This is a genomic window from Phycisphaerales bacterium (genome assembly GCA_020852515.1).
Lineage (GTDB): Bacteria > Planctomycetota > Phycisphaerae > Phycisphaerales > UBA5793 > UBA5793.
This window is the reverse complement of the sequence record JADZAS010000004.1, coordinates 115344-155850: the sequence shown is the minus strand read 5'-3', so window position 1 is coordinate 155850 and position 40507 is coordinate 115344. Positions and strand designations below refer to the sequence as shown.

The following is a 40507-nucleotide window of genomic DNA, read 5'->3' as shown; positions in this document are numbered from 1 at the left end:
GCACAAAACGAAACGAAACCCTGCGTGCCCGACTCGTTTTGTGCGCACCAAACGAAACGCCAAACGATATGAATTCCAATTCGTTTTGTGCGCACAAAACGATTCCCAAAACGAAACGTCATGGGCGGTCCTCCGGGGTGCTTGGCGCCTTGGCGCGGCGCTGGTAAGTGAAGGGGTCGTTGCGTTTGCCATCACCGTTGCGGGCCAGCAGACCATCGGCATCGGCCATGCGGAGCAGACTGTCAGCGGCCCACTTGGACAGGCCATCGCGCACGGCCCGGCCGATGATGGCCGAGCGCGTGGCTGGGTCGTCATCCACGAACGCCTCGACGAATGACTCGGGCGTCCACTCGTTCTTCTTGCCGGGGTCATTTCGGCCGCGACCGCCCTGCGAGAGGAGCTGACTCGAATCGAGCCCCTCGTCGGCGGTCCACACCGGGAAGTCCCAGCGCAGGCACAGCGGATCGATGGGCGGCCAGGAGCGGACTGCGGCTTCGAGGACGACGACATGCTCCTCTTCGTGCGGTCTCAGGACGAGGTGGGTGTCGGTGGCCCGGCTCTGCGCACCGGCGCCGGCCCCGACGTCGGTGACCGACTTGCCGGTCTGATTGCCCTTGGACGAGTGGTGGATGAGCACGAACGAACAGCCGAGGCGATCGGCAAAGGCGTCGATGCAGTTGTAGATGTTCGCCATCGTGCCGTTGTCATTCTCATCCCCGCCTGCGGGCATGAAGCGATAGAACGCGTCGAGGACGATGACCTTGTAGCGGCCGGGCTCGATGGCGGCGAAGTAGGGCGCGAGGGTGAAGATGTCGCGCAGGCGGCCGCGGAGATTGTCCACGAAGATCCGCCGGTTGAACTCGCGCATGGGTATGCCGCGGGCGTGCGCGACCTTGGGGATGCGGTGAGCGCTGGTTTCGCGGTGGAGTTCGTTGTCGATGATGAGGACATCGCCGCGCTCGGTGGCGTAGCGACCAAGCCAGGGGCGGCCCGTGGCCACGGCGATGGCGAGATCGAGGGTGAGCCAACTCTTCCCGACTTTTGGACTGGCGATCACATTCATCGTCTCGCCCTGGCGCAGCAGGCCATGGACCACGGGCGGGCGGAGCAGCGGGTGGGCGCTGACGAGCTGCTCGACAGACAGCGGGGCCGGGGCGAGCGGGTTGTCAGGCGCGGGCGGGATGTCGGCCAGGAACGCGGAGAGATCGACGCCGCGTGTACGGGTCGGCGCTGTGCCGTAGCCTTGCGATGCCAACGCCGAGGCGGCTGCGTTGAAGTCTCCGCCATGTTCGAGCAGTGCGTACACCGCGAAGGGTGAATAGCCCTGCTGCGCTTCAAAGGGCGCGGCGTTCGTCGAGAAGACGTAGAACACGCCGTCCTTGAGCGTGGCGCTCGTGCCGGCGGATTTGCCGGGCCGACACCAGTGCTCGTTCTCGCCTCCCTGTACGAGCGTCCAGCCGTGAGCTCGGAGGATGGCGCGGGGATCGCCACGGCGGTTGAATTCATCGCCAGGGCGCGAGGTGGAAACGTCGTCAGAAACGCCACTTGGCGTGTCAATGACGGGTGGACGAGTCTCATCGAGCGCCCACGCGCAGCCGAGCAGGATGTCGCGCTGGTCCGAGGTGATGACCGGTGGTGCGGCGAGTTCACCCTTGAGGATCTCGTAGCCGTCGGAGGGCGCGCACAGAAAGAGCCCACCCTCGCCGCGCGTCTCGATCATGGTGATCGTGATCACCCAGGCGCCGCCGGCGTCCCGGCGCGGCTTGTGCTCCTTGCATCCAACGACAACCGGCTCGTCGGCGCCGACCTCGATGCGGCGCTGGGCGAGCTTCGTATTGCCGGAGACGGGCTGATCGCAGCGGTAGATGACGTGCCGACCGCCCGATGGCGTCGATTCGATCACGAGGCGATCGACGAGACCGGGCGCCATGGACTCGACGGCGCGGCGCCAGGGCTCGAAGGCCTCGCCGCCCAGGTCAAAGTCGATCATCTCCAGGTTGCCCGAGACTGCGCCGCACACGAGGCACAGCGCGGTTGCCGACCCGTCGAACCAGCGCGCGAGTTCCTCTCGCGAGGGCAGTCGGGATTGATAGGGCTTCCACTCGCGCAGCGCCGGGCGCTTCTCCTGACCGGTGCGCACCGCCGGCAGCGCGCACAGACCCGCGGCAACACACGTCTGCGCCTGTGCGTGGAGAGAATCACTCCTGTTCGGCCGCGTGAGACTCACGGGTCAGGCGGCCTCCAGGGCGGCCGGTCATGATCGGGTTGGATGAGGCGCATCACGTTCATGCTCCTAGAACGGCACCTCGTCGTCGCAGATCCGCGCGTACTCGGCAGCGCCTTCGTCGGTGTCGATGCGCGGAGGCCGTGCGCCCAGGACGTGGCTCACGATCCGGTCGTACTTCTCGCCTGGCTTTCGCTCGACCGTGATCGCCAGCGTCGGCGTCAACGCGCCGCTGCGCGCCAGATCTACCGCCTCGTCGACGTCATCAGGCACCGGTTCATTGGACCGCCGTCGCCACCACTGCTCGGCCTTCTGACGGGCGTAACCCGTGTGTTCAAAGCAGACCCATTCCGAGAATGAGGTGGCGAGTCCGCAGCGGTAATCCACACGCATGGTCGGTGCAGCGCTGGGATCGTTGCGCTTGAAATGCACGTGGTACGAGATCTCACCCACCTCGTACTCGGTTCGCGTCACCTGATCGGAGAGGATGCCATCACTGCTGGCTTGAGTTTCGAGGTGGCGAGATTCCGGGGGCGGGAAAGCAAAGCCGCAGTCGGGACAGATTGAATACGCCGCATGGATCAGCGCTCGGCATGCCGGACATTCCTTGGCCGGCGCTTCACCATTCCCGGCCGAATTGGGATCGCTGATGCGGATCTGATCAACCGGCCCGTGGCGCAGGACATTGCCGCCGAAGTCGAGAACGAGGCAGTCAGCCTTGCCCGGATGGAGTCGAAAGCCCCGCCCCACCATCTGGTAGTAGAGCCCCGGTGATTTCGTGGGACGCACCAGAGCCACGCAGTCGACGTTGGGCGCATCAAAGCCGGTGGTGAGAACGTTCACGTTGCACAGGTACTTCAGAGCGCCAGCGCGGAATCGCTCGAGCAATCGATCGCGCTCGTCCGACTGGGTATCGCCAGTCACGAATCCGCATTCGAAGCCATGCGCGTCATTGAGCCGGCGCACGATGTGCTCGCCGTGCTTCACGCCCGAGGCGAAGATGAGCACGGATCGACGGTCGGTTGTTTGCTCGACGATTTCAGCGCAGGCGGCATGGACGAGTCGCTCCTCGTCCATGAGGTCCTCAACCTCACCGGCGACGAACTCGCCACCACGGACATGGAGCCCGCCAAAGTCCACTCGCTCGGCACCGGCCTTGGTGCGAAGCGGGCACAGGAAGCCCTGCACGATGAGCTCGCGCACCCCGATCTCGTAGCAGATCTCGTTGAGGATGTTCTCCGGCGAGCAGATCGAACCCGACTTCATCCGAAACGGCGTCGCGGTCAAACCGATGACGCGCACATTCGGATTGACCGCCCTCGCGTCGTCGAGGAACTGCCGGTACATCCCCTCGCCATCGGGCGGGATGAGATGGGCTTCGTCGATGAGGATGAGATCGAACCGCCCCAGATCGCGCGCCCGACGGAACACACTCTGAATGCCGCCGACGATGATCGGGTGATCGGTGTCGCGGCTGCCCAGACCTGCGGAGTAGAGGCCGATGCAGTGCCACAGCCCCGGCGCCACCGCAACCAGTTTGTCGACGGCCTGATCGAGCAGCTCCTTGACATGGGCGAGGATGAGAATCCGCCCATTCCAGAGTTCCACCACATCTCGGGCGATCTGGGCGATGATCAGACTCTTGCCCGCACCGGTCGGACACACCACGCACGGGTTTGTCTCGTGCTCACGCAGGTGTCGGTAGACGGCTTCGACCGCCTCGCGCTGGTAGTCGCGCAGGTTCACGCCGACACCTCGGCGCCATCCGGCAGGATGCACCGGTCGTGCATGATCGGCACGGTGTAGAGAGTGTCACTGCGCCGGCCGAGATACCCGATGATGAAGGCGTTGACCCACTCGACTGGTCGGCCGGTTCCATAGAGCGGGATGGGCTTGCACAGGCATCCGGCGCTGCGGGCCTCGACGATGCGACCCGTTTCCCAGATATTCTGCGTCATGTGGGCATCAGCGCGATGGGTGTGTCCGTGGATCACACTCCTTCCCTGACTGATTTGCAGGTGCGCCCGTGTCGCGGCTTTGGCGTGCGACCAGCCGTGCACAGCGATGATGCGCGAATTGATCGGATAATGCGGGTAGCGCCCATCGGCCGAGCCGTACGGCACGTAGCTGAATCGCGATCGGCCCTTGGAGAGCTGAATGCGCGGCGCCAGTAGCGAGTAGGCTCCTCGCCCTTCAGCGGTCGCCGCGGCCCAGCGATCCAGGCGATACTCGTGATTGCCTTCGACCATGACGAGGCGCGTGCAGCAGCGCTGCACGCGGTCGAGCAATGCGTTGGCGCGCTTTAGATCCTCGTTGTAGTCGCTCTCGGGTACGCCATAGGTGGGTGGATGCACTGAGAACTGCCCGCAATCGAGCAGATCGCCAAGACAGACGATCAGGTCAGGCTTGATGCGCTGAACGGCGCGGCAGAAGACCTCGACGGCGCGAGGATTATGGTGCGGAATGTGCACATCGCCGAAGGCCATCATGACCTTCGACTTGCGCCCTGCTGCCCTGGCCATCACTCATCTCCTGCGACCATGGCTCCCGTGCGGGCGTAGCCGGCGATGTCGACGAGGTTGTCGCGCTTGTGGCGGTGGGCCTCACGAGCCAGTTTGACGGCGATCATGCACAAGGGCACATCCATCGCCACGAGTGGCTGACGGAGTTTCGTGGCGAGCAGACCGTTCCACATCACTGCGGTTCGTGTGAAATCGTCACGAGGGTGGCCATAGTCGGTCTGGCGCTCGCCGCTTGTCACCAGCGCCGCTTCATCGAGGATCGAGGGAGTCGGCGCTTCGGAATCGGCAAGCCGGAGCGTGTGCAACTGCACCAAGGGTGTGGGTGGCTTGCTGATCTCAGACAGGGTGACGATGTCGAGAACCGGCAATCGCAGTTCCCAGGCGATCATGTACTCGAGCTTGGCGCCACGCGACTGCTCCCAACCGGGCAGCATCGCCAGGCCGTTACAACGCAACAGCAGTTCCATGTCGGCTCGCATGTACTCGGCCCGGTCACGGTCGGTCTCGCCGTCAAAATTGCGCGCCGGATTGAGCGGCTCGTAACCCGCCTGCCTGAGTCGTTCCTCGGCCGCGAAGAACGCCGGGAAGTTGTGCTCTGGTATTCCCGTCATCGGGCCCGAGATGTAGAGGCGCTTGGGCCGACCGTTCATGTGGTCCATTGCGGAATGCTCCGTGTCATCGGACAAATGCGCACTGCGATGTGGCCCTCGGGGACAACCGCTCCGCGCCAGATCTCCAGGTGGTCAATCTGCGAGTCGTCGTGGTATGCGCCCCCATGCGCGAGCGAATCGAGCGTGCTTTTGAGTAAGTTATCGAGATCCCTTCGGCGGCGATCCGGTGGAGACGCAACGATCGACACATCAAGGCGGCCGTCCTGCGCCCGGGCGCCCGCCGCCGCGAGAGCCGAGACCACCGCGCCGCGGTAGGTCCGGCCCTCGCGGCTGATGAGCATGCGGCATCCATGCCTCGTGCTCACCATGCGCCAGTAGTGATTGACGCTCGGCGGGAAGGGCAGCAGGAAGACCTGCTCGCTCAGCGTTTCCAAGGTGGAGTGCCCCCGGCGCCGTTGGCGGCGGCCGCCGTCGGACGCGCCGGTGAGGCGTCACGCTTGGCATACCCCTTGATGTAGTTGGTGAGCTCGCCGTTGTCCTCGCGCTTCTTGCAGCCGACCGAGGCGATCAGCGGCAAGTTGTGCAGCTCAACCGAATCGCGGGGTTTCATGACGTTGACGCTCCGACAGATGCTCGAGAGCGTCCCCTTGGCGATCTGCACCGTCGTCTCGTTGGGGTGCTTGAGCGTGAGGCGATCCCAGAGTTTGCGCCCCTTGTACGGGCCTTCGATCACCTCGAGTTCCAGCTCGAGATACTCTCCCGTGCCGGCTTTGGTCGGTTTCATTTCGCTGGCGGTGATGATCGCCAGGTACTTGCCGATGGGGATGGGATCAAAACCGACGTTTGGATCGACGTCATGCGCGTCGAAACCATCGAGATGTGCCATGGTCAGGCTCCTTGTTGAGCGGGCTCTTGGTCGTTGGTTGGCGGGGTTTCGCCGCGGACGAAGGCGGCATAGATGCGGTAATCGAGTGGGAACTCATCAGGGAGATTCAGCCGGTTCTTGGCCACATGCGCCGGACGTTCAGTGGTGCGCAGGATCCGTTCGCCCGTGCCGATGCCCTGCGTTCGTTTGCGATCGAAGCCTTCGCTCGTCGTCTTCGTGTGGACCTGGTAGGTGGCGAACAGAACTTCATCCGCCCACCCCTGGAGCAGCGCCGAGGCCTGCTTCTGGAGCCGCGGGACATACCGGTCGTAACTGTCCGTCTCGGGATTGGCGAACTTTTCGATCTGGGCATGGGCGATGACGATCACCTGCATGCCGCGCTGACTGCGGAGCGCATCGAGGCCCGAGAGCACCTCACGCCACTGCGTGAGCGCGAAGACGTAGCCCTTGGCGTAGCCGATGTCTTCGATCGACTCGACCCCGCGCTTGGCGCAGACTTCCGCCCAGATGAGGCGCTCCAGCCAGTCGAGTGAATCGATCACGACCGTCTGGTAGTCATGATCCTCGGAGTACAGTGCGGTCAGCGCATCGAGCACATCGCCGTACTTGACGGCCAGCGGGAATCGATCGACTTCGAGATCGTTCACGCCTTCTTCGGTCTGGATGAAGATCGGCTTCTCCGCCATCGCGCCAAAGGTGGATTTGCCGACACCGTGGACGCCGTAGAGAAGCACCCGGCGTGGGAGTTGGGCTCGTCCTCGTTGAATCGTGCTGAGCGCGGTCATAGCGGTCCTTTCAGAGATGGCTGGTCTTGTATTGAGAAGAAGCGGGCGAGCCTGCGATGGGTGAGGGAGTCGATGAGGTGCGCGAGGCTCGCCCGCTCGAGGATGGGCTGGTGGTTTCGTAGAGACGGATCGATTCGAATCGCGTGGGCCAGATCCCTGACTCGCGGCAGCGCGTCAGTTCCTGCATGGCGCGTTCGTTCTCGGCTTGAGCCTCGTCGAGCGCTCGCGGCGCGATCTGCCAGACGCCGCAACGGAACGGTTCACGCTTTTCAACGGCGATCAGGTGGACTGGCAGCCTGGCCGTCGCCATCGCTTCGAACATGGCGCGATAGAACGCCATCTGCTCGACGTAGCCGAACGCGGTAATGTCGAGTTCGAAGGTGTCGAGCGAATCGGTGGTCTTGAGATCGACGATGCCCCGTCCGGGCTTCGGGTTGACCCAGTCGAGCCGGGATTGGCATCGGAGTCCGGCATACTCACCGCGCAGAACACCCTCAGCGACGCCATCTGCAAGCAGTTCACGTGCAAACAGGTGCCCCTGAACGCTCGCGGCCATCTGCTCAATCAGCGCCGCCTGATCATCGCTGAGCACGGGTTTGCCAATGCGGTCTGCCCACTGGGTAAACGCCTTGGTGTTGGAGCCGAATGGCTGGCCGGTGCGCGGGTTCATGGGACCGCCCACGGCGAACTGCGACTCGTACCGGTCCCGTCCCTCGAGAATCAGCACGTGCGCGGCGCGTCCGACGAGATACGCCGCTGAGTCGCGCTCGGGAATGAGACCCTGCTCCTTCTTGCGAAAGAGCAGTGGGCAGCGCCGAAAGTCAGCAAGCCGATGCGCCGTGACGTGCTCGGCGCTGCGGGCGTGATACGCCTCAGCGGGTTCATGGATCAGCGCGTTGAGGATGGATTGATTCGACATGGCGACTCCCCGCCGCAGTAGCGCTCGCGGCACAGGGGTTGTCGCTGTTCATGCACCTGATTCGCCGCCGATCGGCGGGCTGCGTGGAAACTCATGTGTCCGACACATGAGCGTCATGTGTGCCTCACCTGACCCCTCACGTGTGCGTCACACGCTCGCACATCCGCCCCACATCTGATCGCCCAAACTCATCTCCGACGCGCGAGACGTGTCCCCGCACTCGCGTCTTCCATCGCTCCCGACAGTGACCCACATTCCCTTCACTTCAGGAGCAGGTAATGAGCAGCAACGAGTATCGCGGCGTCATGGACGATTGGCAGATGCGACTGATCGACGCACGGGCAAGGCGCATGGGCCTGGACAATCACAGCCGCGATGATGTCGCCCAGCAGATCGCCATCGAAACAGCCAAGTTCAAATCGGACCCGGTGCGGTCAGGCGAGGCGCTCCAGCCCAATGCAGTGCTCTCCACGATCGTGAACCGCCAGGTGCGATCGGCCGCGCGCCGCTGCGCCCGCGATCGCGAGCGCAAGCAACAGATGTGCCAGCGCGGCGGAATCCCCACGGAGTACGAGTCCAAGCACGAAATGGAAGTTGATGTACGCACTGCGGTCTCGGAGTTGTCGCCTCGCGAACAGCGAGTCTGCGCCATGCTCGCCGAGGGCGAGTCGATCGCCAGCATCGCCAGAGAACTCGAGTGCGGCTGGCACACCGTGGAGCGCCTGATTGCCGACATTCGCCAGCGATTCGAAAGCATGGGCCTCGATGGTTGGCTGGGGAGCTGACGGCATGCCCAGCCACAGCATGGTCATGAAACCGCAGACATCGACTGGACTTCCTCCTACCCGCGCAGTAAGTGATCAGTGCGAGCCCACGGGCAACAGTCGGCCCGTGGCCCTCGCATGGATCACAGACGAATTGATCGCCGAGCATCGGCGGGTCTGGTCCAGCAGGTATCGGCGGATCATCACCGAAGAGGAGGCCATCGAGATCATCATGAACATCAAGCGGTTTGCGGAAACGGTTCTGGACGCCACGGCGCAGGAGCGCCGGCCATGAACGTCGTCGTCTGGGCACGTGTGTCCTCGCGCGAGCAGCGCGAGGGGTACTCCATCGATGCACAGCTTCGCGCCACGCGTGAGAAGGCGGAGCGAGAAGGCTGGCACGTCGCCCGGGAGTTCGACGTCGCCGAATCGGCCCGGCGCGGAGCGGAACGCCTCGCGTTCAACGAGATGCTCAAATGGGTTCGCACCAACGCCAGGCGCGAGAAGATCACGGCGATTCTGAGCCACAAACTCGATCGCGTCTGCCGCAACATGCGCGACGCCGTGCGGCTCCAGGAACTGGAGGACTCCTGCGGGGTACAGCTCGCCTTCGTCGAGAACCAGTTCGGTCCCGGCGCCGCCGGCGCCTTGTCCTTCAACGTCATGGCGGCCGTGGCGCAGTACTACAGCGACAACCTGCGCTCGGAGGTGCTCAAAGGCATGGATGAGAAGGTGCGCCAGGGCTGGCCCACCGGCCTGGCGCCCTACGGGTACATCAACGTTCAGGACGATGACGAAGTGCCGGTGCAGCCGCATCCCGAGAAATCAAAGACCGTCATCCGGATCTTCGAGCTCTATGCCTGCGGCGATCTGACCTTCCAATCCCTCGCCGACGCCCTCCAGCGTGAAGGGCACATCTACCGGCCGAGCCAGCCGCGATTCACCCGCACGGCCCTCTCGTATGTCCTGAACAACCGTTTCTACATCGGCGAACTGCTCCGCAACGGCCAGACCTTCACGGGGAGTTACCAGCGCCTCATCACGCGGGACCTCTTCGAGGCTTGTCAGGACGTCCTCCATGGGCGGAACCGCCGCACCGGTAAGCCGCAGATCCCGCTCGCCGGCGGGCTGATGCGCTGCGCCTACTGCGGGTTCGCGATCACCGGCGAGCGCATCAAGCGCAAACTCAAGGGCGGTTCCATCAACGAGCATCTGTACTACCGATGCGGCAACAACCATCCGCAGGCCGGTCATCCACGAGTCCGGTGGCGCGCGGAAGACGTCGAGAACGCCATCGGCGAAGAACTCGCCACGCTGAGAATCGAGCCAGCTGAAGTACGCGACCTGTTCCGCAAGACACTGGCCGCCGCGTTCGACGACATCTCGTCGCAGCAGCGCCGCCAAACGACGGCGCTCGCCAAGCGGCACTCAGAATTGACCGGAATGCAGGACCGATTGCTCAATGCGTACCTCGCGGGCACGGTTGCCGAAGGTCAGTACAGGGACAAGGCGGAGGATCTGCGATCCGAATTGGCCGGGGTCACCGAAGCGCGTGAACGCGTCGGGCGAATCGACGCCGGGGACATCGAGATGGCGTTCGCGGTTTTCGACTGGTGCCAGAATGCCGATGAACACTGGCGGCGTTCAAACTCGGCGGTTCGGCGCCGGATTCTGGATTCGGTGAGTTTGAACCGGACGCTGAGCGACACAAACCTTTGTATCACAAAGAGAAAGCCCTTCGACCTGTTGATCGAAGGGCTTGATTCGGAGAGAAGTCGGGGCGACAGGATTCGAACCTGCGGCCTCCTGCTCCCAAAGCAGGCGCTCTACCAAGCTGAGCTACGCCCCGTGAGGTGCGGCCAATCATAGCACGCCGCCGGCGCCCGCCGGTCGCCGCGTGCGTGCCGCCGGCCCGCTTGACTCGGCCGGCGCCATCACCCCTTGAATCTCCCCCGTCTCCTCTCTACCTTCCCATCACCCGACCTGTTGGCCGGGCAAGGACTCCGACCATGATGCGCCTGATCGCCATACTGCTCGCCTGCACCCTCGTCGGCTGCAACACGACACCCGCCGCACCATCGAACCACGCAAGGGAATCAACCATGAGTCTGGGGAACTTTTCCGTCAGCCTGACTGTCAAAGACCTCGCCGCGTCGCGCGACTTCTACGAAAAGCTCGGCTTCGAGCCTGTCGCCGGCGACGCGAAGCAGAACTGGCTGGTGCTCTCCAACGGCGATGCGCGCATCGGCCTCTTCCAGGGCATGTTCGATCGCAACATGCTCACCTTCAACCCCGGCTGGGACAGCGAAAAGAACACGCTCAAAGAATTCGATGATGTGCGCGAACTCCAGCGCCGCTTCAAAGAGCGCGGCCTGACACTGACCGTCGAAGCCGACGAGTCCACCACCGGCCCGGCCTACCTCATGCTCACCGACCCGGATGGAAATCCGATTCTGGTTGATCAGCACGTGGATAAGCCGGGGGAGTGAGGTGCGACTCCAATTCTCCGGAAATGACGGGCAAGTTTCCGCTCTAAGTCTGACTTGTTGCAGCGGGTTCGGAACCTCGCAATCGCGCCGAGATGTTCCGATCGAGCAATCCCGACTTTAGTGCTCCGCCAACGTCGGCGACAAACTCCTCTTCGGCACTAACCAAACCCGCAATGAGCTCAAGCGCCGCAGAGCAGCGGTCAGTCACAACTCGCGGATCATTCGCGAGAGTTCTTATCTCGTCAGCGAGGCGTTGTTGATCTGACCAATCATCGGTACCTCGCCATCGAAATGCAACGACTCTTGCAATGTGGTACAACCCGTTCCTAAGAATTCGCCGTCGCACTTCGTCCTCGGGATACGAGTCTCGCACGCGCTGCTTCCAGACTCCACATGCTTCCCATATCCGATAGGACAACAGATATGCCTCCGGCACTACATCCGAGTTGAATACGCGAGCGGTCTCGTCGTCCCACAGCTTGTATTTTCGCCGCCCCCCGTCGCTCGGTTTCTTCAGCACGATAGACAGGTACGCCTGCCCGACACGTTCATTCGAGACGACCTTGCGGCGGTCATTTCGACTTAGATGTGTGAACTCGTTCGGCTTTCGCTCATAGAATAGTGCGAAGCGATCTCGGAATACGCGTTGGAGTTGGACCTGAAGCCGATCATTCGACCGAAGGTCGCGCCCTGTGATCCTGGTCTGTGTGTTTGTCGTTACCACTACTCGCTCAGCTAGCTCGGGTGACGTGGCCTTGAATAGCCTTACCAGCACCCACGCATCCGAGTGGAGGTCACCACTTCGCTGAGCCTCGTCAATGGCCGATGAAGTTTGGCAGCCGTTGACGATGTGCATATTCCGCACTTGCACGAATGGATCATCTTGATCCGGCGTCACCGCAAAGTCATCGCAGAGTATCGTGAGTCCGTTGTTCAGAAACCAGAGTAGTTGAGCCTGTTCCGCATCGGCGCAGGTCGCGAGGATCGCTTCATTGACCGCGTTCTGCCCGCCCAAGTACCTGCGTAGGTTCCTGTCAAAAATGCGTGGATGGGTCTGCACAAGCCTTGCGATTTCGCTCGCGTTGACGCTACATATCAACCCATCGAGTCCCGGTAGAGTGCGTCGGATGATTGTCCCCCGATTACGGTCATAGTCGATTCTGATCCGGTCATCGACACGATCGCCGCGAGTTTCGGCTTCGTTGAGCATGTCAGCCAGTTCTCGCGCCCCGAGGATCTGTAGCGAGAACCTCGCTCCCGGCCCGGAGTAATCGCTCAGGAGCCTGTTCCGCTCCAGCACGAATGCATCCGCGAGGCTCTGTGTGTCGCCAAGGGACGCAAAGAACACCTGGACGATGACGTTGGGCGCGCCATAGCGATTACGCAGTGCTCGAAAGTCACTGATCCTGTCGGCAAGCCGTCGGTTCGGCATCTGCTGATATACTGCTCGCCCTTGCGAAAACATGAAGTCAAGTCCGATGCCCAGCCTTTGGAGTTCGGTCGTTCTGTGCGCGGGTGAACGCGTTGCAGCGATAATTGTCACCGTGGCACGCGACTCATCATCTCTGTCGTCGATCGCAATCACATCCATTTCATGGTCGTCACCGCCATCTGTCACGTCTTCATCGTCTAATGCGTCGAAGCTCTGATTCGTGATAAGGCCATAAACCAGTGAAAGAAATGCACGATCCTGCTCGAGGTCGAATTCGTCCGCAATGGCGGCGACCTTGTCCAAAAGCAACGTTGTCTCAACTCGTAGTTGCATTTAACCCGCGATCGTGGCTCGTATCGCCAGATTGTAGGAAGGGACCAGTCTTGGGTCTCAACCCCAGCGCCATCGAAGACGGGACCCGCATCCCAACTTCGCTGGCTGTACCATGCGGCGGGGGGTGGTTCCAATCACGTGCGGCCGGGGCGGGGGATTCGGCGGTGATCTGGCGGCAATCGTCGGACCCGGCGGGAGGCGCTCGCGGCCTTCGGCCAAGCATCCGACCCGGTGGAATGCGATCCCCGAGCATTGCTTATCCGACCCTGCGTTGGCTCGGCGTTTCTTTGATGATTCCTGCGCGCAATTGTCGCGCTGGACGGGGGAAAGGCGCAATTGAACGGGGCAGTTGCGTCGTGGCGCGCGTCGATGGCGCGGGTCGGGTGCGAGTTCTTCGCGCTCGATGAGGGAGTTGGCCGGCGGGCCGGAGGACTCGCCTGTCGGGCGGGGGGTGCGGCGCTTTCGGCGCGCAGGAATGGGCGTCCCGTGCCGGGACTCTTGAGAGTTAAGAAATCGCTCCCGGCTGGCCGCGATCGGCTCGCGGGCGGGACGGAATCAGAACTGGAGCGGGAGAATCGGCGACCGGAGCGGGCCGGGCGGCTCGCAGGGCTGCGGGGCGGACTCGCGCGGGGGCTGCGATCGCTCGCGATGCGGAAGGGATGAATTGCAAGTCGCGGGGCCGATTTGGAGATCAGGCGTGAAGGTCGGCGCGTTATTGGCCGATGGGCAAAATGGAACCGAGCCCCACGCGTAAGCACGGGTCTTGGACGAGTGCGGCGAAGGGCGCGATGCTGGAACGCGAAGGCTGGTCAACGGCGAAGGCCCTCCCTGACAGTCGGGGCTCGGATTGTCTTCCATGCGCGGCTCGTTGAGTTTTGAATCATCGACCATGAGAGGTCTCGACATGGCTGGAAAGTTCATTCCTGATTCGGACAGCGGCTTTGCCCGCATGGCGCGGGTCTTTTCGGATGCCACCGCGATCGATCCCGCGCGGTATTTCCTCTCTGCGGAGGATGCGCGAGACCTCGGCCACGCCGTGTCGGAGTTTCGTCATCATCTGGCCCTAGCCTCCTGGCCGAGCACGCGATCGACCAGGACCATCATGGAGAAGGATGCAGCGCGGCAGCGGGCGGAGCGCCTGGTGCGCAAGTACGGCGCGCTGATCCGCGCCAACCCGCAGATCAATCGAAGCGCGAAGATGAGCGTGGGCGTGCGCGAGCGGCCGGGCCGGCTGCATCGGCGGGAGTGTCCGAAGCACGCGCCGCACCTGCGCTACCTCGGCTCGGAGCGCGGCGTGCATCTGCTGGAGTTTCGCGAGCAATGGGGCGCGCGCAGCCGGGCCAAGCCGCGCGGGGCGAGCCGGCTGGAGTTGTTTATTGAGATGGTCGAGCCGGGGCGGGCGATGCCCGAGTCGCCGGGCGCGCGGCCGTGGTATTTGCGATCGTTCACGAGCAGCCCGATGCGTGTGCAGTTTCCCACGCCGGCCGGGCCGCGCATGATCGTGTACTGGGGCCGGTGGGCGGATGCGACCGGGGAGGTCGGGCCGTGGTCGAAGCGCGTGGTGGCGCGGGTGGAGGGGTGGGGCGTTGCGGATCGGGAGGTGGCGGAGCGCGCGGCGTAGTGCGGGCAGACATAGACTGGACGCATGGTGATCGTGGCGGACGACGGTTCACTCACAGTTTCGTATGATGTCACGCACGCGGATCTGGAGGCGAGCGTTGCTCGGCACATTCGCAGCAGCGCTGGCCGGGCCACGCCGCGCGAGGCCACTGTTCTGCTTTTGCTCGTTGCTCTCCTTGTGGGAGTTTTCATCTACAGTGCTTCGTCGCCGGGGCCGGTGCGGTGGGTCGTGTTGACCGGCTATGGACTCATAGCCGCGTGGATGCTCTGGAAGAGTCTTCGCCTCACTCACATTCCGGTTTCCAGGGTCGTCGATCAACTGCTGGCGAACTGCGATCAGGAAGTTCTGTTCGGCACTGAGTACATCACCATTTCGGCCGACGGCGTGCAGAGCGAACATGGCCCCTGCACTGTCTCGTACCTCTGGTCCGGGGTGAAGTCGATCGAAGTTCTGGAGGATGCGATCTTCGTCTCGACCAACTCGACGACCACATTCAGAATCCCCCGCCGAGCATTCGCGAGCGACTCGGAGATGGAGCAGTTCTTGCAGCAAGCCAGGTCGTGGCATCGCGCGGCGACAGACGCTGCGTGTTGAGTGGACATGCTTGCGTACGCCGCAGTCACCCGCTCACCCCCTCACCCGCCCGCGATCGCGCCGATGATCATCAGGGGTTCACGGCTGCTGATGACACCCTCGGGCAGCGGCGCATCCGGGCCGTCGTTGGAGAGGTCCTTGCCGCAGGCGAAGAAGCGGACGAAGTCGCGGCGTTTGCCGGTGACGTGGTCGCGGATGGTGCCCTTGAGCATCGGATACCGCGCCTCGAGTGCATCGAGAACGTGGCGCAGCGTCGGCGCCTCGCCCGGCACATCAAGTGCGATCTCCCCCTGTGTGCCCGAGAGTGTGCGAAGATGGAAAGGGATCGTGACGCGGATCACCCGATCGTCTGCACTTCCACGCTGAGCACCGCCGGGAGGTTGCCGGCGATCTCGATCCACGTGTCGCCGCCGTCGGGTGAGGCGTAGACCTGGCCACCGGTGGTGCCGAAGTAGACGCCGCACGGGTTCATCTGGTCTACGCACATGGCGTCGCGCAGGACGTTGACGTAGCAGTCCTGCTGCGGCAGGCCGTTGGTCAGCGCTTCCCATTCGTTGCCGCCATTGCGGCTGCGGTAGACGCGCAGCTTGCCATCCGGCGGGTAGTGCAGTGAATCGCTGAGGATCGGCACGACGTAGATCGTCTCAGGCTCCTGCGAGTTGACGGCGATGGGGAAGCCGAAGTCGCTGGGCAGGTTGCCGCTCACTTCGCGCCAGTTGTCGCCGGCATCGTCGCTGCGCATGACATCCCAGTGCTTCTGCATGAAGAGGACGTGCGGGCGCGACGGATGCAAGGCCATGTTGTGCACGCAGTGGCCGAATTCGGCTTCGGGATCGGGGATGTACTGACTGCGCAGGCCGCGGTTGATCGGCTTCCACGTCTGGCCGCCGTCATCGGTGCGGAACGCCCCGGCGGCGGAGATGGCGATGTAGATGCGGCCCTTGTTGGTCGGGTCGAGCAGGATGGTGTGCAGGCCGAGTCCGCCGGCGCCGGGCTGCCAGTGCTGGCCGGACGGGTGGCCGCGCAGGCCGGCGAGTTCATGCCAGGTTTCGCCGCCGTCGGTGCTGCGAAACATCGCCGCGTCTTCGACGCCCGCGTAAACCGTGTCAACGTCGTGCAGCGATGGCTCGAGGTGCCAGACGCGCTTGAACTCCCACGGGTGCTGCGTGCCGTCGTACCACATGTGGGTCGTGAGCGGCTTGCCGGTCTTGTCCGAAGTGTCGTAAACGAACTTGTTGCTCTCGCCTTTGGGCATGCCATCAGGCGTGGTGGTCGGCTCGCCGACGGGCGTGCCGGGCTGATGCCAGGTCTTGCCGCCGTCATCGCTGCGCTGGATGATCTGGCCGAACCACCCGCTGCTCTGCGAGGCGTAGATGCGATCGGGGTCGAGGGGCGAAGCCTTCATGTGGTAGATTTCCCAGCCGGCGAAGAGCGGCTCGGAGATGCTCCACTTCTTGCGCGCAGCGTCGGAGGTGATGATGAACGCGCCCTTCTTGGTGCCGACAAGAACACGAATTGCAGTCATGTGCTTCTCCTTTTTGCCCCCGAGCGTGAATGCTACGCCATGGCCTCGACGATGGTCTTGAACCCGCCGTAGACCATGCGATTGAGATCGCACGGCAACTTCTTCGGATCCTTCGCCATCATCTTCTTGAGGCGCGGGTCGCTGCAGACCTTGGCGTTGACGCGGTCGCGATGCGCCTTGGACTTGTACACGATCCAGGCGAAGACGACGGTCTCGCCGCGCTTCGCGCCGGCGCATTTTGTGAAGGGCACGACGCCCTTGACGTCGAGGTCGTCGCCGGCGCATTCGCGGTACTCAAGGGCGCCGTATTCGAGCCAGACTTTGGAAGCGAGCCGCGCCATGCGGCGGTAATCAGCCAAACGAGCCCTGGGCACGGGCAGCACGAATCCATCGACGTAGGCCATGAGCGATCCTTTCCGTTGTGATACGTTGGGGGCGCCGGCGCGGCGAGCAGGGCCGGCGGGCGACCCAAGCATATTCCCGCGACCCTTGTTAAGATCGCACTCACAGAGGGAGTATTACCACTCATCCCCGCTCGGGCCGTAACTCGACGGCACCTTCGCGCCGACGAGGCGGAGGTAGACGCCCAGCTGCCCCCGATGGTGGTACCAGTGGTTGAGGAGGATGGCGCGCAGGAAGTCGGCGCGCGGCATGGCGAGCATCGTCTCGCCGTCGCGCACGACGCGAAACGTGTGCCGCATCCGTTCGTCGTCGAGGGTCGGCAGCACGCCGCGGACGAAATCAGCGCCGGTGTCGAGGGCCTCAAGCACCTCGCGCTTCGTCTGCGGCTGCGGCGGGCCGGCGCTGAAGTCCGGTGGAGCGGCCTCATCTTCGAGCGAAAGGTTGAGCACGCCCTGCGGACTTTGCGCGATGTGCAGCGCCAGTTGGCCGGCTGTCATCGACTTCTCGTGCGGCTTCCATGTCAGGCGGTCATCCGGCAGGCGTTCGAGGAACTTGCGCGTGGTGGGCAGTTCGCGCTCGAACTCCTGCAACATCGAGTGTGCGATGGACATCGCGGTCGATCGATTTGAGGCTGTGGCCGTTGTCATGACGTCGCTCCTTGCGGGTTCAGATCTCAGTTGCAGTCGTCAGTTACCGCCTGGCGCGCGCGGCGCCCGCCTTGCGTTCGGCGAGTTCGCGGATTCGCTCCAGGCCGTGTTCCCAGCCTTCGGGCATGCCGTCTCGGTGCTCGGGGAGGATGAGGCCCATCGCCTTGTGCGTGATTCTCAAGCGGGTGCTCGCGCCCTCCGCCTTGAGACGGTACTGGATGTGGTTGACGGCCGGGTAGGACATGGGCATTGGGCCGGTGATCTCAAGCAGCGCTGGAGGCTTGATGACCTGGACGTGCCCCCAGAGGTGCCCGGCGTTGTCGCCGAGATCGCGGTACCAGCGCCCGCCGGGCCACGGCTCGATTTTCATGTGCAGCGACTTGCCGTCGGGTGTCTGCCCCTCGGGGCCGAGTTCGTCGAGCACCGCTTCGAAGGTGGTCTCGATCGGAGCCGAGATCTCGATCTCCTTGATAATCTCAAAGGCCTGCACCGCCTGCTGGTCGAGTATCTGCGTTGTCATGATGCTGGTCCCTTCCTGTGCGTGAGTGGATTGAGTGAGTGAGATGCTTCTCCGGCCGCTCGCTCCGCGCGGGCTTTGATGCGGTCGAGTTGGTGCGACCAGTGGCGCTCGAACTTGCTGATCCAGTCGTAGACGTGTTTCAGTTCGCTGCCCTCCAGACGGTAGACGCGCTGCTGGCCGTGCCGGATGGCCGAAACGACACCGACCTGTCGCAGCACGCCGAGGTGCTTGGAGACGGCCGGCTGCGGGAGTCCCAGCGCCACGACGATCGTCCCGACGGCCAAGGCGCCGCGGCGCGCGAGGAGGTCGACGATCTGCCGCCGCCGCGGCTCGGCAATGGCGTTGAAGACATCGGAGGTGGTCGCGGAGCGGGGCATGTGACAAATATATGCCCATATAGGAATATATCAAGCCGGAGGGCGATTTGTTTTCTCCGGAGATTGCTCCAGATCGCAGCGCGGCGCCAGAGCGGCAGAAGAGAGATGAAACTGCCGGCAGAGCGGTTGCTGCCTCCACTTCAACGGTCAGGTTTGCCACGAGCGCACACGGAGCATGAGCGGAGCCGTGGCGCCCGTGACAGGATCCTCGCTCTACTCTCTTCGCTTGATGCCGGGTTGGGAGTGAACGATGCGCGGCAAGCGACCGTCTGGGGCAATCGCGTTTTTGCCACTCCGGTTCGCGCGGACTCCGCAATCTCGGTGGATGCACCTCCCCGCCTGCGCTGGGGGCCGACTCTTCCTGGGCATGACGGCGGAAGCGCGATTGCTCTGCACGGCCGGCGAAGAGGTCGGCCGAGCGCGCCGCTGGGCGATAGAATGCGTTGCGGAATGACTTCGCTGGAGACCCGTCTCAACTGGTGTTGCCTCCAGCGGTTAAACAAGAGATTGCCGCCGCGTTGCGTGGATGCGGGTGTGCCCAGCCTCACCCGTGTGCGGCGGTGCCCTCACCCCAATCGATGTCGGCGACCCCGGGCCCTTTTCGAGGAGCATGAGCATGATCAACGGCACGATGCGACGCATGATGACCTTCGCCGCGGTGCTTTCCGCGCTCGTGGCCGCTCCGTCTCTCGCACCCGCCGGCGCGGGGTCGGGTGATGTGGCTGAGAAGGTGCTGCGCTTGCCCATGACTACCGATGGGCCCAAGTCGCTCGATCCGATTGTCGGCTCGACGACCTACGAGAACCGCTGCTGCTCGCAGATCTTCGACACGCTCGTTCAGTACAAGTATCTCAAGCGGCCGTTCGAACTCGAACCGGCGCTGCTGGCTGAGATGCCCGTCATCTCCGAAGACGGCAAGGTCTGGCACTGCACGCTTAAGAAGGGCGTGCGATTTCAGGACGATGCTTGTTTCCCAGGCGGCAAGGGGCGCGAGATCGTCGCGTCAGATGTGTTCTATTCGTGGAAGCGCGCTGCCGATCCGAAGTACCAGTTCAAGTCGTACTGGCTGCTCGAAGACACCATCGTGGGCCTCGATGAGTTCAAGGAAGCGCAGCAGCAGTCCGGTTCGTTCGATTACGATGCGCCCGTCGAAGGCTTTCGTCTGATCAACGACCACGAGTTCGAACTCGTGTTCAAGCGGCCCGTGCAGCAGTTCATGTGGAAACTGGCGATGTTCCAGTTGTCCATCGTGCCGCGCGAGGCGGTGGAGAAGTACGGCGACCGCTTCAATCGCCATCCCGTCGGCAGCGGACCGTTCATGCTCGAGAATGAGAGTGACTGGCAGATCGGCACGAGCCTGGTGCTCAAGCGCAATCCGAACTACCGCGATGAGTTCTACCCGAGCGAAGCGATGCCCGGGGACGCCGAGGCGGGGCTGACAAAGGCGGCGGGCCAGAAACTGCCGATCGCCGACCGCATCGAGATCACCTTCTTCGTTGAGTCGCAGCCGATGTGGCTCAAGTTTGAGGCAGGCGAACTCGACTACACCACGGTGCCCGAGACCGCGTACGAAGAGGCGTTTTCGCGCCGCTCGGGCAATCTCAAGAGGCCCTACGAGCAGAGGGGCATCACGGCGCACAAGGTGCCGCTCATCGACTTCATCTTTCGCGGCTTCAACATGGAGGATCCGCTGCTGGGCGGATACACCAACGAGAAGCGGGCTCTGCGCAAGGCGATCTGTCTCGCTCTCGACTGGGACGAGATGAACGAAGCCTACTACAACGGGACGGCGCTGGTCTACGACGGGATGATCCCCCACGGCCTGGACGGGTATCCCGAAGACGGCCACCTTCCTAATGCCTGGCGCGGGCCGGACCTCGAACGGGCCCGCCAGTTTCTCGCCGAGGCTGGGTATCCGGATGGGCAGGGCCTTCCCGTCATCGATTACTACACGAGCAGCGGCGGCACATCGGAGCGCATGGCCGCTCTCACCGCGCGGCAACTGGCCAAGGTAAACATCCGCATCAACCCGCGCCTCGTGGACTTCTCCACGTTGATGGAAGCGGTGGACAACAAGAAAGCGCCGTTCTTCTCCTTCGCGTGGGGCAGCGACTATCCCGACGCGGAGAACAACCTCGCGCTCTTCTATGGCCCCAATGAGGCGCCCAAGCCCAATCACTTCAACTACAAGAACGCTGAATACGACCGGCTCTACGAGAAGATCCGGACGATGCCGCCCGGCCCCGAGCGCACCGCGATCTACATCCAGATGCGCGACATGGTGCTCGAAGACTGCCCGTACGCGGGGTCGATGGCGCGCATCCGCCACTTCCTTGTCAACCCGTGGCTGCTCAACTTCAAGCCGACCGAGACCTTCTACACGTGGATGAAGTACCTCGACGTGGATGACTCGAAGCGCCCGGGCGGTTCGTCCCGCTGATTCGCCTCGCCTCACCAGCGGAGACTGCCGTCCATGTGGTCGTTCATCCTTCGACGCCTGCTCTACAACATCCCGGTGTATCTCGGCATCATCATGCTCGTCATGGCGTTGCTGCGCGTGCGCAATCCCGTCTATGCGTACCTTGGCAAGAACGCCGACCAGAAGCAGATCGAAGAATTCGAGAAGTCCTTCGGCCTGAAGGACCCGTTCATCGTGCAGTACGGCCGCTTCCTCTGGAACGGGGCCCGGCTCGATTTTGGCGAGAGTTGGAAGTACAAGGGCACGACGGTGCGCGAAAAGCTGCTGGGCGCCATTCCGCCGTCGCTCTCGATCACGGTGCCGGCGCTGGTCCTCACGAGCCTGCTCTCAATTACCGTCGGGTTGCTCTCGGCGTTTAACAGAGGGCGACTTCTCGACCGCCTGCTGGTCATCGCCGCCGTGCTGGGGATGAGCATCAGTTTCCTCGTGTACATCATTTTTGGGCAGTTCTTTGGAGCGGCTCTGCCCAGAAACGTATTCGGGGATGATTGGCCGCTGGCCATCGTGGGCTACGGCGCCTGGTACCGGATGTCGAGCGTTGACATCTTCGGCCTGACGATTCCCGTGCCGGACGCGCTGACCTGGGTGAAGTTCTGCCTGCTGCCCGTGCTCATCAGCGTCATCGTCGCCATGGGCTACGACACGCGCTTCTACCGCGCCGTGATGGTCGAGGAGTGCAATCGCGACTACATCATCACGGCAAGGGCCAAGGGCGCCCCGAAGAGCAAGATCATGTTCGTGCACATGCTCAAGAACGCGATGATTCCCATCATCACGCGCATCATGACCACGCTGCCGTTCCTGATCACCGGCTCGATCCTGCTCGAGATGTATTTCAACATCCCCGGCATGGGGCGCACGCTGATCACCGCCATCACCGACATGGATTACCCGATGATCCAGGGGTTCACGGCCGTGATCGCGCTGCTCTACATCCTCTCGATCATCCTCACCGACGTGCTCTACGCGCTCGTCGATCCGAGAGTGAGGCTGTCGTAATGCGCCGGCTGCTCAGGTCGCGAGGAGCGCGCAAGTTTTCGCGCAATCGCCTGGCAATGGCGGCGCTGGGCGTCATCGCAGTGTATTTTTTGACGGCGCTGTGGGTGCTGCTTGGCGGAATCAGCATGGAAGCGACGCGCCAGCGCGTCGCGCCCAAGCAGGCGCCGGGCTTTCTCGAGACGCCCACCCTCGAGGAGCGCGTCGCCTTTTCCATGCACTACGTCGACGAAGTCGATCAGGCCGTGCGCCTTGCCTCGCGGCGAGACCAGGACGCGTACGAGATCCTCGGCGACAAGGCGCTGGCTGAACGCCGCGCGGCTCGAATGTCCACGGACGAGTACAACGAACTCCTCGACGAGGCGTATGCCATTCTCGAAGAGGAACTCGAAGCCGTTGAGGATCTAAGCCACCACCCCGAACTCGAGCCGCGCGTGGAGCGCCTCGAAGCGATCGCCGCGGCGCTCTACCCGGTCCCGCAGGGCTGGGAGGGCGTGAAATACCGCCTGCGCACGTTTCTTGGCAGCGACGCCGCCGGTCAATCGATCTCCGTTCGAGCGATCTACTCCGTCAAGGTCGCCTTTCAGATCGGCCTGATCACCAGCGTGGTTTCGGTGATCATCGGCAGCCTGCTCGGCGCTGCGGCGGCATTCTTCGGCGGCTGGCTCGATCATGTCATCACCTGGATCTTCTCGACGCTGTCATCGATCCCGTATCTCGTGCTCCTGTCGGTGCTCATCGTCGTGTTCTTCGGCACAGTCTTTGACAACCCCGAGCGGCCGTTTCTTTCGCTCGTGCCCGTCTACGTCGCGTTCTGCTCGACGTTCTGGATCGGGCCCTGCCGCGTGATTCGCGGCGAGACGATGAAGATCAAAGAACTCGAGTACGTGCAGGCGGCGACGGCGATCGGCTTTTCGCGCCTTTACATCCTGGTGCGGCACGTCATTCCCAACACCGCGCACCTCATGTTCATCAACTTTTCGCTGCTGTTCATCGGCGCCATCAAGTCTGAGGTCATCCTGAGTTTCCTCGGGCTGGGCGTCAAGGGGCAGCCGAGTTGGGGCATCATGATCCGCGACGCCAAGGACGAAGTCATCACCTACTTCTTCTGGCAGATCGGCGCGGCGACGGTGCTCATGTTCGTGCTGGTGCTCGCCTTCAACATCCTCACCGACGCGCTTCAGGACGCGTTCGATCCAAAGCACGTCGATTGACAGACCCATGATTCAGGCCCTTCGAGCACAATCTGAACCACTTCTCTCCGTCAGACACCTGACGACGCGGTTCCGCACCGATCTCGGACTCGTGACGGCCGTGGACGACGTGTCGTTTGACGTTCACGCCGGCGAAACGCTCGGGATCGTCGGCGAATCCGGCTGCGGCAAGACCGTCACCAGCAAATCGATCATGCGGCTGCTTCCCGAGCGCGTCTCGCGCATCGATCCCGCCAGCCGCATCATGTTTCGCGGCAGGAATCTCGCGACGGCCAGCGAACGGACCATGCGCGAAGTGCGCGGCGATCAGATCGCCATGATCTTTCAGGAGCCGATGACCAGCCTCAATCCCGTCTTCCGGATCGGCTGGCAGATCGAGGAAGCGCTCAAGTATCACACGAACCTCAACCGGGCCCAGCGCCGGCAGCGCGCCATCGAGATGCTCCGCCTCGTCGAGATTCCCAACCCCGAGCGCCGCATCGACGAGTACCCGCACCAGCTCTCGGGCGGGATGCGCCAGCGCGTGATGATCGCTATTGCGTTGTGCTGCGAGCCGGACATCCTCATTGCCGACGAGCCGACGACGGCGCTGGATGTGACGATCCAGGCGCAGATTCTCAATCTCATGGAGGGCCTCAAGCAGAAGCTCAACACCGCCATTGTGCTCATCACGCACAACCTCGGCGTCGTGGCCCAGGTGTGCGACCGCGTGCTGGTCATGTACGCCGGCCGCGTGATCGAATCGGGCACCGTGCACGACATCTTCCACCGGCCGCAGCATCCCTACACGCAGGCGCTGCTCGAATCGATTCCCAAGCGCGGCCGGCGCGAGCACGGGAAGCGCCTGCCGACCATTCCCGGCATTGTGCCCAGCCTGCATCATCTGCCCGCCGGCTGCCGTTTTGCCGAGCGCTGCCGCTTCAGGCAGGATAGGTGCGTGGACCACGAGCCGGAACTGCTCGAGACGAGCGACGGCCGGGCATATCGATGCTTTTTCCCGATCACCCAGGCGCCCATGGCGCCGACGGTAGGGGGGACTGATGCCCTTGCTTGAAGTCCGCCATCTTGTCAAGCACTTTCCCGTGCGCGGCGGCGTGCTCAACCGCGTCGTCGGACACGTTCATGCCGTCAACGACGTGTCTTTTGACGTGAGCAAGGGCGAAACGCTCGGCATCGTCGGCGAGTCCGGCTGCGGGAAGTCGACGCTCGGCAAGATGCTCATTCGCCTCATCGAGCCGACGTCGGGCACGATCAACTACGAAGGCCAGGACATCACAGCTCTGTCGCACAGCCAGATGATGCCGCTGCGCCGCACGATGCAGATCATCTTCCAGGACCCGTACTCATCGCTCAACCCGCGCCTCACCGTCCGCAGCCTGCTCAAGGAGGCGATCGCATTCCATCGCATCGTGGCGCGAAACGAGATGGACGACTACATCACCGAACTGATCCGGCGTGTGGGATTGCGCTCCGACGCCGCGGACAAGTTCCCGCACGAGTTCTCCGGCGGACAGCGCCAGCGCATCGGCATCGCCCGCGCGCTCGCCACCAAGCCGGAGTTCATCGTCGCCGACGAGCCCGTCTCGGCCCTCGACGTCTCCATCCAGGCGCAGGTGCTCAACCTGCTCATGGATCTCAAGGATGAGTTCGGCCTCACGCTCGTGTTTATCTCGCACGATCTCAAGGTGATCCAGCACTTCTGCGACCGCGTGATGGTGATGTACCTTGGGCACGCCGTCGAGACATTGCCCTGCCTCGAACTCGACGAGCAGGTGCGGCATCCGTACAGCAAGGCGCTGCTCGGCGCCAATCCGATCGACGATCCGGACCAGCGCCGGCCCCTGACGATCCTGCAGGGCGATGTGCCCAGCCCGTTCCACATGCCCGACGGCTGCCCGTTCACCGGCCGCTGTCCGAATGTGATCGACCGCTGCCGCACCGAGATGCCGCCGATCATCGAGCGCGAGCCCGGCCACCGCGTTGCGTGCTGGGTGGCCGATGAAGATTCTGCCGAGCCCGCCGCGCCCGCAAAGTCGGTGGGGTAACGCGGTTCGGGCCGTTTTACACCGCTGCTTTTGCGCTGGTTGTTTCGACGGGCTGCCCGGCCTTTTCCCAAGCGAGGAATCCGCCCGCGACATTTGTGGGTTTGAAGCCCTGCCGCTTGAGGTAGGCGCAAGCATACGACGATCGCACGCCGCTTCGGCAGTGCACGAGCAGTTCGCCGCCGGCCTCGAGTTCTCTGAGCCGCGCCATGAGCCGGGTATGCGCGATGTTGTGGCTGCCGGCGATGTGCCCCTGCTCGTGCTCGACCAGCCGCCGCACGTCGAGCACCGTCGCCCGGCCCGCATTCACGCTCGCCGCCGCGTCTGCAACTTCGACTTCGTTGATCGACTCAACGCAGCCGGCGGTGCGGTGGTACTCTTCGAACACCTCCGTCGAGATGAACCCGACGATGTCTTCGAGGCCGATGCGCACGAGCAGGCGCACCGCCTCTTCAAGGTGCCGCTCGTCGATGAGTAGGACGATGCGCTGCCCCGGCTCAACGTAGCAGCCCGGGATCGTGGGGAACGACGAGTCAAACGGCGTGAACAGCGCCCCCGGCGCGTGCGCCTGGCGGAACGCCTGCCACGGCCGCGTGTCGAGCACTACGGCATCCGGCAGCCAATCCGGAATGTCGCGCGGCGTGAGCACCTGCGGACGCGGCAGCGCTTCAAGCACCGGCGCGCCATCGCGATTGAGCGCCTTCATCCGCGCGAAATACATCGGCGGCTCGGGCTGGCCGCTGAGCACGTAGTCCAGAAAGGCGGCATCGTCGCCGGCCAGTCGGATCGCCGGGTTGAAGCGCTTCTCATAGCCGACGGTGGTCTGCGGTACGGCGCCCAGCGCTTTGCCGCACGCGCTGCCGGCCCCGTGCGCCGGCCACACTTGCAGATACTCCGGAAGCGTCGTGAACTGCCGGGCGGAGATGAGCAGTTGCTTCGCCGACGCCTCCTGAGCGCCGACCACACCCACCGCGCTCTCGAGCAGATCGGGCCGGCCGGTGTCGCCGACGAAAACGAAGTCGCCCGAGAGCATGCCCATCGGTTCGCCCGCACCGCCGCCGCGATCCGTCACGAGAAAGCAGATGTGCTCGGGCGTGTGGCCGGGTGTGTGGACCGTGCGGAATTCGATGCCGCCGATGCGGAAGGTATCGCCGTCTTTGAGGCGCACCGCGTCATACTTGCCGCTGTCGCGGCGCGATTCGAGCCAGCCGTACTTCCAATCCGCATCGCCGCAGTCGGAGACATACACCCTGGCCCCCATCATCTCGGCCAGTTGCCGGCTGCCGGCGAGGAAGTCGGCATGGATATGCGTCTCGGCGCACGCAATGAGCCGCAGGCCGTGCTTTTTCGCCTCGCTCATGTACCGATCAACATCGCGCTGCGGGTCGATGATGATCGCCTCACCCGTGCGCTGGCAACCGATGAGGTACGCCGCCTGCGCGAGCCGATCGTCATAGATCTGTCGAAAGAGCATCACCGTTCTCCGGAGCCTGGCTCGGGTGCCGAGCGATTATACTGCCGGCCTGGCGTGTCCTGAAGGCGCCGCACGCGGACGTGGCGAAAACCACCCTGATCGGCTACGCTGACGGTCATGAGCGATATCAACCGACGTGCGTTTCTCGCAGCCGGCGCCGCAGTCGCGGCGCCGCTTGTCCTTCCGCTTACCGCTGCAGGCGCGTCCGGCGCCAGCGCGAGGCGGGGGCGCGGCGGGCCGATCGCCATCAGCAGCGGCAACGGACTGCGGGCCGTGATCAAAGCCATGGAGGAGATGAACGGCGGGGCTGATCCCGTGGACGCGGTCGTCGCGGGGGTGGCGATCGTCGAAGACGATCCGGAGGACATGAGCGTCGGCTACGGCGGCCTGCCCAACGAAGACGGCGTGGTTCAACTCGACGCATCCGTCATGCACGGCCCGTCGCACAAGGCCGGCGCCGTCGCCGCGCTCGAGAACATCCGCAACCCGGCGCAGGTGGCGCTCAAGGTACTGCGGCGGACTGATCACGTCCTGCTCGTCGGGGCCGGCGCGCTGCAGTTCGCCAGTGCGCATGGCTTCAAGGAAGAGGACCTCCTCACGGAGAAGGCCCGCGAGGCCTGGCTCAAGTGGAAGGAGAACCTCAACACCGATGACGACTGGCTCAACGACGAGCAGCACGTCGATCGCGACGCCCGCGCGCAGCGTGCAGAGGAACTCGGCATCCCGTGGCACTACGGCACGATTCACTGCGCGGCGCTCAACGCCGCGGGCGACATCTCCGCCTGCACGACCACCAGTGGGCTGAGTTACAAGATCCCGGGCCGCGTGGGCGATTCACCCATCGTCGGCGCCGGCATGTTCGTAGATAACGAAGTGGGGGCGGCGGGCGCCACAGGCCGCGGCGAAGCGGTCATCCAGTCCTGCGGGGCGTTCCAGACGGTACAGCACATGGCCGCCGGTCTCGAACCCGAGCAGGCCTGCCTCAAGACGCTCAAGTGGATCGCGGACCACACGAAGCGCCGCTCGCTGCTCACAGCTGCCGGCCGGCCGAACTTCAACGTGACGATGTACGCGCTGCGCAAGGACGGGCTGTGGGGCAGCGCATCAATGCTCAAGGGCGGCTCGTTCACCATCCACGACGGGACCGAAGCTCGCCGCATGGCCAGCCCGGCGCTGTTTGAATGAGTGCCGCTATGCCAGAGGCAGTCCAATCGGCGTCGCCGATGATCGTCGTCGAACACCTGAGCAAGTCCTTTGGCTCGCTCAAGGCCGTCGATGCGGTTTCGTTTGAAGTGCGGCGCGGCGAGACGTTCGGCCTTCTCGGCCCCAACGGCGCCGGCAAGTCCACCGCGATCAGCATCATCGTCGGCGCCTTGCGGGGTGACAGCGGCACAGTGGTGATCGACGGACGCGACATCCGCGAGGGCGCCGCCGTCCGCCGTCTTATCGGCATCGCCCCGCAGTCGGTGGCGCTTTACGAGGTGCTGTCAGCCGAGCGCAATCTGCGGTTCTTCGGTTCGCTCTACGGCCTGGCGGGCGATGAACTGGCCAGCCGCGTGGACGGGGCGCTTCGATTTGCGCAACTCGAAGACCGTCGCCGCGATCTCGTGCGCACCTTTTCGGGCGGCATGAAGCGCCGCCTCAACATGGCCTGCGCCCTCGTGCACGATCCGCAGATCATTCTCTTTGACGAGCCGACCGTTGGCGTCGATCCCCAGTCGCGCAATCACATCTTCGAGTGCATCGAGCAGCTCAAGGCCGACGGCCGCACCATCATCTACACCACGCATTACATGGAAGAGGCCCAGCGCCTCTGCGACCGCATCGCCATCATGGATCACGGCAGGCTTCTGGCGCTCGACACGCTCGACGGATTGCTTGGAGAGCATGGCGGCGCTGCGGTGGTCACGGCTGATCTCGTCCGGGCGCCGGCCGACGCGTCCCTCCTGCCTGCGACGCTGGACGGCTTGCACCTGCGATTCGAATCGCGCCAGCCGCTCGAAGACGTCAGCCGGCTGGCAACCGGCGGCATCGCGTTCGCCACGCTCAACGTCGCGCGGCCGGACCTTGAATCCGTGTTTCTCTCGCTCACAGGAAGGAGCCTGCGGGACTGATGCGCACGATCTGGCTCATGGCTCTGAAGGATCTCAAGGTCGTCCGCCACGACAAGGTCGGCCTGTTCTTCATTCTCGGCTTTCCGGTGCTGATGGGCGTGCTCTTCGGGTTCATCAGTGCATCATTCTCCGGCGGCAGCGAAAGCGTGCAACTCGAGATTGCCGTGGTCGACACCGACCAGAGCGGGATGTCGCACCGCTTCGTCGAGGCGCTCAAGGATTCCGGCAGCGTCACCCTGCGCCCGCCGCCCGACGCCGCCGCTTCGGTCGAAGCTCAGCGCGAGCAGGCGATCAACGACATCCGCAAAGGCAAGCTTCTCGCATTCATCGGTCTTCCCGAGGGTTTCGGCGAGACGGCTGGCATCATGTGGATGGAAGGCCCCGCCATCGAAGTGGGCGTCGATCCATCCCGATCTGCAGAATCGGGCATGATACAGGGCATCATCATGCAGGCGATGGGCGAACTCATTGCCGACCGCTTTGCCGATCCCGCATCCATGCGCCCGATGATCGAGCAATCGCGCCGGGAGATCCTCGAGAATGACGACGTCAATCCGGCGACAAAAGCGATACTCGGCGGTTTCATGGGCACTCTCGACGCCTTCATGGGTTCGCTCGATGAACTCAATGCCGATCTTGACGAAGCCGGCGAGAGCGGCGGCCGACCATCGATGCAACTGGCCAACATCCAGACGATCGACGTTACCGCGCCCAAAGACCCCGGCGATCTCGCTTCGCGCATCCGCAGCCCATGGGATGTGAGTTTCCCTTCGGCCATCCTCTGGGGTGTGCTTGGCTGCGCGGCGACATTTGCCGTCACCATGGTGCGCGAGCGATCGCAGGGGACGTTCTACCGCCTGCGCGTCGCTCCGATCACGAGGGGCCAGATTCTGGCGGGCAAGGGGCTCGCCTGTTTCATCGCCGTCGTCCTGGTGAACGCGGTGATGGTCGCGCTGGGTTACGCGCTGGGCATGCGGCCCAACAGCATCGTCCTTCTCGTGATCGGCATCGCCAGCCTTGCCTTCTGCGTCGTCGGCATCATGATGCTCATGAGCGTGATCGGCCGCAGCGAAGAGGCCGTGTCGGGCGCGGCATGGGGGGCCAACGTGCTCATGGCTATGTTCGGCGGCGGGATGATTCCGCTCGCGTTCATGCCCTCGTTCATGAAGACGCTCAGCCAGTTCAGCCCGATGAGTTGGGGCGTGCTGGCGCTCGAAGGGGCGATCTGGCGCGGCTTCTCGCTGGCCGAGATGCTCCTGCCTTGCGCGATCCTCATCACCGTCGGCCTGGCGGGCACTGCGATGGGGGTGATGATCCTCAGCCGCGCCACCGATTGACGAAGGGCTTCGCTCTCAAGCCGAGACCAAGGCTCGGCGCCGCCTCGGGTCCTCTTCCGCGCTGACTCGCGCCGCATACACTCCGCCGCATGCATCTCTTGAGCACCTTCGAGATCATCGCTGTCCTCCTGACGCTCGCCGCGGTCTTCGGCTACGTCAACCACCGGTTTCTGCGGTTGCCGACCACGATCGGCCTCATGATCCTTGCGATGCTCCTGTCGGTCGGTCTCATCGGCGCGGGGCACGTCTTCCCGTCGGTGCGCGAGACTGCCGATCGCATCATGCAGTCGGTTGACTTCGACAACACCCTGCTGCACGGCATGCTCGGTTATCTCCTCTTTGCCGGCGCGCTGCACATCGATCTCAGCAGCCTGCGCCGGCACACGACCGTGATCGCCGTCCTCGCCACCTTTGGCGTGGTGCTGTCCACGGCGATCGTCGGCGGCGCGGTGTGGGTGATCGCACAGATGCTTGGTCTGCCCATTGGGTTCATTCACTGCCTGCTCTTTGGCGCCTTGATCTCGCCGACGGACCCGATTGCCGTGCTGTCGATTCTCAAGAGCCTGCATGCGCCGGATGATCTCAAGACGCAGATTGCGGGCGAGTCACTCTTCAACGACGGCGTGGGCGTGGTCGTATTTCTCGCGCTGCTCGGCTTCGCCGGCGCCGGCCACGGGGAGGATGCGACGAGCGCCTCGACCATCCTCATGCTCTTTGTGAAGGAAGCCGTGGGCGGCGCGGTGTTCGGACTGGGCGTGGGGCTGATCGCCTACCGCATGCTCAAAGACATCGACAACTATCAGGTGGAAGTGCTCATCTCGCTGGCGCTGGTCACCGGCGGCTACGCGCTGGCCGACGCCGTGCACATCTCCGGCCCCATCGCCATGGTCGTCGCGGGACTGCTCATCGGCAACCACGGGCGCGCGTTTGCCATGTCCGAAACGACGCGACAGCATCTCGATACCTTCTGGGAACTCATCGACGAGATCCTCAACGCCGTGCTCTTCGTGGTCATCGGCCTCGAAGTGCTCCTGCTGGCCATCGAGACGCGCTACGTAGAGGCGGGTCTGCTCGCCATCCCGGTCGTGCTGTTGGCCCGGTTCATCTCCGTGGGCCTTCCCTTCGCGATTCTGCCGCTCAAGCACAAGCGCGTGCCGCACGCCGTGAAACTGATGACGTGGGGCGGGCTGCGCGGCGGCATTTCCGTCGCTCTGGCCCTCTCGCTTCGCGAAGAACTTGGCGAGCACGCCGACCGCAGCGTCTCCGACGCCATTCTCGTCATGACCTACGTCGTCGTGGTCTTCTCGATCGTCGTCCAGGGCCTGACCATCTCCCGGCTGCTGCGCCGCTGGGTCGCCCCGGTGGCAACTCCAGTCGCATCAGGCCATTAGCGACGCGGTGGCACAACCGAAACCCACCGCCGTCTGATCGCGGAACAAGGTGAATTTCCTGATTTCAGCTGCGCCAGGTCTGGTATAGTGATGGCACCATGAACCACACTCCACGCTCCCTCACGCGCCGCCAGTTCCTGCAGACTTCCGCCGCCGCGACCGCCTGGGCGATGACCGCTTCGTCCTACGGCCGGGTGCTCGGCTCCAACGCCCGGCTCAACGTCGCCTTCATCGGCGTCGGCGGCATCGCCAGCGGCGAGCACATCCCGCCGCTGCACAAGCTCGGCGCCATGTGTCCGTGTTTCACCGACGTTGACAGGACGCGCTGGAAGCCCGCGACTGAGAAATGGTCCGACGCCACAGGCTACACCGACTACCGAAAGATGTTCGACAAGCAGCACAAGGACATCGATGCGGTGATGGTGGGCACGCCGGATCATCATCACTTCCCCGCGACAATGATTGCCATGAGCCTGGGCAAGCACGTCTACACCCAAAAGCCCCTCACCCACACTCCGTGGGAAGCCCGGCAACTCACGCTTGCGCAGAAGAAATACAAGCTCGCCACGCAGATGGGCAACCAGGGCCACGCCAGCGATTCGTTGCGCGTGACCATCGACTACCTCCGCGGCGGGGCCATCGGCGACCTGCAGGAAGCGCACGTGTGGACCGATCGCCCGTGGTGGCGCCAAGGCATGCAACGCCCGGATGGCGCGGAGGAGATTCCCGCCACCATGGATTGGGATTCGTGGATCGGACCAGCGCCCGAGCGGCCCTATCGCCACAACCCCGCCGACGGCTGGGGCGGCCTGTATCACCCGTTCAACTGGCGCGGCTGGTGGGACTTCGGCTGCGGTGCGCTGGGCGACATGGCCTGCCACGAGGTCGATCCCGTCTACTGGGCCATGAACCCCGGCTATCCAGCGGCCATCGAACTCGTTGGCGGCGAACCCTTCGGCAATGCCGAGATGTACGGCAAGGCCAGCATCGTGCGCTTCGACTTCCCGGCCGTGGGCGCGCGGCCCGCATTCAAACTCTTCTGGTATGACGGCGGCAACCGGCCGCAACGCCCCGAAGAACTCGCCGCCGAACACGAGTGGACCAAGGAAGGCGCGCTCTATTTCGGCACCAAGGGCAAGATGGTCGCGCTGAACGACCCGCGCAACGCGCCCATGCTCCTCCCCGCCGAGCGCCACGCCGAATTCGGCACGCCAAAGCAGCAGATCGAGCGCTCGGCCGAGGGCCATCACAAGGAGTGGTACCTCGCGTGCATCGAGGAGAAGCCGTACGACTTCCCCAAGAGCAACTTCGCTTACGCGGGCCCATTCAGCGAACTCATCCTGCTCGGCTGCATCGCGCAGCGCGTCGGCGGCCGGCTCGAGTACAACCCCGAGTCGATGAAATTCACCAACAACGACGCCGCCAACGCCTTCATCAGCAAGACGTACCGCAAGGGCTGGGAGTACAAGCTCGACTGAGGCCCGGAGGTGACGGTTCTCGCAGATTCGACGCCAGGCTCTGCCCGAACTCGGCGCGGAGCCGCGCGCGATCAACTTCGACCATTCCACGCCATCCGGCGAGGTCGCCAATTGGCGGCCCATCCACTGCGCGCGAAGTTTCGCCCTTCCACGCAGCGTCGAAAATGGAGCCGAGGGGGCTCGAACCCCTAACCCCTGCCTTGCAAAGGCAGTGCTCTCCCAATTGAGCTACGGCCCCGATTTTTGAGTCCCGGGTGATTGCCCCGAAACTCGCCCACATCATAGCCGGCGGGCCCCGAAATCACCATTTGCGGCCCCGGGCTGGCAAAATGGGCTAACGCGCGGGCTGCTCGTGCGTCAGAACTCAGGTAGACCCGCCACCACCGACCCTCAGGGAGGTTGTCATGAACCGCCGCGCCCGCCTCTGCATCGCCCTGGCCCTCTCCGGCCTGCTCTTTGTACTGTTCGAGGCTGCCGCCCGCGCCTCGGGGATTCTCGTCGTCGAAGGTGCGCGGACCAACCCGCTGCGCATCGAGGATCATCTCGTGCGCATCTCCATCAGCGACCGCGTGGCTCTGACGACGGTGAACCAGACCTTCCACAACACGAGCCAGCAGCGCCTTGAAGCGACTTACATTTTTCCGATTCCCGAAGGCGCGGACCTTACCGACTTTCAGATGACCTTCAACGGCAAGATGGTTCAGGGCGAAGTCCTGCCCGCAGATCAGGCGCGCGAGATCTACGAGCGCATCGTGCGCGGCAACCGCGATCCGGGGCTCATCGAGTTCATCGGCCGGCGCCTCATGCGGGCGCGGGTCTTTCCCATCGAGCCCAACTCGACTACCGAGATCCAACTCTCGTATCAACAGGTGACCGACAGCGTCTCGGAGATGTGGCGCTACCAGTACCCGCTTCGCACACCCGGCCAGAACAGCATCGCATTCGGCACGGTGCGATTCGATGTCTCCCTCGCCTCCACCACGCCGCTGCGCGGCATCTGGTCGCCCACGCACGAGGTCGAGATCGTGCGCGATGGCGATTACAAGGCCCGCGCCGTCTTCGAGCGCAACAAGGTCAGCCTCGCCGACGACTTTGTGCTTCTCTACGACGCGCAGCAGCGCGATGTCGGCTTGTCCGTCGTCTCCTACCAGGAAGACGAGGCTTTGCCGGGCCATTTCCTGCTACTGCTGGCGCCAAAACCGATCTGGGATGACCAGGTGCAGGTGCCTCAGGACTACGTCTTCGTCGTCGATACGTCCGGCTCGATGGCCAGCGACGGCAAGATCGACCAGGCGAAGCAGGCGCTCAACTACTGCATCGAGCGGCTCGAAGATGGTGATCGCTTCTCCGTCGTGCGCTTCTCCACGGGCTTTGACACGATCTTCCCGAAACTGCAGGAGGCTGACAAAGCGAGTAAAGCCGAAGCGCGCCACCGCGTGGAGAAGTTCAAGCCTTCGGGCGGCACGAACATCAATGATGCGCTCAAAGCGGCGCTCGAAATGCGGGACCCCGAATCCAGGGAACGCCCCTTTGTGCTCGTCTTCATCACTGACGGCAAGGGTGATCAGGCGAGGCAGATCGTCGAAGACATGTTCGCGCGCGAAACCAAGGACTTCCGCGAGAACATCCGTCTGTTCCCCTTCGGCGTCGGCCACGATGTAAACACCGAACTGCTCGATGCCCTCGCCACGGGCTACGGCGGCATTCCGACCTACGTTCAGCCGGGCGAGAATCTCGAGCACAGTCTGGGCGACTTCTTCGCGGTGTTCAGCGAACCCGTGCTGACGGACCTGCATCTCGATCTGCCTGATCTGGTCGTTACGGAGCAGTATCCGCCGAGCATCGGCGATCTTTACAATGGGCGCCAGATCTTGCTCTCGGGCCAGTTCGAGAAGTCGGTAACGGGCCCCGTCACACTCAAGGCCAAGCGAGGCGACAAGGAACTCGTCTACACCTGGCCGCAGGTCTCGTTTGAGCCGACTGAGGACGCGACCTACGTGCCTCGCATCTGGGCCGGGCGCAAGATCGCCTACCTGATCGACCGCATCCGGCTCGACGGTGAATCGAGCGAGATGGTGCGCGAGATCATCGATCTGTCCACGAAGTACAGCCTGCAGACGCCGTACTCGAGCTGGCTCGTGGCGCCGGAACTTGAGGATCGGCTGGGCGTGGCGCGCCGCTTCGGCCGTGGCTTCGAGGGAGGCGGGGGATTTGAAGGCGGCGGCCTCGACGCGCAGCGCGATCTGGCGATCCCTGCCGATCGCCTGCGGCGCTCGCTCGACGAGAGCGAAGCACTGGAGGAAGCGCGGAAGGCCGCCCCGGCCGCCGGCGGATTCGAGGGCGCAGCCACGGGGCGCGAAGGCGGAGCAGTCGGCCGCGGCCAAGCCATGCCGTCCGAAGCCGCCGGGGAGGATGCCTTCTACTTCGCCGCCGGCCAGGCCCGCGCCCGCGAAGCGACGACACTCGAAGAGCAGTCCGCAGACATGCGCGCCATGGCGGTTCGCCGCATCAACGGCCGCAACTACGTCTTCGTCTCCGGCTACTACGTCGATTCCGCGCTCACCGAAGAGACGAAGCTGACCGAACTCGAGTTCGGCTCCGACGGCTACTTCGATCTCATCGCGATGCGGCCCGATCTGCGCAAGGCCCTCGCCGCCGGCCGCTTCATGGTCGTCATGGTTGATCCGAACAACGCGATCGTCATTCGACAGGAAGACGGCGTCAAGTCGCTCACGGACGAACTCAAGGCGATCATCCAGGCCGGCGCGCCCAAGAAGTAGAGGCGCGGCCGGCGCCGTCTCTCAGCCCGGCGTCTGCCCGAGAGACACAGGGGCTACATTCATGTTGACCCGGTCGCGCATGAAGTTGCGCAGCACGCGCGAGGTGTACTGGCGGGAGGCGAGCGTGAGCGAGACGATAGTGATCGAAAACGCGAGAGCCGCCAGGTTGATCATCGAACTGGCGATAGTCGCAAGCACGGCACGCGCGCCCTCGGCGCTGGCCCCGAAGAGTCGCGGCCAGTGCTCCTGCATCGCCTGCGGGTCGAGGCGATGATCCACCTCGATGAACACCTGCGCGAGAATAACGGTGCTGAGCACGAGCAGCCCCGGCACAAACCACAGGCTCGTGCGCAGCGCTTCCCAGAACACGCGAAGGTGTCGCATCCAGTGAACCTTCCTGTCTGCAGCCTCGCCGGCTGAAAGCCGCAGGGCGTGCCGCGCCCGCAGTTCTAGCCGTGTCGAAAAACTCCGTTGCCCAAAGGGGCGCCAGCGCCGGCGTGCCTGCGCAGAGCCCGCCCCTGCCAAGGCAGGGGCAGGTCTCCACGAGCCCGCAAGCAGCGCACCCTGTGCGCCGCAAAAGTCAGATTCGGGCAACAGACCCGAAAGGTGATCGTACCGGCGAAGTGAACCCTCAACATGAGGCGATTGCCGCACCAGGGCCGCGGTCTGGGGCGGTTCTGTTGACGATGAGCCGGGAAGTTGCCTCTCAACTCTGAAAGCGCGTAGCCACGGGTGAAACGCAGCGGAACGGCGGCGCGGCGGTTCCTGTAGCAGAGGTGCTCTCTGCCGCGTGGAGCGCATCTTGCCTTGGTTCGAAGATCAAGGAGTCGTCGCGACCGTATTCCTCGCGGCATATCCTGCCGGGGCAATTGCCCATGTTGAATGGCCAAGCAGGATCAGCAGGTGCACCGCCGCTTCCATCCCGTCTTGTCAGCCCTGGTTGGAGTCATCGTCACGCTCGTGGTGGCATATGGATGCCGCATTCAGGATCCGGCCATCCGATCGCCCAATCCGCAATACTCAATCGAGACAACTCCTCAGGGGGATCAGTTGAAGAGCCTGCAGTCCGGGTTCGGCCGCTGCCGCGTGTTCATAACAGACGGTTGGGAATGGACGAGCGAAACCGGGGTGGGATGGGTAAATGCTACTCGATCCATTGGTGGTACAACATGGATCGGGGCAGAACCACCAATAGGTAAGGATCAAAGCACCGCACGGGGCCGCAGCTGGATCAGTGAATCCACCAGTACCGAGGAGTTTCACTACGGTTGGCCGCTCGCAGCGGTATGGGCCGGGAGGAGGACGCAACATGGGCTTCAGGGGCCGTTCGAGCAAACTGATTTCCTAGGTTGGAGTGTCCAGCGCGCCGGTGCTCCTGACGAGGTGCCTTTCCCAATGCGGATCAATCCGGTAGGATTCATAGTCGACAGTGCTCTGTACGCCATCGTGTCCAGCCTGATCTTCTTGGGCCTCAGTCAGTGCCGTCGCTCAGCGCGCCGACAACGGCAGCGGTGCACAGAGTGCGGATATCCTCGCCGGGGTCTGAGCGCTGCTGCGTTCTGTCCCGAGTGCGGAGAGCCCTCTCCATCGTCGGTAGTTCGAAACCTCGATCGCCGACTTGTCTAAGTCTTCAGCGCCATGCGCAGAGAGTGCCGCGCGAACGGTCCGGACCGCCGCCGCGTCGCAGCCCCGAAGGCGAAAATGTGATCTGCGACCCCGGCGGGGGCAGGAGATTTCTCCGCACCCCGCGCATGCAGGACGCCGGACCCGTTATAATTCACACCTGCATGAAGATCGTCGACTATCACGGCGAACTGTCAGTTCGATCGATTGCTCCGCTGGTCGAGTGGGCCATGGGTCGATGCACTGCGTTCACAGTGATTGCTCGTCTGGACGAGATCGAAAGCGCTGAGCGGATCCTCAGTCCATTGATGAGCGATCTGATAGAACGCCGCAGGACCAACGTCTGGCCGGGCACAAGGTCAGCACAATTTGTCGAGCTTTTCAAGTTCGAATTGAGTGATCGTGCCAAGCCATTCCTGCTTGCCGATTTGTTCCCGACCGTGATCGCGGCTGAACTTCCCGGACCTGACGATGGGGTGCCATGGCCTCCCGTCGAAGACCTGAGTCTTCTGCGAAGCGATGGCCGGCCGATGCTCATCACGATCACGCACGAATACGATGTCTACCTCAAGCTGAGTCCGGATGAGTTCGCCGCGCTTAGAAGCGAGGTCGGGGGTGAGAATTTGTCTACCTCGAGCGAAGATTGCTTGCCGGATGAGCAGTACTGATCAAGTGACGTGTGGCGTAGCCACGGGGGCAGCGCAGCCGCGCCCGCGGCGCAGCGGAACCCGTGGATGTCGTTAGGAAACGAATCAAGCTCCGAAGGGGCGAAAGAAGCCACCGGTGCGCGTCGCGCACAGACGATTCGGACGCCCCTGCCGCCCCTGCCGGGGCTTTGTCCAAGCGCGCACTCGATTCCACGGGTTCCGCTCGCTGCGCATCGCTCCACCCGTGGCTACGCTGTTGCGCCCCTCCGGGGCGTGGTAAACCAACCCCTTCCGCAACGCGGCGAAGACGCGAGTCAGTCGCGAAAGTATCGGGCGACGTCATAGTTTGCGATACTCATCGCGAGAGCGAGAGCCGAGATGCCGTGTTTGTTGGGACGGTGCCGATCCGCGCCGGCGTCGAGCAGCAACTGGATCATTTCGCCGCGTCCGCGCGATTCAAACGTCGCCCGGCAGAGGGGGGTATTGCCATGCTCATCTTCGGCATCGACAACGGCGCCGTGCTCGATCAGCGCCGCCGCTTTCAGCAGATCGTGTCGTTGGGCCGCGAAATGGAGAGCGGTCCAGCCGCGCATGTCGCTTGCGTTGACATCGGCGCCGAAGGTCAGCAAGAGCGAGAAGATTTCATCCGCCCGTGGCAGCATTGGGAAGCTGGTGGCGAGCAGGAGCGCGGTGCGACCGCTTCTTGATTCCCGTTCATTTGGATCGGCGCCCACCTCGAGAAGTTGCCGAATGCCCGGGACATCATCGCGGTAGCAGCACTCGATCATCGACTTCGTCATGTCGTGACTGTACGAACCGGGCGTGGCAATATCTTCCTCGCCTAAACCCCAAGCACCTTCCGCACCGCGGCGACCACGCGGTCGTGTAGCAGGCATTGGTCACCACGACTCAGCGATCGCCTGGAAGAGATCGATTGCTCTCTGCACTCAGCGCAGGTGCTCCAGTCGGAAGACCAGTTTGTCGAAGTCGGCCTCGAAGCCAACGTCATTGCACCGGTACAGCCGACCGTTGGGCAGCTCCTCGGCGAGCATACCGGAAGCCCACATCTGTGATTGACGCCGACCCTGCTCCTCCCAGATGTTGTAGAGATGCAGGTGGCCGCTCTGAGTCCGACACTCAATCAGCACCTCATCCGGTGCGGTGTCCTGCCACAGCACGGCGCTCGGACACAACTGATTCTCGATGCGAATGCCGCCGTCGGTCCGCAGCCATACCCCCTGACGCCACGGCGACTTCACGCCCTCAAACGTCAGACGAAGCGTCTCGCCGTCACGCACTTCAACGCAATCGATCTTGATGACGTCCGCTCGGCCGCGCTCTGCCCACGCCTTACTCATCGTGCGACTTGGAGGGAGTTGGAATGAGGCCATGCACGGGATCGTATCCCGCGGCCGAGACCGGTCGAGCGAGTCTCAGGAACCGCATCGCGCCCCGGCGATGGCTAAAGAGACTCCCGGTGCGCCTCCATCGCTCCGTGCGGGCCCTCTCTCGAATCTCGACCTGACCACGGGTTCCACTCGCTGCGCATCGCTCCACCCGTGGCTACGCTGTTGCGCCCCTCCGGGGCACTCGAACCGCTTCGGCCTGTTGTAGACCGGAGTCAAGGCGCTGCGCAGACCCGACGCGTGGACTACGATGGCGCTTTGGATATCGACACTTCGTCGGGGGCTAAGTATGTCGGCCAACGCTGCAGAGTTACCCTGTCCGATCTGCGGATATGACTGTCGTGCCGTCGAGAGGCCAACTTGTTCAGAGTGCGGCGCAACGCTGAAGGCGACGTTGTCCTCCCCAAACATGCTCGTCACAGGGCCGTGGCAGTTACGACTGCTCATCTGTGCCTCAGCCATGCTGCTCGCCACCATAGTCTTAGGAATGCTGGCTGTAGATGTCTCCAGACAGCGCGTTGCGCTTCAGGTGGGGCTGGTGCAACAGAACATGTCGGATTTGCAGGACTACCGGATGAAGACCATCAAGTGGTGGAATGACGTAAAGAATGGCAGAGATCCCGGCCTCGCGCCCAAGGCCCCTGTGCTGGCAAACGGTTCCGTACAAGACGACGTCGTCCAACTCTGGAAGACAGCCATTCGCAATGCGGGCGCGGTGCTGTTTTTGCTGGCGATGGCCGGATTAGCTGCGCTTGCGGTGCTGTGGATTTCCGAGGTGCAGCAACGCCGCCCAGTTGCCACCAAAGCGGTGCGCGCGGTCAGCGGGTTGGTGTATCTCTACGCCGCACTTGCTCTCTTGATTGCCAGCATTGGAA

Annotated in this window: 38 protein-coding genes, 2 tRNA genes and 2 pseudogenes (1 of these 42 running past the window's edge); 20 read left to right on the top strand and 22 right to left on the bottom strand. The window is 63.6% G+C overall.

Going from position 1 to position 40507, the window contains the following annotated elements:
* Positions 1-118: 118 nt before the first annotated feature.
* The 8 genes from IT430_02785 to IT430_02750 all read right to left on the bottom strand — a co-directional run bounded on the left by IT430_02785 (position 119) and on the right by IT430_02750 (position 7947).
* The gene (locus IT430_02785; protein ID MCC6906842.1) at positions 119-2227 is read right to left on the bottom strand and encodes an AAA family ATPase; all 2109 of its coding nucleotides are present in this window, start codon (positions 2225-2227) and stop codon (positions 119-121) included.
* A gap of 66 nt (positions 2228-2293) precedes the next feature.
* Positions 2294-3970, bottom strand: coding sequence for a DEAD/DEAH box helicase family protein (locus IT430_02780; protein MCC6906841.1), 1677 nt, complete (start codon positions 3968-3970; stop codon positions 2294-2296).
* Positions 3967-4746 carry a metallophosphoesterase gene (locus IT430_02775; protein ID MCC6906840.1) on the bottom strand — a complete coding sequence of 260 codons (780 nt, stop codon included), beginning with the start codon at positions 4744-4746 and terminating at the stop codon, positions 3967-3969. Before IT430_02775 ends, IT430_02780 begins: the two co-directional genes overlap by 4 nt.
* Positions 4746-5405, bottom strand: coding sequence for a DUF4406 domain-containing protein (locus IT430_02770; protein MCC6906839.1), 660 nt, complete (start codon positions 5403-5405; stop codon positions 4746-4748). Before IT430_02770 ends, IT430_02775 begins: the two co-directional genes overlap by 1 nt.
* Positions 5393-5791, bottom strand: a complete 399-nt coding sequence (locus IT430_02765; GenBank protein MCC6906838.1) for a RusA family crossover junction endodeoxyribonuclease — start codon at positions 5789-5791, stop codon at positions 5393-5395. Before IT430_02765 ends, IT430_02770 begins: the two co-directional genes overlap by 13 nt.
* Positions 5779-6243: a DUF669 domain-containing protein gene (locus tag IT430_02760; protein ID MCC6906837.1), complete on the bottom strand. Its 465-nt coding sequence runs from the start codon at positions 6241-6243 to the stop codon at positions 5779-5781. The genes IT430_02765 and IT430_02760 overlap by 13 nt, the downstream gene beginning before the upstream one ends.
* Positions 6244-6245: 2 nt before the next feature.
* A complete protein-coding gene (locus IT430_02755; protein MCC6906836.1) occupies positions 6246-7028 on the bottom strand; it encodes an ATP-binding protein in 783 nt (260 codons plus the stop codon).
* A gap of 10 nt (positions 7029-7038) precedes the next feature.
* Positions 7039-7947, bottom strand: coding sequence for a PD-(D/E)XK nuclease-like domain-containing protein (locus tag IT430_02750; protein ID MCC6906835.1), 909 nt, complete (start codon positions 7945-7947; stop codon positions 7039-7041).
* A gap of 278 nt (positions 7948-8225) precedes the next feature.
* Between IT430_02750 and IT430_02745 the strand changes: the two genes are divergently transcribed.
* The 4 genes and pseudogenes from IT430_02745 (at position 8226) to IT430_02730 (ending at position 10019) form a co-directional block, all read left to right on the top strand.
* The gene (locus tag IT430_02745; protein MCC6906834.1) at positions 8226-8732 is read left to right on the top strand and encodes a hypothetical protein; all 507 of its coding nucleotides are present in this window, start codon (positions 8226-8228) and stop codon (positions 8730-8732) included.
* A gap of 4 nt (positions 8733-8736) precedes the next feature.
* On the top strand, positions 8737-9006 hold the full coding sequence (locus tag IT430_02740; GenBank protein MCC6906833.1) for a hypothetical protein: 270 nt from the start codon (positions 8737-8739) through the stop codon (positions 9004-9006).
* A gap of 368 nt (positions 9007-9374) precedes the next feature.
* Positions 9375-9794 (top strand): annotated as a pseudogene (locus tag IT430_02735) (recombinase family protein).
* A gap of 48 nt (positions 9795-9842) precedes the next feature.
* A pseudogene (locus IT430_02730) lies at positions 9843-10019 on the top strand (zinc ribbon domain-containing protein).
* A 120-nt stretch (positions 10020-10139) separates the two neighbouring features.
* Here the strand turns inward: IT430_02730 and IT430_02725 are convergent.
* Both IT430_02725 and IT430_02720 read right to left on the bottom strand, forming a co-directional pair.
* Positions 10140-10346 carry a hypothetical protein gene (locus IT430_02725; GenBank protein MCC6906832.1) on the bottom strand — a complete coding sequence of 69 codons (207 nt, stop codon included), beginning with the start codon at positions 10344-10346 and terminating at the stop codon, positions 10140-10142.
* Between the two features lie 140 nt (positions 10347-10486).
* Positions 10487-10560: transfer RNA gene (locus tag IT430_02720), tRNA-Pro, on the bottom strand.
* 160 nt (positions 10561-10720) lie between these two features.
* Here IT430_02720 and IT430_02715 point away from each other — a divergent pair.
* Positions 10721-11200: a VOC family protein gene (locus tag IT430_02715; protein MCC6906831.1), complete on the top strand. Its 480-nt coding sequence runs from the start codon at positions 10721-10723 to the stop codon at positions 11198-11200.
* A 43-nt stretch (positions 11201-11243) separates the two neighbouring features.
* On the opposite strand, the gene IT430_02710 is transcribed toward IT430_02715, so the two are convergent.
* Positions 11244-12965, bottom strand: a complete 1722-nt coding sequence (locus IT430_02710; protein ID MCC6906830.1) for an AIPR family protein — start codon at positions 12963-12965, stop codon at positions 11244-11246.
* Between the two features lie 889 nt (positions 12966-13854).
* Here IT430_02710 and IT430_02705 point away from each other — a divergent pair.
* Positions 13855-14586, top strand: coding sequence for a hypothetical protein (locus IT430_02705; protein ID MCC6906829.1), 732 nt, complete (start codon positions 13855-13857; stop codon positions 14584-14586).
* 24 nt (positions 14587-14610) lie between these two features.
* Positions 14611-15180: a YcxB family protein gene (locus tag IT430_02700; GenBank protein MCC6906828.1), complete on the top strand. Its 570-nt coding sequence runs from the start codon at positions 14611-14613 to the stop codon at positions 15178-15180.
* Between the two features lie 41 nt (positions 15181-15221).
* Here the strand turns inward: IT430_02700 and IT430_02695 are convergent, their stop codons facing one another.
* The 6 genes from IT430_02695 to IT430_02670 form a co-directional block, all read right to left on the bottom strand.
* A complete protein-coding gene (locus IT430_02695; GenBank protein ID MCC6906827.1) occupies positions 15222-15521 on the bottom strand; it encodes a MoaD/ThiS family protein in 300 nt (99 codons plus the stop codon).
* Positions 15518-16705 (bottom strand): exo-alpha-sialidase, encoded by a 1188-nt coding sequence (locus IT430_02690; GenBank protein ID MCC6906826.1) that lies wholly within the window; start codon positions 16703-16705, stop codon positions 15518-15520. Before IT430_02690 ends, IT430_02695 begins: the two co-directional genes overlap by 4 nt.
* 32 nt (positions 16706-16737) lie before the next feature.
* Positions 16738-17109 (bottom strand): DUF1428 domain-containing protein, encoded by a 372-nt coding sequence (locus tag IT430_02685; GenBank protein ID MCC6906825.1) that lies wholly within the window; start codon positions 17107-17109, stop codon positions 16738-16740.
* 114 nt (positions 17110-17223) lie between these two features.
* Positions 17224-17754 (bottom strand): DinB family protein, encoded by a 531-nt coding sequence (locus IT430_02680; GenBank protein MCC6906824.1) that lies wholly within the window; start codon positions 17752-17754, stop codon positions 17224-17226.
* Positions 17755-17797: 43 nt separating this feature from the next.
* Positions 17798-18274, bottom strand: coding sequence for an SRPBCC domain-containing protein (locus IT430_02675; protein MCC6906823.1), 477 nt, complete (start codon positions 18272-18274; stop codon positions 17798-17800).
* Positions 18271-18651: a helix-turn-helix transcriptional regulator gene (locus IT430_02670; GenBank protein ID MCC6906822.1), complete on the bottom strand. Its 381-nt coding sequence runs from the start codon at positions 18649-18651 to the stop codon at positions 18271-18273. Before IT430_02670 ends, IT430_02675 begins: the two co-directional genes overlap by 4 nt.
* A gap of 616 nt (positions 18652-19267) precedes the next feature.
* On the opposite strand from IT430_02670, the gene IT430_02665 reads away from it, so the two are divergent.
* From IT430_02665 to IT430_02645, 5 genes are read left to right on the top strand one after another with little or no spacing between them, the layout of a single operon-like run.
* Entirely contained in the window at positions 19268-21091 is a 1824-nt protein-coding gene (locus tag IT430_02665; GenBank protein MCC6906821.1) for a hypothetical protein, read from the top strand.
* Positions 21092-21124: 33 nt separating this feature from the next.
* A complete protein-coding gene (locus IT430_02660; protein MCC6906820.1) occupies positions 21125-22129 on the top strand; it encodes an ABC transporter permease in 1005 nt (334 codons plus the stop codon).
* Positions 22129-23340, top strand: coding sequence for an ABC transporter permease (locus IT430_02655; GenBank protein ID MCC6906819.1), 1212 nt, complete (start codon positions 22129-22131; stop codon positions 23338-23340). The genes IT430_02660 and IT430_02655 overlap by 1 nt, the downstream gene beginning before the upstream one ends.
* A 7-nt stretch (positions 23341-23347) precedes the next feature.
* A complete protein-coding gene (locus tag IT430_02650) occupies positions 23348-24394 on the top strand; it encodes an ABC transporter ATP-binding protein (protein MCC6906818.1) in 1047 nt (348 codons plus the stop codon).
* The gene (locus IT430_02645) at positions 24381-25385 is read left to right on the top strand and encodes an ATP-binding cassette domain-containing protein (GenBank protein ID MCC6906817.1); all 1005 of its coding nucleotides are present in this window, start codon (positions 24381-24383) and stop codon (positions 25383-25385) included. The genes IT430_02650 and IT430_02645 overlap by 14 nt, the downstream gene beginning before the upstream one ends.
* 16 nt (positions 25386-25401) lie before the next feature.
* Here IT430_02645 and IT430_02640 read toward each other — a convergent pair whose 3' ends face one another.
* Positions 25402-26856 (bottom strand): MBL fold metallo-hydrolase, encoded by a 1455-nt coding sequence (locus IT430_02640; GenBank protein MCC6906816.1) that lies wholly within the window; start codon positions 26854-26856, stop codon positions 25402-25404.
* 117 nt (positions 26857-26973) lie between these two features.
* On the opposite strand from IT430_02640, the gene IT430_02635 reads away from it, so the two are divergent.
* The 5 genes from IT430_02635 to IT430_02615 all read left to right on the top strand — a co-directional run bounded on the left by IT430_02635 (position 26974) and on the right by IT430_02615 (position 33176).
* Complete coding sequence (locus tag IT430_02635) at positions 26974-28041, top strand: N(4)-(beta-N-acetylglucosaminyl)-L-asparaginase (protein MCC6906815.1); 1068 nt, start codon at positions 26974-26976, stop codon at positions 28039-28041.
* 8 nt (positions 28042-28049) lie between these two features.
* Complete coding sequence (locus IT430_02630; GenBank protein ID MCC6906814.1) at positions 28050-28970, top strand: ABC transporter ATP-binding protein; 921 nt, start codon at positions 28050-28052, stop codon at positions 28968-28970.
* Positions 28970-30307: an ABC transporter permease gene (locus IT430_02625; GenBank protein MCC6906813.1), complete on the top strand. Its 1338-nt coding sequence runs from the start codon at positions 28970-28972 to the stop codon at positions 30305-30307. Before IT430_02630 ends, IT430_02625 begins: the two co-directional genes overlap by 1 nt.
* A gap of 89 nt (positions 30308-30396) precedes the next feature.
* Positions 30397-31698, top strand: a complete 1302-nt coding sequence (locus IT430_02620; protein MCC6906812.1) for a sodium:proton antiporter — start codon at positions 30397-30399, stop codon at positions 31696-31698.
* Positions 31699-31796: 98 nt separating this feature from the next.
* Positions 31797-33176, top strand: a complete 1380-nt coding sequence (locus IT430_02615) for a Gfo/Idh/MocA family oxidoreductase (GenBank protein ID MCC6906811.1) — start codon at positions 31797-31799, stop codon at positions 33174-33176.
* A gap of 165 nt (positions 33177-33341) precedes the next feature.
* Here IT430_02615 and IT430_02610 read toward each other — a convergent pair.
* A tRNA-Ala gene (locus IT430_02610) sits at positions 33342-33414 on the bottom strand.
* A gap of 166 nt (positions 33415-33580) precedes the next feature.
* Here IT430_02610 and IT430_02605 point away from each other — a divergent pair.
* Positions 33581-35956 (top strand): VWA domain-containing protein, encoded by a 2376-nt coding sequence (locus IT430_02605; protein ID MCC6906810.1) that lies wholly within the window; start codon positions 33581-33583, stop codon positions 35954-35956.
* A gap of 21 nt (positions 35957-35977) precedes the next feature.
* On the opposite strand, the gene IT430_02600 is transcribed toward IT430_02605, so the two are convergent.
* On the bottom strand, positions 35978-36340 hold the full coding sequence (locus tag IT430_02600) for a DUF2254 domain-containing protein (protein MCC6906809.1): 363 nt from the start codon (positions 36338-36340) through the stop codon (positions 35978-35980).
* A gap of 1403 nt (positions 36341-37743) precedes the next feature.
* Here IT430_02600 and IT430_02595 point away from each other — a divergent pair.
* Positions 37744-38247, top strand: coding sequence for a hypothetical protein (locus tag IT430_02595; GenBank protein MCC6906808.1), 504 nt, complete (start codon positions 37744-37746; stop codon positions 38245-38247).
* A 293-nt stretch (positions 38248-38540) separates the two neighbouring features.
* On the opposite strand, the gene IT430_02590 is transcribed toward IT430_02595, so the two are convergent.
* Both IT430_02590 and IT430_02585 read right to left on the bottom strand, forming a co-directional pair.
* Positions 38541-39014 (bottom strand): ankyrin repeat domain-containing protein, encoded by a 474-nt coding sequence (locus IT430_02590; protein ID MCC6906807.1) that lies wholly within the window; start codon positions 39012-39014, stop codon positions 38541-38543.
* Between the two features lie 159 nt (positions 39015-39173).
* Positions 39174-39617, bottom strand: coding sequence for a hypothetical protein (locus IT430_02585; protein MCC6906806.1), 444 nt, complete (start codon positions 39615-39617; stop codon positions 39174-39176).
* Between the two features lie 475 nt (positions 39618-40092).
* Here IT430_02585 and IT430_02580 point away from each other — a divergent pair, with 475 nt between their 5' ends.
* Positions 40093-40507 carry the 5' portion of a hypothetical protein gene (locus IT430_02580; GenBank protein ID MCC6906805.1) on the top strand. Its footprint extends 23 nt past the window's final position, so only the first 415 of its 438 coding nucleotides appear in the window; the start codon lies at positions 40093-40095; the stop codon falls past the right edge of the window.

Coding starts and splice junctions, on each gene's coding strand:
- IT430_02685 (MCC6906825.1), bottom strand. CDS start 17,109: ATGGCCTACGTCGATGGATTCGTGCTGCCCGTGCCCAGGGCTCGTTTG.
- IT430_02590 (MCC6906807.1), bottom strand. CDS start 39,014: ATGATCGAGTGCTGCTACCGCGATGATGTCCCGGGCATTCGGCAACTT.
- IT430_02755 (MCC6906836.1), bottom strand. CDS start 7,028: ATGACCGCGCTCAGCACGATTCAACGAGGACGAGCCCAACTCCCACGC.
- IT430_02615 (MCC6906811.1), top strand. CDS start 31,797: ATGAACCACACTCCACGCTCCCTCACGCGCCGCCAGTTCCTGCAGACT.
- IT430_02630 (MCC6906814.1), top strand. CDS start 28,050: ATGCCAGAGGCAGTCCAATCGGCGTCGCCGATGATCGTCGTCGAACAC.
- IT430_02665 (MCC6906821.1), top strand. CDS start 19,268: ATGATCAACGGCACGATGCGACGCATGATGACCTTCGCCGCGGTGCTT.
- IT430_02660 (MCC6906820.1), top strand. CDS start 21,125: ATGTGGTCGTTCATCCTTCGACGCCTGCTCTACAACATCCCGGTGTAT.
- IT430_02585 (MCC6906806.1), bottom strand. CDS start 39,617: ATGGCCTCATTCCAACTCCCTCCAAGTCGCACGATGAGTAAGGCGTGG.
- IT430_02635 (MCC6906815.1), top strand. CDS start 26,974: ATGAGCGATATCAACCGACGTGCGTTTCTCGCAGCCGGCGCCGCAGTC.
- IT430_02670 (MCC6906822.1), bottom strand. CDS start 18,651: ATGCCCCGCTCCGCGACCACCTCCGATGTCTTCAACGCCATTGCCGAG.
- IT430_02595 (MCC6906808.1), top strand. CDS start 37,744: ATGAAGATCGTCGACTATCACGGCGAACTGTCAGTTCGATCGATTGCT.
- IT430_02640 (MCC6906816.1), bottom strand. CDS start 26,856: ATGCTCTTTCGACAGATCTATGACGATCGGCTCGCGCAGGCGGCGTAC.
- IT430_02745 (MCC6906834.1), top strand. CDS start 8,226: ATGAGCAGCAACGAGTATCGCGGCGTCATGGACGATTGGCAGATGCGA.
- IT430_02675 (MCC6906823.1), bottom strand. CDS start 18,274: ATGACAACGCAGATACTCGACCAGCAGGCGGTGCAGGCCTTTGAGATT.
- IT430_02775 (MCC6906840.1), bottom strand. CDS start 4,746: ATGGCCAGGGCAGCAGGGCGCAAGTCGAAGGTCATGATGGCCTTCGGC.
- IT430_02770 (MCC6906839.1), bottom strand. CDS start 5,405: ATGGACCACATGAACGGTCGGCCCAAGCGCCTCTACATCTCGGGCCCG.
- IT430_02645 (MCC6906817.1), top strand. CDS start 24,381: ATGCCCTTGCTTGAAGTCCGCCATCTTGTCAAGCACTTTCCCGTGCGC.
- IT430_02750 (MCC6906835.1), bottom strand. CDS start 7,947: ATGTCGAATCAATCCATCCTCAACGCGCTGATCCATGAACCCGCTGAG.
- IT430_02600 (MCC6906809.1), bottom strand. CDS start 36,340: ATGCGACACCTTCGCGTGTTCTGGGAAGCGCTGCGCACGAGCCTGTGG.
- IT430_02650 (MCC6906818.1), top strand. CDS start 23,348: ATGATTCAGGCCCTTCGAGCACAATCTGAACCACTTCTCTCCGTCAGA.
- IT430_02710 (MCC6906830.1), bottom strand. CDS start 12,965: ATGCAACTACGAGTTGAGACAACGTTGCTTTTGGACAAGGTCGCCGCC.
- IT430_02680 (MCC6906824.1), bottom strand. CDS start 17,754: ATGACAACGGCCACAGCCTCAAATCGATCGACCGCGATGTCCATCGCA.
- IT430_02655 (MCC6906819.1), top strand. CDS start 22,129: ATGCGCCGGCTGCTCAGGTCGCGAGGAGCGCGCAAGTTTTCGCGCAAT.
- IT430_02605 (MCC6906810.1), top strand. CDS start 33,581: ATGAACCGCCGCGCCCGCCTCTGCATCGCCCTGGCCCTCTCCGGCCTG.
- IT430_02760 (MCC6906837.1), bottom strand. CDS start 6,243: ATGGCACATCTCGATGGTTTCGACGCGCATGACGTCGATCCAAACGTC.
- IT430_02700 (MCC6906828.1), top strand. CDS start 14,611: ATGGTGATCGTGGCGGACGACGGTTCACTCACAGTTTCGTATGATGTC.
- IT430_02690 (MCC6906826.1), bottom strand. CDS start 16,705: ATGACTGCAATTCGTGTTCTTGTCGGCACCAAGAAGGGCGCGTTCATC.
- IT430_02705 (MCC6906829.1), top strand. CDS start 13,855: ATGAGAGGTCTCGACATGGCTGGAAAGTTCATTCCTGATTCGGACAGC.
- IT430_02625 (MCC6906813.1), top strand. CDS start 28,970: ATGCGCACGATCTGGCTCATGGCTCTGAAGGATCTCAAGGTCGTCCGC.
- IT430_02620 (MCC6906812.1), top strand. CDS start 30,397: ATGCATCTCTTGAGCACCTTCGAGATCATCGCTGTCCTCCTGACGCTC.
- IT430_02740 (MCC6906833.1), top strand. CDS start 8,737: ATGCCCAGCCACAGCATGGTCATGAAACCGCAGACATCGACTGGACTT.
- IT430_02715 (MCC6906831.1), top strand. CDS start 10,721: ATGATGCGCCTGATCGCCATACTGCTCGCCTGCACCCTCGTCGGCTGC.